Genomic DNA, 57,671 nt, shown 5'->3' with positions numbered 1-57,671 from the left:
TCATAAGTAGGGCTGCTCCAGGTAAAGTGGTGGTTATGCATATATTAGACGGTACAAAAACAGTCGAAGCATTGCCATTAATTATTGAACAACTACAAAAGCAAGGCTATAGTTTTGCAAAAATGTCGACTTGGATTGAAGAAGATTCGAATAAGAAAGTGAATTGATAATCATGAAAAAGAAAAAAGAGATTTTAACAATGCCGCGCTCTGATCGACGGATATTATCGAATATTCCTGATCCTGAAAATGTACGGAGCCTCGTTAATCGTCGAGGTGCTTCGTATCAAACGGAAGAGGATATCGATTCTACAAATGTAAATGAAATATATCGTTTACAACTATTGAGTTTGCGTTATGAATCTGATTTTGAAGTGCAAATTAAGAGAGCTAGACAAAAGATTAATCATAACAAATATTATGCTGAAGATATTTCAGTAACAGGTATACTTGTTTATTCGGATAGTGCAAACAATTTATTAAATGATGAAATTGTTACGATGCAGTTCACAATACCTGATGGAGCGATGCCAGAGGGGTACGAATCCAAAGTAAAGTTAAAAGCTAAAGTTGTTCGTCATTTCACAAATGAAGAAGATGGTAAAAAGAGATATTACTATGCATTTGAATTTTTAAAGCCTCTAAATGATTATTTGACGAAAAAACGTTGGGGACTTTCAATTTTTGTAGCGAGCTTATTTTTATTAATTGTTTCTTTTATCGTAGTATTAATGCGTGCTGAAAGTGTCATCTACTTTAAATTTAATAAATTCCTATACTTATATAGTATAATCGCTGCAACATTCCTACTAAGTAGATATTTGTTTGGCATTTTCTATAGGAATGTACCAATCAATCCTCACTTTGAACCAGGTGTTTCTATTATTATTCCTGTATTTAATGAAGAACAGTGGATTCATAGAACAATCTTAAGCTGTATTAATCAATATTACCCTGTCGATAAATTAGAGGTGATTGTAGTAGATGATTACTCTACAGATAGAACAGAGGAAGCAGCAAACGATATGATTCAGCTTATTCATAGTGAAGGGGGCCGTTTCAAAACAGATGGGCGCCTTAAATTCCACAAGCTACCCCAAAATGGTGGTAAGCGTGAAGCTTTAGTGGCAGGTGTACATTTGGCTAAACATGATTTAGTTGTTTTCGTCGACTCAGATAGCTTTTTAGAGCCTCATGCAATTCGAAATTTAGTACAACCCTTCCAAGATCCTAAAATGGGTGGTGTAGCTGGTAGGACAGATGTAGAAAATAAATTTACCAATGCACTAACGAAACTACAAACTGTTCGGTATTATATTGCCTTTCGCATAATGAAAGCTGCAGAGTCGTGGTTTGATACAGTAACTTGTTTATCGGGTCCGCTAGCGTGCTATCGAAAAGAGTTAATATTAAAAAATGAAACAGCGTGGTTAAACCAAAAATTTCTAGGACAGCCGGCAACATTTGGTGATGACCGTAGTATGACAAACTATATTTTAAAAACGCACCGCACAGGATATCAAGACAATGCAGTCTGTTCAACGATTGTACCTTCAGATACAAAAGTCTTTTTGTCTCAACAAATGCGTTGGAAACGCTCATGGTTACGAGAGTCGTTACGTGCATTTTTATTTATGTGGAAAAAAGAACCGTTTATGTTTCTGTTCTTTATCATTGGCTTAATTGTACCCATCGCTGCACCAATTGTCGTAGTTTACAATTTAATCTACGTACCTATTATGCATGGGATATTTCCGACTACATTTTTAATGGGCTTACTGTTGATGGCAATGCTTATGAGCCTAGCTCATCTCTTCTTTAGACGAAGTAAATTGTGGACATTTGGCTTTATATTCGTCCTGTTCTACGAATTTATTTTACTATGGCAAATGCCTGTTGCATGGGTTACATTTTGGAAATCAACTTGGGGTACAAGAGAAACACCTCAGGATATTATGGCAAGGGAAAAGAAGTTGGAAAAACAAAAGATACGGAAATCCCGATTTTCAATATTGAAAATAAGAAAAATGGGTGAGAAGGAATGAGTGAAAAAAATGTTGTATTAAATCCAGCTGAAAAAAATCGTAGAAAAGTAATTCGTTCTATTGCTCAATTCATTATCGTTGGATTTTTAGCGTTTATTTTAATACGTGTCGTGTTCTTAACAGAAAAGAAGGAAGAGGAAACAGTACCTTTAATCAATAAAGACGGTTTCATCGCCTTGTCATACTTTGGTGTAAGCAGAAATGACTCTCCTAAATATGTTTCAAAACAGAATTTAGAAAAACAGCTAGAGCTACTTGAAGGACAAGGATATAAAACGATTACACAACAAGATATTTTAGATTTTTACCAGAACAACAAGCCCCTCCCAGAAAAAGCGTTATTTTTATCATTTGAAGATGGTCGCACAGATTCAAGTATATTCGCTCAAAACATTATGGAAGAGTTAAATTATAAAGCAACGATGTTTACGTATGCCAATAAGATGGATACGCGAGACAATAAATTCTTAAAACCTAAGGATCTGCTACTTATGAAAAAAAGTGGATTTTGGGAATTGGGTTCCAATGGATACCGTCTGACGTATATTAATATTTATAATGATAAAGGACAGTCACTCGGAGTTATCAATGAAAATGATGTGCCAAATAAAACGACAATTGAATATTATAATCACTTTTTAATGGATTTCATTCGCAATCAGTATATGATTCCGAGTGAAACGCGACAAGAAATGGAAATGCGAATTCAAAATGATTACAAATTAATGAATGATATTTATGAGGAAAAACTTGGGGAAGTGCCGATGACCTATGCGATTATGCATGCAAATTCACTTTACAACAATATGGATCCTTTGGTAGAGAGTGTAAACGATAAGGAAATTAAAAATACATTTCGTATGCATTTTAATTTAGAGCTAGGTGCATATAATGACAACGATGCAGATCTCTATAACTTAAGTCGTTTACAAGTATCCCCATATTGGGCAACAAACCATGTGATGATGAAAATCCGTCAAGCAAGTAAACAAAATATAGAATTTGAAGTAGGGGATCCTCAATTAGCAAAAAAATGGTCAGTCATTAATGGTGCAGCAGAATTTGAAAATAATGAAATGATTATTACTTCTGCTCCATCTAGTGAAGGACGAGTAATTTTAAAGGAGGCCCTTCCAGATCGATATAATGTGAATTTTACTTTTAAAGGAAATGTGGTGGGGCAACAATCTATTTATATAAACTATGATGAAAAAGATAATAGCTATATTCGTATAGCGTTAATAGACAATGAGATTGTTGTTTCAGAAAAATTACCAGGAGCGAGTGTTGTAGAAAAGGAACGTTTTCAGTTGAATGAAATTAAGTGGAATGAAGAGGAATACGCATTTAATAAAGCAGCTGTGTACAGTTATCAGGATACACAAAAGGGTTCTCGAATTGATGACGCTGAGTACCCAAAAAATTTAACCCAAAAAAGAGTATTTAATATTGCTGTGAATAAGGATAAAATAGAATTAAATGTGGATGACATTTTATCGGAGACTATACAGAGAAACCCAGTTATGCAAGGGGATCAATTGGCAATGGGTGCGATGTTTAGTAAAAAAGATACAACACATGAGCAGTATGCAGATGATATTTATGATACAGTGATTGAAGATATAGTAATCACCGATGAAAATAATACAACACTTTTTACAAATCAATATACGAATTTTAATAAAGTTAAGTATGAAACAACGTCATGGTTTAATAACGTTGTAGACTTCTTTATTGAAACCTTCTAAATCGAGGGGAAGTTAGATTCAAGTGAAAAACTTTTTTTTGTTTATCTGTATGGCACTACTAATTATCACAGCATGTAGTAATAGCAAAGACGGTCCTGTTGAAGCAAGGGAAGAATTAAAGAATAAAAATAAGCTTCAATTATCTATTTGGTTACCCGAATGGCAAAAAAAGTCTGCTTTAGAAGATGTCCAAAATTCACAGCAAGGTCTACAGGATATACGAGTATTCGGAGCTTATTTCAATAGTAAAGATCAATTATTATTAACAGATAATGCGATAGAGATGTTACAACATACACAGCAACAATTTAATGCAACGCATTCTGTGATACTTACTTTAATTAATGATTATGTTACAGATAACGCCCCATCTGTTCAGAAGGATAGTACGTTATTACATCGCTTGTTACAAGATGCTTCATCAAGACAAAAGCATATCAATAATATTTTGCAAATTGTTGATCAATATCAACTCAAGGGTATTGAAATTGATTATGAAAAGGTAACAAAAGATGATCTTCCAAAGTATTTGCTTTTCTTAGAAGAGCTCTATCAACAATTATCGGATAATAACGTCACGTTAAATGTTGTTTTAGAGCCACGCTTTCCATTTGATGTGACATTGCCAGGTGGCCCAAAGTATACTGTGATGGCGTACAATGTTCATGGTTATCATAGTGGACCTGGCGCAAAAGCCACTTTCTCATTTTTAGATGAACTATTAAAAAAAATTCAAACGTCAAATCAAGACTTAGCCATTGCCTTTGCAACGGGCGGATTTAAATGGGCAGCGCAAGGGAAGACCGTTGCCTTAACGGAGATGGAGGCAGAGGCATTACTCGCTAAAATGAAAGTAGCTAAACAGCGCGATCAAGCGAGCGGGGCAGCCTATTTCACCTATTCCGATGAAAATAATGTAAGTCATGAAGTTTGGTACGCTGATCAAGAAACACTAGAAAAATGGATTACCTATGTGCAAAGGAAGAACTATAATGAGGTCGTTTTATGGCGTGCTGGAGGGTTAAGTTCCGAGACATTAATGTGGATTGACGAACAATCAATTGAAAGAGACTCCATCCATTGAAACGAATTGAATTTACTTATACGGTCATTTTATAGCAATGTTTTTATCAACTGAAAATTGTTGGACAAAAGAGAAAAAGTGTTAGATTGCTTGCAGTCAATCTAACACTTTTTTGCTATGCCGATGAGGTCCGCTACGGCGGGCGTTTTCCGCTCAGCACAGTAAGCCGCAACCCTCGCTAACGCGCGGAATGCCCTCGTCTTACGCTGCGTGCTTCCTGCAGGAGTCACCCGCATTGGGTACCATCAACTAGTGCTCTCTTCTAAATTTTATCCATTTGAAAAGAAAGATTATCTAGGTTCTTCTTCATTATAAATAGCAAAAATTTTAGAACACCTTTGCCAGGTTCTTTTTATATTGATGTAATGTTATTGAAACTGAGAAAGTCGGGAAAAGAAATTAGTTACGAAGTCTAAAAATATTTTTTCAGATGGTGCGATTTCTCGATTTACAGGTGAAATAATACCAACTGTTCTTGGTATTGTGGGCGATTCAATTGGCACTTTGATAGTGAAACGGGCTGCTGAATCGTATAGTGAACTCTCAGGTAGTAAGCTGACACCAATTCCAGCGGCCACTAAACCTTTTAATGCATCTAAGTCTTCACCTTCAGATATTACATTTGGTAAAAAGCCGGCAGCACGGCAAGCATCCATCGCAACTTTATGTAATATATAGCCATCTGGAAAAAGAACAAAAAGATCATTACGTAAATCTGCTAGCTGAATACTTTCCCGTTTCGCTAAAGGATGGTTTGCTGGCAATAGGGCTGCAATATTTTCGGTGAATAAGATGTTTGATTGAATTGCTTCGTCCTTTGGTGGTAGCGGTCCTAAAAATGCTAAATTAAGGTCACGATTTTTAACGGCATCAATTAAAAAGCGAAACGAGCCTTGGCGCAATTGGAATTGCAAATCTGGGTATTCACGCTTAAAAGCTGAAATAACGGTTGGCATTACATAACTTGCTAAGCTCGTAGGAAAACCGATTTTAATGGTTCCTTTTGCGGGATCTAAATATTCCTCCACCTGCTTGGCTGCAAAATCTATTGCTTTTAAAGCAGTGATTGTATGTTCAAGAAAAGTTCTTCCTATCGGTGTTAATTTTACATTTCTGCCGACTCGTTCAAAAAGTGGTGTACCTAATTCGTCTTCTAAATTAGCAATTTGACGGCTTATTGCTGATTGGGCAACATGAAGGTATTCAGCAGCTTCAGAAATATGCTCACGCTCTGCAACCTCCACAAAATAACGTAATTGACGTAACTCCACTGGATATTCACCTCTATCTAATCTAAAAATCCGATTAATTATATTTTAATTATATAATATTTAAGATATAAAAAGACTGAAAAATGAGTATAGTGCCAAATAAAAGTAAGAAAGATCATAAACAAGACATTAAGCCATTTAAATTAGAAAAATAAAATGTTGATTAATGTATAAAAGGTGGATTTCTACTGGTTTTGTTAGTAATTTGAGAGTAGAGTCTTGTAAAATGATTTTGAGGTGGAGATTTATGATAAAGAAGGGAATCAGCTGGATGCTAATTATTCTGGCGATTACAATGTTAGCTGGTTTAACATTTAACGATCAGGACGCGAATAATACAAAATTACAGGCCAAAGATGGAATATTAGATCTTTCGGGGATTTCTAAAAATGAAAAAATAGTTGCTCTCTCAGGGGAATGGAAGTTTATAGGGAATGAATATGTAGATTCAACTAATTTCCCAAAGAATGCAACATTGGAAATGGTACCTGGTTCTTGGGGCGAAGATGTCCAGTATGGAACGTATCAGCTTAAAGTTGAATTACCTGCACATTTTGAAAAAATAGGAATCCGTGTTAGAAATATTTGGTCTGCGCATCGCCTTTTAATTAATGGTAAAGAATTTGCTTCTTATGGCACTCTCGGAACAGAAAAGGAGGGAGCTATAGCTAGTAATCCAGTGTATGAATTATATTTTACACCGACGACAAAATCACTAACGATTACATTGCAAGTAGCAGATTTTTTTAATGCACGGCATGGCATTATTTTCCCTATTGATATTGGTGTTGCAGAGACGATGGCCAACGATGTTGTGAAGGATGTAAATCTAGAAAAAACAACAATCATTATTTTATTTATTTTTTCAATCTTTCACTTTAGCTTGTATTTATTAAGAACGAAAGATAGAGCTTTTTTTTATAGTGCCCTGTATTTCTTCACACTTGCATTGCTAGTATCTACGCGTGGTGAAAGGATGCTTTTTCGAGAGTTTCCAAATATATCATTCGAATTGTACTTTCGATTGCAAGATTTTATAACATATATAAATGCTGTTACGTTATTCTTTTTCTTTGTCTATACTGTTGAAACGATGGTGAAGCGTCGAACAGCCATCATATTGACGTTGCCTCTGAATTTATATGGGCTAGGGACACTACTATGTCCCGCGCGATCATTATCATCTTTACAAAATATCTTTTTTGGATACATAAATGGATTGGCTCTGGTGATTATTGGTAGATTAATATATTTATTTTTCACTAAAAATACGAAAATTCCTAGCAATGAATTAATAATTTTAAGTGCATCGGTATTTTCACTCTTTATATTTTCGTTAAGTGGCGCATTTGATCAGCTTTTCTTCCCAGGAAAAAATGTTTTCAATCGTGCGGGCTTATTATTTTTTATTTTAGGAATGAATGTCTTTCTTGCAATGCGACTTATTAATAGGACAACGGAAGCGGAAATTTTTAGTGAACGATTGGAAAAGGCTACTATCGGTAAAGATTCCTTTTTAGAAGTTACAACAAAGGAACTTGAACAGCCTCTCTATCATGCACTTAATGTCACGAAATCATTATCAGTACATCGGAAATTAATTGAGCATCAATTGCTGGAACATCAACTTGAACGTTTATTATATTTAGTAAATGATTTAAAGGATTTTACAAGAATTCGGTTTCAAGATTTCCATATTGACGTCCATCCTGTAAATGTGCAAATGATTATTCAACATGTCGTAACGATGCATGAACGACCGATGGAAAAAGCAAATATTCGATTTTATATGCATGCAGATGATCAATTACTTATACAGGCAGATGAACAAAGGGTTAGTCAAATTGTTTATCGTGTTGTTGAAACGGCAATGGCCCATGCAGTTAATGGAGAAGTTGTTTTGACAATTATGCACCTTGATATGGATGTAAGAATAGCAGTTGAAGGAACAGGGCCTGACATCATCGAGCAAATCGCAGCAGATGAGACTGGCCAATCAATTGGAAAGGCGATTATTGAACAAATGGGTGGCACTTATTCCGTAGATATTTTACATAATGGCATAAGGTTTTTATTAACATTACCCTTTGGTGGCTTTGAAAAGAAGGAACAAACTAAAACGAATAATTTACAGCCATTACCACTACCTACCATGAATCAGAATTTACCAACCTTATTGATTGTGGAGGATGATGTTATACATGCTGAAGTATTACAAAGTCTTCTTCAGCGACATTACTCCATTTCGTTAGCGCATAGTGCTGAAGAGGCGCTTAATAAGATACAGCATAAAAAGCCTGATTTTCTACTTATTGATGAAGTAATGCCAGGAATGGATGGTATAGTTTTAACACAAAAAATAAGGAATCAATTTAGCTATATTGATTTGCCGATTATTATGCTGGTAGCTAATGAATACCCTACGAATATTTCGCTCGTACTGGAATCTGGAGCAAACGACTATATCCGAAAGCCAGCATTAAAGGAATCGTTATTAGCACGTCTATCTGCCATTGCATTAACGAAAGAAGTGATGACGAATGCAATAGAGCATGAGATGGCTTTTCTACAAGCACAGATTAAACCGCACTTTTTATATAATGCTCTCAGCAGTATTATATCTTTCTGCTATACAGATGGAGAACGTGCAGGGCATTTATTAACAATGTTGTCAACTTATTTACGTTATATTTTTGATGCAGGTAATGAAGGTTATCTTGCAACGCTTGAAAAAGAGCTAGAAATTATTCAATCTTATGTAGAAATCGAACAAGCACGATTTGGTAGTAGACTAAGCGTAGTTTTTGAAATTGATGAATCTATTAATACAGCAAAAGTTGAGGTACCAAGCCTTCTTATTCAACCACTTGTCGAAAATGCTATTCGTCATGGGATTTTTGAAAAAGAAGGAAATGGCTGTGTTATTGTACAAATTGCTAAAGAAGAAAATTTCCTGCGAATACAAATTGACGATGATGGTGTTGGTATGACTGCTGAGCAAGTAGCTAATTTAACACTGGGTAGAAACATAAGCTCAAATGGAATTGGCTTTACGAATGTTTTGCGTCGTGTTAAAGAAATACCACATGCTTCGCTTACGATCCAATCTAAACTTAATGAAGGAACAACAATGTTATTAAAGCAACCTTTAAAGGAGTATGCCAATGTGGAAAATTATTATGGTAGAAGATGAAGAACCTATTCTGAATTTGCATAAGCGGTTACTGGAGAAGAACGGTCTCTTTAACGTTATTGCAACCTTTACATCGCCGATAGAAGCAGCCAAAGAACTGTCAAACCTTCATGCGGATGCTATTTTATTAGATATTGAAATGCCTAAAATAACTGGCTTAGAACTGGCGTTAAAACTAGTAGAGGAAGGCATCGATGTTCCAATCATTTTTTCAACTGCTTATACGAAATATGCCGTTGATGCTTTTCGTGTTCAGGCGCTTGATTATGTTTTAAAACCAATGACGCCAAATACTGTGCTACAGCTAGATGAGCGACTTGCAAAATATTATGGTCGTCAAAAACAATATAATGGTGCGAATCTTGAAGTCCGTCTTAGAGGTGAGGCAGGAACACGGTCGAACGGTCGAGCTATTAAATGGCGCACTAAAGTATCAGAGGAACTTTTTTATTATTTGTTACTTAACGAAGGAATAGTAGTTTCAAAATATCGGATTTTGGATGATATTTGGCCAAATCTTGATGAGAAGAAGGCACTAGCGAATTTATATAATACTATTTATCGACTGCGCCAACTGTTTACTGAGCTTAATGTTCCAATTCAAATCGAACGGGTAAATAACGGCTATGAATTGAAAACAAATAATGCGGTTGTGCTACAAATGCAAGACGATACAGATTCGTTTGTTCTTGAATCAAAGGGATATTTATGGGCTTATAAAATTACTTAATTACTTTTAGCAAAAAGTGAAAGAGGCTGGGACATACTTCAAAAAGATTAGCGGGCGAAGTGTTTTGGAAATTTTTGCTATTTATTAGGAAGTTGAACGTGGCTATTTTTCTTTGGTTTAGCAGATGGCGGTGCCAGGTACTATAAATATACAAGTTGATGGTAGGGAAGGCAGAAACTCCCGCGGAAAGGAACCGCCTCCGCTACCATTAACTCGTGCTAGCTACTGAATTTTATCTATAGCAAAAAATAGTTAGCCTTTATACATATTTAATGAAAAAGTGTTAGATTGACTGCAATCAATCTAACACTTTTTCGATTTTGCCCCAGCCTCTTTTAATTGGACATGTAAAATTGTGCGATGACTTCTGCTGAAAGCAAAATGAATTTTTAACATACAGTAAAAAGTGTATGAATGTTTGGAGGGATTATAAGATAGTTTTTAAAACAATAGTAATTAATAGCACTAGTACTCTATATTTTATTTTCTTATAGTGATTCCATTCTAATGAAATAGGATATAGTATAGATATGGTTGTTTGTGCATTTTTGTCACAAAACCGCTACAATTAACGCTTTATGCGAGGTTTCCACTATGTAGCTAGATGAAATCCATTCTCAATTAGGCGTATTTCATTGAAAATAGACTTTGTCTATTCTCAATAGCAGTTTCGATTCTGAAAAATCTGAAAATGCTTAAAAAGTCTTTATAATTCAAGATTTCATCATTGAAAAGTGAAAGTGGTCAAAATGGTTTGCATAGAGAACGATTTTCAGTTAAGATTAGAATGATGATAATTAAGGAATGGTTGCCCATTCACAGAACACACTATGGAGGTATTTTCATGTCAACTTTAGTAATTAAAGATCTTCACGTTGAAATCGACGGGAAAGAGATTTTAAAAGGCGTAAACCTTACAATTAATACAAATGAAATCCATGCAATTATGGGACCAAACGGAACTGGTAAATCAACACTAGCTTCTGCGATTATGGGACACCCAAAATACGAAGTTACTTCTGGTACAGTTGAACTTGATGGTGAAAACGTACTTGAAATGGAAGTTGATGAGCGTGCACAAGCTGGCTTGTTCCTAGCTATGCAATACCCATCAGAAATCGCTGGTGTAACAAACGCTGATTTCTTACGTTCAGCTATTAATGCACGCCGTGAAGAGGGCGACGAAATTTCATTAATGAAATTCATTCGTGAATTAGATAAAAATATGGAATTCCTTGAAATGAACGAAGACATGGCACAACGTTATTTAAACGAAGGTTTCTCTGGCGGTGAGAAAAAACGTAACGAAATTCTTCAATTAATGATGATTAAGCCAGCTTTCGCTATTTTAGATGAAATTGACTCTGGTCTTGATATTGACGCACTTAAAGTTGTTTCTAAAGGTATTAATGCAATGCGTGGCGAAGGCTTCGGATGCTTAATGATCACGCACTACCAACGTCTACTTAACTACATCACACCAGACCATGTTCACGTAATGATGCAAGGTCGCGTTGTAAAATCAGGTGGCGAAGAATTAGCGCACCGTTTAGAAGCAGAAGGTTATGACTGGATTAAAAAAGAACTAGGTATCGAAGAAGAAACAGAAGAACAAGAAGCATAAGAAGGAGGACGAATTAGCATGACAGTGGAACTTAACTTGCCTGTAACATTACAGGACGTGCGCTCGTTCTCAGAGGCTAATGGTGAACCAACTTGGTTTGCAGAGCTTCGTACGGCAGCACTAGACAAAGCAGCTGGTTTAGATATGCCAAAACCAGATAGAACAAATATTTCAAAATGGGACTTCATGAACTTCCCAGCTCATACAGTTGTCAGTGAAGAATTTGCTTCACTTGATGCACTTCCAGAAGAGGCACGTGGCTTAATTGACCTTGAGGCACAAGAAAACTTATATATTCAACGAAACAACACACCAGCGTTTATTAAAACATCACAGGAGCTTGCTGACAAAGGCGTTATTTTTACAGATATGTTAACAGCTATACGTGATCACGGTGAGCTTGTTCAAAAGTACTTTATGACTGAAGCGGTAAAAGTTGATGAACATAAATTAACAGCACTTCACGCAGCACTTGTGAATGGTGGCGTATTTGTTTACGTACCGAAAAATGTCATTATTGAGCAACCGTTACAAGTTGTATTCTTAAATGATAATGCAGAAGCTTCACTTTATAACCACGTATTAGTAGTAGCTGAAGCAAATGCAGCTGTCACATATGTGGAAACATATATTTCTACAGTTGAAGAAGCAAAAGCTCAAGCTAACATTATTTCTGAAGTAATTGTACAAGATAATGCACAAGTAATTTACGGTGCGGTTGATGTACTTGCTAAAGGTTATACTACTTATGTAAATCGTCGTGCTCGCTTAGCACGTGATGGAAAAGTTGACTGGGCTCTTGGTTTAATGAACGATTCAGATACAATTTCTGAAAACATTACACACCTTGTCGGTGACGGTTCACATGCTGATACAAAAACAGTTGTAGTTGGTCGCGGAGAGCAAAAACTAAACTTCACAACAGAAGTTCGTCACTGGGGTAAAAACTCAAATGGTCACATTTTAAAACACGGTGTGATGAAAGATGCAGCACAGTCAATTTTCAATGGTATTGGCTATATTGAACACGGTGCTACAAAAGCAGATGCACAACAAGAATCACGTGTGTTAATGCTTTCTGAAAAAGCTCGTGGCGATGCTAACCCAATTCTTTTAATTGACGAAGATGATGTAACAGCAGGACACGCAGCATCTGTAGGACGAGTAGATCCACTACAACTTTATTACTTAATGAGTCGTGGTATCTCGAAAGCAGAAGCAGAGCGCCTTGTTATCCATGGATTCCTTGCGCCAGTTGTTAAGCAATTACCTATAGAAGGCGTTCAAAAGCAACTGACGGAGGTTATTGAAAGGAAAGTTCGCTAATGATCAATAAAGACATTAAAAGCTATTTCCCAATATTAAATCAACAAGTAAATGGTCATCCACTTGTTTACCTTGATAGCGCAGCAACATCTCAAAAGCCTACTCAAGTAATTGAAGCAATTAAGCATTATTATGAATTTGATAACTCGAATGTTCACCGAGGTGTGCATACATTGGGAAATCGTGCGACTGACAAATACGAGGGTGCTCGTGAAAAGGTGCGCAATTTTATTAATGCGAAATCAACAGAAGAAATTATTTTTACTCGTGGTACAACGACTGCGTTAAATACAGTAGCTTCTAGTTATGGTCGTGCAAATGTTGAGCAAGGTGATGAAATTGTCATCACACATATGGAGCATCACTCCAACATTATTCCTTGGCAACAGCTTGCAAAAGAAAAAAATGCAACATTAAAGTACATTGACCTTGAGGCAGATGGCACAATTGATCTTGAAAAGGTTCGAGCAACGATAACACCGAAAACGAAAATCGTGTCAGTATCAATGGCATCGAATGTTCTCGGTACAATTAATCCGATTAAAGAAATTGCAAAAATTGCACATGCTAATGGTGCCGTAATGGTAGCAGATGGTGCGCAAGCTGCACCGCATATGAAAATTGATGTGCAAGATTTAGATGTAGATTTCTTAGGGTTTTCAGGTCATAAAATGTGCGGTCCGACTGGAATAGGTGTACTATATGGTAAAAAAGAGCACCTTGAAAAGATGGAGCCAATTGAATTTGGTGGTGAAATGATCGATTTTGTTGGACTACATGATTCAACGTGGAAGGAATTACCGTGGAAATTTGAAGGTGGTACGCCTATCATTGCAGGTGCAATCGGTTTAGGTGCTGCTATTGATTTCTTAACTGAAGTAGGGTTAGACAATATTGCACAGCATGAGCATAAGCTTGTTGGCTATGCAATGGATCAACTTGAAACAATTGAGGGACTTAAAATTTTTGGTCCGCGCGATCCAATGAAACGTTGTGGTCTTGTTACGTTTAACTTAGATGATGTCCATCCACATGATGTGGCAACAGTTCTTGACATGAATGGTATCGCTGTTCGTGCAGGACATCATTGCGCTCAGCCACTAATGAAATGTCTCCAACAAGTAGCAACAGCGCGCGCAAGCTTTTATCTGTATAACACGGAGGAAGATATTGACCGCTTAGTTGCAGGGTTGCGTTCTGCGAAGGAGTATTTTGGCGATGTCTTTTAATAATTTAGATCAACTATACCGTTCAGTTATCATGGATCATTATAAAAATCCTCGAAATAAAGGATCTTTAGATACAGATGCTGTAACAATTGATATGAACAATCCGACTTGTGGCGACCGCATTCACTTAACGCTTAAAGTGAATGATGGTATTGTAGAAGATGCGAAATTTGATGGTGAAGGCTGTTCTATTTCGATGTCTTCCGCTTCAATGATGACGCAAATTGTCAAAGGTAAAAAAGTAGAAGAAGCATTAGAGCTTGCTGATATTTTTTCAAAAATGATGATGGGTGAAGAATATAGCGATAAATACGACCTTGAGGATGTTGAGGCACTGCAAGGTGTTTCTCAATTCCCTGCACGAATTAAATGTGCGACATTGGCTTGGAAAGCGATGGAAAAAGGCGTAAAAGAATAATAATTCGTGAACGGAGGAGAAATAATGGCTAAAAAAATGCCGGATATTGGCGATTACAAATACGGATTCCATGACAAGGACGTATCAATTTTCCGTTCAAAACGTGGTTTAACTGAAGAAATCGTCCGTGAAATTTCTAATATGAAGCAAGAGCCTAAGTGGATGCTTGAATACCGCTTAAAAGCGCTTGAAACTTTCTATACAAAACCAATGCCACAATGGGGTGGCGACCTTGGAGATTTAAATTTTGATGAAATTACGTACTACGTAAAACCATCTGAAGCTACGCAAAAATCTTGGGATGAAGTACCTGAAGAAATTAAAGCAACATTTGATAAATTAGGTATTCCTGAGGCAGAGCAAAAGTATCTTGCAGGTGTATCAGCTCAGTACGAATCTGAGGTAGTATACCACAATATGAAACAAGAGCTTGAAGATCTTGGTATTGTGTTTAAAGATACTGATTCAGCTTTACGTGAAAATGAAGATCTTTTCAAAAAATATTGGGGTAAAGTAATCCCTTACACTGACAACAAATTTGCTGCACTAAATTCAGCAGTTTGGTCAGGTGGTTCATTTATTTATGTGCCACCAGGTGTTAAAGTTGAAACACCTTTACAAGCTTACTTCCGTATTAACTCTGAAAATATGGGTCAATTCGAACGTACGCTAATTATCGTTGATGAAGGCGCACATGTACACTATGTTGAAGGATGTACAGCTCCTGTTTATACAACAAACTCTTTACACTCAGCAGTTGTAGAGATTATCGTTGAAAAAAATGCTTATTGCCGTTATACAACGATTCAAAACTGGGCGAACAACGTTTACAATTTAGTAACAAAGCGTACAGTTGTTGAAGCAAACGGTACGATGGAATGGATCGATGGTAATATCGGTTCTAAATTAACGATGAAATACCCAGCTTGTATCCTAAAAGGTGAAGGCGCTCGTGGTATGACATTATCAATTGCATTAGCTGGTAAAGGGCAACACCAACATGCTGGAGCAAAAATGATTCATATGGCACCTAATACATCTTCTACAATCGTTTCTAAATCGATTGCTAAACAAGGTGGTAAAGTAACATATATGGGTCAAGTACGTTTCGGTCCTAAAGCAAGTGGTGCACGTGCCAACATTGAATGTGATACGTTAATCATGGATAACCAATCTACTTCGGATACAATTCCATACAACGAAATTTTAAATGATAATGTTTCTTTAGAGCATGAAGCGAAAGTTTCTAAAGTATCAGAAGAGCAGTTATTCTACTTAATGTCTCGTGGTATTTCTGAAGAAGAGGCAACGGAAATGATCGTAATGGGCTTTATCGAACCATTTACGAAAGAATTACCAATGGAATACGCAGTAGAAATGAACCGTCTCATTAAATTTGAGATGGAAGGTTCTATCGGCTGATTTTTTGTTGATGTACATGCGACTAGAGCTACTTTAGCTTTAGTCGCTTTTTATTTTTGTAAGTATTTGCACTTAGAAAGTGTGTGCTATCATTATGTACATAAGGAGGGAGTCACTTGATTCGAGTTGGGTTAACAGGTTGGGGCGATCATCCTTCGTTATATAGTGGAGTGACTGCCTCAAAGGACAAATTATTCGATTACGCAGGTCATTTTTTAACGGTAGAATTAGATACATCTTTTTATGCCATTCCGTCAGTGGATAATGTTCGAAAATGGTGTGAGCTAACACCAGATACATTTCGTTTTGTTATAAAGGCTTACCAAGGAATGACCGGACATTTGCGAGGGGAAATTCCCTATGAATCCAAAAACGATATGTTCAATGCTTTTATCGAATGTGCTAATGAATTTAAACGTCACGGGAAGTTAGCAATAATATTGGCACAATTTCCACCATGGTTTGATTGTCAGTCCAAAAATGTACAATACTTATTGTATATTAGGCAACAATTAAAAGAATTCGATGTGGCGATCGAGTTTCGGAATCAGACGTGGTATGCAGAGAAGGTTGTTAAGCAAACAATGGATTTTTTAAAGGAACATCAATTTATTCATACAATTTGTGATGAACCACAAGCAGGTATTGGTTCTGTCCCTTTTTATCCTGAAATAACGGCAAATAAAGCGCTCGTCCGTATTCATGGACGCAATATTTATGGTTGGCGTAATACGGGCAATTCAGAAAACTGGCGCAAAGTTCGTTTTTTATATGATTACAATAAAGAAGAACTACAACAACTTGGACAGCATCTTCAAAGCATAGAGCCTAATGTGCAAGAGTTATTTGTTTTATTTAATAATAACTCTGGTCAACATGCTGCAAAAAATGCGAAGGAGCTTCAAGAGATGTTAGCTATTCGAGATGTTGGTCTAGCACCAAAACAATTAAATATGTTTGAAGGAGAAGTATAATGGAGTTTATTGTTTTAGTAGTGATTGCACTAGCCTCGGGGCTTATTGGTTCGCTTGTAGGGCTCGGTGGAGGGATTATTTTAGTACCTGCAACTTTATTTATAGGATTAAACCTCGGGATGCTTCCTGATATTACACCGCAAAAAGTGGTAGGGCTATCGGTTGTAATGATGATCTTCACTGGGCTAGCGTCCACGTTAAGCTATATGAAATCCAAAACAGTGGATTATAAAAGTGGGTTTATATTCTTTTTAGGTAGTATTCCAGGGACGATATTAGGTGCATGGGTAAATAAAGGTTTGGATTTACCCTCATTTAACTTATATTTTGGGATATTATTAATTGTTATATCAATAATTTTACTTGTACGTGATAAATTGAAACCTGTACAATGGTTTGTGAAAAATGGTACACAACATCAGTTTATCGATGAAGCAGGAAAAACGTATGTCTATGGATATCCAATTTGGTTTGCGTTATTATTCTGCTTTGCAGTTGGCTTTGCCTCAGGATTATTTGGAATCGGTGGAGGCTCCATGATCGTGCCTGCAATGATTATTTTGTTTTTATTTCCGCCACATGTTGCAGTGGCAACTTCGATGTTTATGGTATTCCTAACTTCGATTGTGAACTCCGCGAGTCATATTTATTTAGGACATGTACCGTGGCTTTATACGATTCCTGTTATTCCTGGAGCTTATATCGGGGCTAAATTAGGGGCAGCGCTTAATAAAAAAATTAAATCCGATACACTTGTCCTAGCACTACGAATTATTTTATTATTATTAGGAATTCGTTCCATTATAGAGGGCTTATTGTAAAGAAGAGGTGGCTTGAATGCTGGAAAAAATTCATATTTTTCACACAAATGATTTGCATAGTCATTTTAAGTATTGGCCACGAATGCAAAACTATGTAACTACGCAACGTGCTCAGTATGAGGCTTTAGGTGAAACGAGCTTTTTAGTTGATGTTGGGGATCATTTAGATAGGTCAAATATTTATACAGATGCCACAATTGGCAAGGGCAATGTCCAATTATTAAACAACGCCGGTTATGATGTTGTAACAATAGGCAATAATGAAGGCATTACATTGTCGCATGAAGAGCTCTTTCATTTATACGATGACGCGCTATTTGAAGTCGTAGTGGGGAATGTTAATGCATTTAATGGGGTAAATCCAACGTGGTTGAAGCCTTACGTTATATTAACAACGAAATACGATACAAAAATTGCAGTTATTGCTGCGACAGCAATGTTCGAAATCTATTATAAGGAATTGAACTGGCAAATAGACGATGCTCGAAGCTCACTTATTCGTTTAACTCACCAACTTCGGAAAGATGTTGATATTGTTGTTTGTCTGTCACATTTAGGAATTACTGAAGATGAGCTATTAGCGGAGGAATGTCCAGGAATCGATATCATTTTTGGTTCACACACCCATCATACGTTGCCAAATGGTAAGTTTATTAACGGTGTCTTGCTCACAGGTGGAGGGAAATTTGGTCAATATACGGGGCACCTCGTACTAGAATACGATAAAAAAACGAGGGAAATTGTTGAAAAAAAGGATACTTTAATTCATAATAAGGACTTGCCAATTGTTGAAAATGAAAAAGAGTTTCTGCTATCTTTAGAAGAAGAAGGTAAAAGCTTATTAGACAAGCCTGTATTTTCAACGAAAAAGACGTACAATAAAGAATGGTTCCACTACTCACAATTATCACATCTATTTGCGCAAGCAATATTAGAAAAAAGTGGTGCAGACTGTGCGTTATTTAATGCAGGGATTTTTTTAGACGGCCTTCCAAAAGGAACGGTAACAGCACTTGATTTGCATAAAATTTTTCCACATCCTATTAATTTATGTACAATTGAATTGTCAGTTTCGGAAATGAAAGAAATTTATCAGCAATCGAAAAATGAAGAATGGCCCAATATGGAACTAAAAGGGTTAGGTTTTAGGGGCGTTATTTTTGGTAAGATGCTGACATATGGCTTTGCTATGAATGAGGATCGTCAATTGCTCATAAATGGTAATATTGCAGATAATGATCGTACTTATAAATTAGTGACACTTGATTTGTTTACGTTCGGTTATTTTTATCCAAGCTTTAAATATGCAAAGAAAAAATATATTTTACCTGATTTTTTACGAAACATTATGTTAGATTATGGGCAAAGTTTCTTTAAGCGATAGATAAACAAAGCTTTAAGAATGGATTGGGGAAGAAGTCATGCGATTAATTTCAATCGATGTATTAAAAGAAGGTATGGTATTAGGAAGAACCATTTGGAATGAGGCAGGTCATCCACTTTTAAAGAAAGACGTTGTCATTAATGAACGTATTATTGAAAGACTTCAACAGTTGAATACTCATTATTTATATATAGACGACAAACTTTCTGAAGGCATTGAAGTGAAGGAGACGGTTCCTACTGATGTCCGAAACAAAACCATTTCGACCATAAAAGATTCTTTTCAATCAATGAATGGTTTAAGTACGGTTAATGCCTCTTATATACTTGATCAGCAATCGAAAGCGATTGTTACGATTGTCGATGAACTACTTTCAGCTGTTACAGGTAATAATGAAATTTTAACGGTTTTAACAGATGCTTATTTATTCGATGAATACTTATATCAGCATTCCTTTCATGTTACCTTATATTCGATTGCGATTGCAAAAGAATTGGGACATTCAGCCGAAGATCTTCGTTTAATTGGTATTGGTGCCTTATTGCATGATGTTGGAAAGCTTATGGTGCCGAAAGAGATACTCAAAAAACCAGGTCGCTTAACGCATGAGGAATTTGAAATGATGAAAATGCACACGCGTTTTGGATTTGATTTATTACGTAATTTACATTCCATTTCCTTACTGGTTGCACATTGTGCTTTTCAACATCATGAACGCATTGATGGAAGTGGCTATCCACGTGGTTTAGTTGATTTTGAAATCCATCCATTTGCTAAAATTATTGGTGTAGCTGATGTATTCGATGCGGTGACTACAAATCGTGTATATCGTGAAAAGATGCTTCCTTCACAAGGGCTAGCCATTGTTGAAGCTGGCTCAGGTACACTTTATGATGCGCGCATTGTCAATGCATTGAAAAAATCAGTTGTACATTATCCGAATGGACTGATTTTAAAATTATCAGACGGTCGTCGAGGAATTGTTTCCAAACAAAATAATTTGGATTCTTCCTTGCCGTGGATTCGAATTTTTGAAGAACAAAATGAATTACTCACAGCGACATACGAAATTAATTTAGTGGACTATCCAACTGTAACAATTGATAGTATTGAAACCGATTATGTAGTACCATCGAGAGTCGTATAATTTGCTCCTCCTGTTCATAAGTTGTAGAACAGGAGGAGATTTTTTTGTTTTTCCCTCGAAAAAGGATGAAATTGCGAACGAATCATAAAAGAGGAATACAGCTCAATCGTTTAACCTTATTAATTGTTGCGAGTATCATTTGTATAGTATTTTTTCTGTATTTTTTAAATGAACGTCTTAAACCCACATATTTGGAATATGCCGAAGTTCAGACGAATAAAATAGCGTCGTATGTTGTCAGTAAAGCCATTAACTCACGTACTTCTAACGTATTAGACGTTAATGATATAATCGAAGATGTACCATCTGGCACCTCTGTAACGACAAAATTCAATACAGAAATTATTAATAGAGTACGTGCAGAAACACTCGAACTTGTAAAAATGTATTTAGAGCAAGCTGAGCATGGAGAATTAGCCCATTTACCTGATTTAGATAATGTCGAATATGATATGAACAAAATTCAAGAAGGCGATGGCATTGTCTTTTTCGTCCCACTTGCGCAGGCGGCTGATCTTCCTTTACTCGGTAATTTAGGGCCGAAAATACCAATTCGTTTTCATGTAATAGGTAATGTGCATAGTAATGTTACATCAGATATAAGGGAATTTGGCATTAATAGTGCTTATGTAGAAGTAGGTATTCATATAGAAGTTAATGTCCAAATTATAGTTCCATTTGCTAGTAAATCAACGACGGTATCTCAGGACATTCCGGTAGCGATGGGGTTAACGAGAGGACCAGTACCAAACATTTATACAAATGGTGGAGATGCAGTACAACCATCCATAGAAGTACCAGTTCCGTACCAATAGAAAAGTTTAAATTGAGAGTAAATGTTAGTTGTTGCCGTTCGTGTAATATGATACATTGACAACAGTGATGGTAGATAATATTCAACAAAAGATAACTTTGATAGGGGCGAATTTGTATGACATCCTGTAAACCTACTAGCCATGAAAAAGAAGAACATGTAAGAAAACCCGATTGGCTTAAAATTAAACTAAACACGAACGATGAATATAAAGGTCTTAAAAAGCTTATGCGTGAAAAAAATCTTCATACAGTTTGTGAAGAAGCTCGCTGTCCAAATATTCATGAATGCTGGGGTGAGCGTCGTACTGCAACAATGATGATTTTAGGATCGGTTTGTACACGTGCTTGTCGTTTCTGCGCAGTAAAAACCGGTTTACCAAATGAGTTAGATCTTGCAGAACCAGAACGTGTTGCAGATTCAGTAGCCATTATGAATTTAAAGCACGTTGTTATAACGATGGTAGCACGTGATGATTTAAAGGATGGCGGTGCAGAAGTTTTAGCTGAAACAGTGCGCGCTATTCGCCGTAAAAGTCCTTTTACGTCTGTAGAAGTATTACCTTCTGATCTTAGTGGTTTGAAGGAAAATCTTCAACTTTTAATGGACTCTAAACCAGATATTTTAAATCATAATATTGAAACAGTACGCCGTTTGACACCAAGAGTACGTGCACGTGCAAAATATGAACGTTCATTAGATTTTCTTCGTTTGGCAAAAGAGATGCAGCCAGACATTCCAACAAAGTCATCATTAATGATTGGCTTAGGAGAAACACATGAAGAAATTTTAGAAGTAATGGACGATTTACGTGCAAATAACGTGGATATTATGACAATTGGTCAATATCTGCAACCAACAAAAAAACATTTACCTGTAAAAAAATATTATTCACCTATTGAATTTGGCAAACTTCGCAAAATTGCAATGGAAAAAGGCTTCAAGCATTGTGAAGCAGGACCACTCGTACGCAGTAGTTATCATGCCGATGAGCAAGTGAATGCTGCAACGAAGGAGCGACAACTACAAGCTGAAGTATAATGTGAAAAGATTGACGAGAAAGGTGGTGTCACTTTGATAATTATAGAAGGATATGAATATGAAATTGTTGAAGATTACCGTGAAGCTTTTCAGGAAGAAGCATTAAAGGAGCGGTACTCAGATATTTTAGTCAAATATGATTATATTGTAGGCGACTGGGGCTATAATCAGCTACGTCTTAAAGGTTTTTTTGATGATAAAAATCAAAAATCAACCTTTGATACGAAAATTAGTACGCTTCAAGATTACTTATATGAGTATTGTAATTTTGGCTGTGCTTATTTTGTTTTACGTAAAGGCGGTAAAGTTATTTTACAGCCCGACGTTGTAGTAAATGAAGCAACCGAAGTGACAAAACCAAATGACAATGAGCAAATAGCAGAATAGCTATAATGACCTGATGCAAAAATTTGCATCGGGTTTTTTTATTTCACTACGGTTGATTTCCGTTGCGGGCGGACGCTTTCCGCGGGCACGCCGTAAGCCGCAACCCTCGCTGTCGCGCGGATTGTTGCGTCTTACGTGCTGTGCGTTCCCGCAGGAGTCGCCGCCCTCCACTACAATCAACAAATGTCGCATTTTCTTTTTGAGAAAAAAGATTAAATTTAAGTACAATCATCGCTCTTATGAATATTATGATAGTTGTCTTTTTCAACCATTAATTAAATAAAGGATTACTGTCGTTGATTTCCGCTATGGGCAGACGCTTTCCCCGGCACAACGTTGGTGCCAGTAGCGCGAATAACATTCAAGTTTAGTGTGAGTATTTTGAATATAATATTCCAATAGATTTTTCATTTTATACAAAAAACTTAATACATTTAGCATATGTAAAATGAATGACATCTTCAGTCGAAGTTTAGCGTTCATAGGTTTAATAACAATGGGATACAATATAATTTAACTTGCTTCAGAAGAAGTCCAGATGGATTTTAAAAGGAGCTTTTCGAGTAAGCTCTAAAAATGTCGTTAATCAATTACGCCCAGGCGTAATTGATTATTATTAAAGGTGTGATTTATATAAAAAGAGCAGTATTTTTAGACAGGGATGGCGTTATTAACGAAGTGTTGACCAAAAGGGTTAAATTTGTAAATAAACCTCAGCAACTGTTTTTCTTACCCGGCGTACCGGAAGCGATAAAAAAATTGAACGGCTTTTTTGATTTTGTCTTTGTTGTAACGAATCAAGGGGGTGTGGGATTAGGTTTTATGAAGGAAAGTCAACTTAAAAAAATACACGTTCATATGGCGAGTGAATTAAAGAAACAAGGCGCAATTATTCATGAAGTAGTGTATTGTCCCCATAAACCAAAAGCTGGTTGTGACTGTCGTAAGCCAAATAGCAAGTTAATTGTTGATCTTGCTAAAACATACGATGTTGATTTATCCAAATCCTATATGGTAGGGGATACAGATACAGACATAATAGCAGGGAAACGAGCCGGCACAAAGGGCGTTTATTTAGGTAAACATGATCCACTTGCAGATGCAATATTCCCTGATTTAATAAGTGCAGTAGAGTGGATAATAGAAGATGCACAATGTTAGCTCTTAATGTATGAAGTATAAATCACACAAAAAAGGATAATTTATAAATTGGAGGTGAAAATTTTGGCGAACGATAAACAAAAGAAAAAACAATTAGACCGTGAAGAATACGGATACGGATTTGATATTAGTGTTGATGATTTAGCTGTTATTGGACAAAATAAACAAGCGAAAAAACAAAATGATAACGAAAATAAAAACAAACCACATAATAAAGACAACCCATCAACTTTAAATAAATAATGTTGTATGGATTGTCCCAGATTGTAATTCAATTAGCAAAATCCGTTAGTCGATGAGATTTTGACAAAAAAAATTTCGCTCTATTCCAGCGGGGCTGTTAATGTCAGATTGTACAACTTACGGAATGCCCCGAAGAAATAGATTAGCGGAATTTTTTTGTATTTAAATCTTTAAACGGGTGTCAATTAAGTAATTCACGTAAGTATTCACGCAATTCCACAGTGTCCTCTTCAGAACGGTTGTACACATGCTCAAGGTAGCCAGGTTCTTCTACATCGTCTGGTCCTATAATGGCGAAACGGCCAAATTGTATATCCATTACAAGCACCTTTCCAAAGAAGCGTCCAGATTGTAAAATGGCTAAATCGTAACGAAGTTTTTGCCCTGCGAAACTTACAAAGCGTGTTTTTGTATCTTCTACATCATCATATAAGAAAAAACGTTCCATCTTTTAATCTCCTTCCAGTCCTATAGATATGGTACTATAGAAGAGAAAAGAGTATCAACTTTAAATGATTTGAATGGGGGCTTTCCTTGTGTATTTTGTAGATCGAAATAAAATCACAACAAACTTACAGTACTTAGATAAACTATTAGCTATTTTTGAGGCAGAGGATAATTGGCTTCAAAGTGATATTACGAAATTAGCAATCGAGCGTATCGGTCATAACGTGATGGAATCAATGATGGATGTAGGTAACTTGATGATTGACGGCTTTATTATGCGTGATCCAGGTAGCTATGAGGATATAATTGATATTTTAATCGATGAAAAAGTTGTATCAACTGACATCGAAGCATCGTTAAAGGCTGTTGTAGGCTTACGTAAAATGCTTGTTCGTGAATTTACATCTGTAGATATTACTGAAGTTGTGAATGTTTTAACGGCAAGCTTACCTGCTTTAAAGCAGTTTGCACCAGCTGTGAATAGCTACTTAACAAATGAGTTAGGTCCCGTATCAGCATTTTTACCTGAGGATCATCAATGAAAACTTATAAGGCTTATTGCTTTGATTTAGATGGCACTGTCTACCGCGGTAAGGAAGGTATCCCTTCTGCGGTTGCTTTTATACAGAGATTACAGCAACAGGGGGTTGAACCCTTTTACGTGACAAATAACTCTTCTAAAACGCGAGAGCAATTACAAGAATCGTTAAGAGCTATTGGAGTAGAAGCGCCACTTCATCATATTTATTCAAGTGCTTTAGTTACGGCAAAGTATGTAGCTGTGAATTATTCAGGCAAGAAAGTAGCGATGATGGGCTCGGATGGTATTAGATTGGCGTTAAAAAATGAAGGAATCGAACCTGTAGACAACGAGCCAGATGTATTTGTTATGGGAATAGATCGAACTTTGGATTATATGGCATTAGCAAAGGCAACGATTGCAGTGCAAAATGGTGCGATATTTATCGCAACAAATCAAGATATTAAGTTTCCAACAGAATATGGATTTTTACCTGGGAATGGTTCATTTGCGCGCTTAGTAGGGGATGTTGCAGGCGTCGAGCCGATATACATCGGTAAGCCATCGCCCGCAATGCTCGACATCATCGCAAAAGAGCATCGTTTTACAAAAGATGAGATGGTGATGATTGGTGATAACTACGATACAGACATTATGTGTGGTATTCGTTTCGGCTGTGATACAATTCACGTCAACACAGGCGTAACACCAACAAGTGTCGTGCTTGAAAAAGAACTGCAACCTACTTATTTAGTAAAAACGCTCGTTTAAAAAGACTAGCTGTGATGGACTTTATGAAAAAACAAAGGATGTTATACCGATTAATGGTATAACATCCTTTTCATATGTGTAACTTAATTTTATAGGACTCAACATGTATGTTATATAAACAATTATATTACCATAATGGATTTTCTTCGATAAATTGATATATAGCTTTTGTGAGCTCATCAGGAGAAGCAGCTTCAACTAAATCACCATTTACAATCGCATAAAAGGATTCAGAACACTTCGTACAGTAGCTGAGGCAGCCATATTCCAAAACGTCGATATTTGGATCGCGTTCGAGTATTTCATAAGTTTTCTGTGAGCCATTTGCTAAATTACTTATACAAAATTCAACCATTGGATTCATACGTTCACCTCACCATTGTTATGCTACTAGCTTTTGAAACGTTCGTCAATGTTTTAACTTAATTCAACAAAAGCCAACACTTTTTCAAGTGGGGAAAAATGCATAAACTATGCACTTGATTACGTAGGCGTCATTATGGGAATGTATCGTGTTAAGAGTTACGGAGAATGTCACAAATTTAAGGCGATACTTTTCGAGCATGTTACCCAAAAAACTAGATACAATAAGCTCGAGCTGTAATCGTTCTTGTATGAATTGTTGTTAAAAAAAGCAAAGAAGGTATCGATATTGTGAAATCTTTCACAAAAAATGTATTATGATATTGTGAAACTTCTCACAATCGGTTATACTCATTTGTGGATACTTTGTGAACAATTATTATTAGATACATTAAAGGAGACTATTATGGGGAAATTAGTACTTTTAGGTGGCGGCTACGGCAATATGCGTGTCATGCTTCGACTTTTACCAAACAACTTACCGTTAGACACGGAAATCGTTTTAGTAGATAGAGCGCCTTACCATAGTTTAAAAACAGAATTTTATGCATTAGCAGCAGGGACATCGACAGATAAAGAAATTCGTGTAAGCTTCCCAGAGCATGAACGTTTAACGGCTGTATATGGTGAGGCCGTTGACATTAATCGTGCAGAAAAAGTAGTCATTCTAGAAGATGGTCAACGTATTGAATATGATGATTTAGTAATTGGTCTAGGCTGTGAAGATAAATATCATGGTGTACCAGGCGCAGAAGAGCACACATACAGCATTCAGACGATGGCAAAATCACGTGCAACATTCCAAGCGTTATGTGGTTTACCAGCAGGCTCTACTGTCGGCATTGTGGGTGCTGGTTTAAGTGGTATTGAGTTAGCGAGTGAACTGCGTGAAAGCCGTGCTGATTTAAATGTGAAATTATTTGATCGAGGTTCACGTATTTTGAAAGACTTCCCTGAGAAGCTTAGTAAATATGTAAAAGCTTGGTTTACTAAAAATAATGTAGATGTTATAGCAAACTCTAATATTACTAAAGTAGAACCTGGTAAAATATTTAATCATGAAGAAGAAATTCCGTTGGATGCAATAGTTTGGACTGCAGGGGTACAACCTGTTAAAATCGTCCGTGATATGGATGTTGAAAAGGATCGCCAAGGTCGTCCAATTGTTACACAATACTTTAATGTTTTAGATGATGAGCATGTATATGTTGTAGGTGATTGTGCTTCTTCAGACTTTTCTCCAAGTGCACAATTAGCGGAAGAACAGGCAGAGCATATCGTCAAAGTATTGCGCATGCGTTGGAAAGGTGAGCATTTACCAGAAAAAATGCCAGATATTAAATTAAAAGGTTTCATGGGTTCATTAGGCAAAAAACAAGGCTTCGCATACCTAGCTGATACAACTGTTACAGGTCGTATTGCCCGTTTAATGAAATCTGGATTACTGTGGATGTATAAATATCAAAACGATTAATAAGTTGCTCATTTGTCATTGAGCATTAATATATAATCAAAAAGGGATTGCTCTAAGAACTTTTGAGCAATCCCTTTTCTATTTTCTTTAAACGGTTTCGTCTGGTGTAAAGCCAAGGTTTTCAAGTGCAGTGAAGACAGGTTTTAATTGAACATAGCCTTCTCCTACTACTCCATCATTGATTAGGACAAGTGGATAGAAAAATTCATCTTCTTGAATACGTGTAGCATAATCCTGGTCACGATCATTCTCAATTGGACCTTCAATATCGACATAGCGAATATCATAGGCTTGGTTTGGATATTTTCGATCAATGGCAGCTTGTAGCCATTCATATGTATCTTTTGAAGAAGGTGCATTGACACAGCTAGCACAAATTACAGCTGTTCCGTAAATTTCAATAATTGGTTTTGATTGACCCATAGTATTTATTCTCCCCCGTGATTCTATATTGGATTTTTTCTGTTGCTAACATTATAATCATTATAAGGAAAGGAGTCGAGACAAATGGCAGAAGCAACGATTAACGACCAAGTTCAAGAAGTATTAGATAAATTACGCCCATTCTTACTACGTGACGGTGGAGACTGTGAATTAGTAGACGTAGAAGATGGTGTTGTAAAATTACGTTTATTAGGTGCATGCGGTAGTTGCCCTAGTTCTACGATTACACTAAAAGCAGGTATCGAACGAGCTTTATTAGAAGAAGTACCAGGTATCATTGAAGTAGAGCAAGTTTTCTAATCATTTTGTATAAAAAGTTCTAGCTGAATAATTCAGGCTAGAACTTTTTTATTTACATATGTCGAGCTTTTTCTTTTTCTTCGCGAATAAGAGTCCATTGCTCCTTCGCCATATCGATAATTTTTGCTTCGCCACCATGGCTTTGTTTCTCAATAACTTTGGAGAAGAAGCGCGTCGCATTTTCAACATCACCAATACGACGAGATAATTCGGCAATCATATACATAATGCGAACATCTGACATTTGAGTTGAGCTGTAATCCTCATTTGAATAAGATTCCATATAAAGATCACGTGACATTTTCATAAATCGTTGCTCTTGCCCTTCATTTTTTAGTGCACGATACAGCCATGCAAGACGTAAAGTAAGACCAGCTGTAGCAACGAATTTTTCCTTTTTAATAGAACCGCATAAAAACGCTAATTTATAAGCTTGAATCGCTTGGAATATAGTACGTTCGCCTTTGAAATCATGATGTACCCATTTTTCTGTAATTTGCGTCTGAATAACATCCTGTACGCCAGGCCCAAAATATTTTGAAAAGTCTTCAGTAAAGGAGAAGCCACAATGCTCGCAAACGAATACGTTGTAGTAAAGAGCATTGACATCGTCCGCATAAATCGGATGAAAATCAGTTTCGGTATGATCTACTTTTATGAATTTAGAGCGTACTTTTAATGTAGGAAATTCTTTTTTACAATTAAGACATTGTACTTTCTTTTCGTAATATGGTGAAATCTCCATAATTGATACCTCTTTCATAGATGTAATTAAAACTATTATACCAATTCATATGTTTTGTACATGAATAAAAAATACTAATTAAGTGAAAAAATCGGGAATTTTTGCTAATAATCTACTTGAAGCTGAATGTTTGTCATACAATAGTCAAAATTGATATGATAAGTAAGAAGGAAGGTGATTGGGATGACAAGTTTAAAACAAGTAATAGAAGTGACTGAGGCAGCAGTTTTTCATATTAATGAAATGATGGAGCATAATGAGGAGCAAGGTGCTTTTTTACGCGTAGCTGTTAATGGTGGCGGATGTAGTGGTCTATCGTATGGAATGCATTTTGATAAAGAGAAAAAAGAAGACGATTTTGAAGATGTACAACATGGTTTAACGATTCTTGTTTCCCGCGAAGATGCGCCTATTTTAATGGGAACAAAAATTGACTATAAACAATCGCTTATGGGCGGTGGCTTCACCATCGATAACCCAAATGCAATCGCATCGTGCGGCTGTGGCACAAGCTTTAAAGCGGCAAAACGTGAAGGTACGCCTGAGGTTTGTGATTAATTAATAGTTGTCAATTGTTGAAGTAGGATTGCGAAAAAGTAGAAATTGATGTATTAAGGAATGTAGATACGAAGCCTTTTTAATTTGTATGTTGCAACAACATCACAAATTGGGGAGGCTTTTTTGTATGGATTTTGAAAAGAAAGCAACGCACTATTGGTATAAGGACAAGATGGAAAGAGCAGTAATCTTGTAGTGTATTTTCCAAGGATGTCTCGGAAAGGTAAGAAGCGTTTTTTGAAAAGTACGAAGAAATCCGAACACATTAATTATATGCGCAAAAGCGAAGCGTCAGTGGCTATTATTCCGGGTCATATTATACCATTTTATGTTTTATTAATCTTTATACATTTATAATTCAGCAGTAACGATTATTATGAAAATATATACAGTATGTAGGAAAAATGATACAATAGTGGAAATGTGAAAGGGGGTAATTTGATTGAATATAATTAAGCAATGGTTAGTTGCAGTTTTTGTACTCCTGATTCTATTTAACTTTCAGCATCAAGTAGTAGAAGCAGCTGACTATCGAACAGTGAAAATTGTAAGTGGCTCCAGTTTGATTGTGAGAGAGTCACCGAGTGATACAGCCGATTCTATTGGCAATATAGAAAAGGATCAATTTGTAATAGAGTTTTCTTCTTCAAATGGTTGGTCACACATTCAAGTAGGAGATGTGAAGGGATATGTTAATTCCTCTTTTTTAAGTGTTCCACCTTCAACGATAAAAATCGCAAATTCTAAAAGTGGCCTCGTTGTAAAATCTATGCCATCTCTATCAGCATCAACTTTAGCGACATTGAAGTATAACATGGTCGTTGAGAATTATGGTTCAGTAGGAAATGGATGGTCATTTGTGCAATATGGCAATGTAGTAGGCTATGTTAAATCCGATTTTATGGGACAAACTAAAACAACGACAAAGTACGTTAATACAGGTAGTGGAGTTGTTGTTCGTAATATTGCTAGTCAATCTGGCGCTTCGGTAGGTTCATTAAGTAATGGTACACAAGTAACTGTACATGCTACATTAGTAGGTTGGTCTTATGTGACTGCTGGTAATATCAAAGGGTACGTAGTAGATTCATTTTTATCAACAAAGAAACCCGTTGTACCTTTTAATAATATTAACTTTAACTTGACTATTAAAGATGTAGAGAGAAATGAAAAATCAACGTTTATACAAAAACTTCAAAGCGATCGAGAGACTTTTTTAATTTATGAAACGAAAAAATATGGCTATTACACAGAGTTAACATACATTTTTATAGGTGGACAATTAAAGTATATTACGTATGATTTCCTTCCTGAACATATTAGTTATCACACATGGGATCAAATGTCTTCTTTACATGACATACTGCATAGACAAGGAATAGCGGAATTTGGTAATGATTATCAATTTACTTATGATAAATATAGTAGCTTATTTACAAGTTGGGAAAAAGGTGATTATTCAATTTTAATTACAGTGAATGATGACAATCTTTATACAACAGCAAAATTAATATATTATCGTAAGTAAAATTCTGCTTTTGGGTTGTTTTCTACAACGATAAATGGCTCTCTTTTATTTATGTATTTTAGTAAATAGAAGGGGGTTTTTGATGATTTCAAATGAAAGCAAATCATTTTGAGTATCGGTTAACCACTAGCGAATTATGTAAATATAGTATCTATATATTGCTCAATAAAACCTCTATAAATTTGTGTTAAGTCTTTAGGTAAATTAGAATAAGCAAAAAATTGAAGACTTTCTGATTCGTTGTAGTCGATTTGTATTTGACCACTAAATTCCTTTGTATAAAATACAGCAGTTACAGCATACAATTCATCACCATTGGATACTTTCAAATAGTATTCGGAACCTGAAAAGACATTCAGTAATTTTAAGTTGTGGACGAATAACCCTGTTTCTTCTAAAACTTCTCTCTTGGCTACTTCTTCAAAACTCTCTCCTAAATCCATTAAGCCACCTGGTAATCCCCAAGTACCATCATTTCTTTTTTGGAGTAACAACTCATTTTTATCGTTTAAAATGATTACAACCGAACCTGGCAAAATAATTGGTTGATGGCCAACATATTGTCTTAGGTATTTGAAATACTCCATTTAATCATCTCTTTTCTCCATTAGAAGTGTTTGATTTGGCTGAGCGTTACAGGAAAGTCTAGAATGGACTCTGATTATAATAATAGGGACATATAATATTCATCTACATATTGATCATCAATACATAAAGAGTGTCTTTTAATGCCTTCAATTTCAAAGCCCATTTTTTTATATAAATGAACGGCTACTTCATTTGATGCAATAACCGTTAAATCTAGTCGGTGCAATCCTACTTGTTGTGCCCATGCCATTACATGCGTAAAAAGGGCATTACCGACGCCTTGACCACGACTTTTACTGTGTACGCCAATTACTATATTTGCTCGATGTGCTATACGTTGCGGCTTTTCATTTTGAACAATTAAATAACCGACAATTGTTTCATCTACACATGCAACAAAAATCCCTGATTTCTCATTACTGTGAGTTGCATCAATAAATTTAGCAAACTTTTCAGCATTCACTTCTCTTTCTTGTGGGGAAAATAACATAAAACCAGATGCTTCTGCATTTGTCATTACACTTACCACTTTCTCAGCTTCACTGAATAAGGCTTTTCTTATTTCAACCATGAATTATCCCCGCCTTTTTCCTAATTTTAATAGGATAAATTTTCTTTCTACAAATAATTGTAGCACTTTAAATGATAATTCAGTATATATATGGAAAATTGTTAGGAAGAATTATTGCTATATTCATATTAGGCAACAAAAGTTGAGGTGAGCCTAGGGTTTTTGAATAATAAAAGGTTTGTTAGAGTAGTTTAATTGAGGTAAAAAGGTAGGCACAATTAGTACGAAAAAAAAAGAAGCCTCGATTATCTTCTTAATTGTGGGCTTCTTTATGTACCTTTAAGAAATGTTTAGCTTAGTTTAGCTAATACATCTTCATAAATTTCTTCTGAAGGTTTATCGAGTGCAATGGAGAATTCGGAAAATATAATTTCTTGTAAAGAGTGCAATAATTTTTCTTCTTGATTTGGGAATTTTTTTTCGTTTGCTTCATATTCAAACTTTTTGCGTAGCAATGTATTTAAAAGGTTCGCCTGTTTTTGTCGATCGCCTGTTTTAATAATTTCTACGTGAAATCTCATCCGATGTGTGTTTTGTTCAATCCATTCAATACCGGGAGACGTAAAAGAACTTAAAATTCTAATGGCATCATCTTTTTTAATAATATCTCTAAGCTGTTTTTTAGCATTATCGATAGGAGTACGAATTGTTAATTTTGAATCGTTTAGTGGTTGTAAAACGTAGTAAGTTTTAGTAATGTCGCTAAAGGTTTGTTCACAAATATCTTCAACTGAACAAAGTCCATGTGATGAATAAATGACTACATCGCCAACATTGTACATGTATAATCCCTCCATCAAACATTATTGTCAACTTGGTTGACTAAATTAATTGTAAACAATAAAAGAACTTTTGTCAACTTAGTTGACGACTGGGTCGTTTTTTTGTATAGTAATTACGAAATTATGGAATGAAGGTGAAAGAGTTGAAGGACGAATTGCAAAATCGAGATGTCATTGATTTGTTGAGCGAACGTCATGAAATACTTCGACGACTTGCTGAAGAGAAATGGAATAAATATAATACAATCCATATATCTAACTCAGAATGGCATATTTTAAGTAAAATATATAAAAATCAACCTACTATTTCAGAGGTAACGAAAGTTGTCGATTTTTCCCGTCAGGCTACTCACAAATTTATAAAAAGTTTAGAAGCAAAAGGCTTGGTAGAGGTGAGCAATGCTGAGCATAGTAAGAAACACAAAGTGATTCGCATGACGAATTTCGGTGAAGTTTGCTATGAACAAAACGAACGTAACAAAGCGGAAATTGAACAGCAATTGGTTCGCACAATTGGAGAAGAATCAGTAACGAACTTAAAAAATATATTACAACTTAATTGGAGTATTGAGCAGTTAGAGGCGTAAAAGCGGGTAGTTTTAAACAATGTCTACCTACTATTTCTTAATTCTTCAAATTGTCGATAAAAGGAATCAAGAAGCTTATTCTTGATTCCTTTTATTTTTTTTATTACCTAACCAGTTGATTGGAGCGGAGGGAGGCGACTCCTGCGGGAACAGCGCAAAACGTAAGACGCAACAAACCGCGCGTTAGCGAGGGTTGCGGCTTACGATGTGCCCGCGGAAAGCGCCCGCCTGTAGCGGAAATCAACACCAAAAGTAGTTATTGAGAGAAGCTATTATCATTACCTAACCAGTTGATTGGAGCGGAGGGAGGCGACTCCTGCGGGAACAGCACAAAACGTAAGACGCAACAAACCGCGCGTTAGCGAGGGGTGTGGCTTACGATGTGCCCGCGGAAAGCGCCCGCCTGTAGCGGAAATCAACGCTATAGTAATGGTACACAGGATTTTATCTTTTTCAATCCATGCAGCTATATTTTTGCCATTTATTTGTCTGCTTTTTTTAAAATTATTGCTTCTAAGAATAGAAATGAAAAAGCTATAATATGGACATAGAGGTGAATGGATATGAAAAAAGATCGTGGCAAAGTTTGGTTAGGCGTTGCGGGTTGCACTGTCAATGAGATTGGGCAATGGCTCGTTGTAAAAAAGGCCTATAGTGGTTTAAAAGGACGATGGTCATTACCAGCCGGTTTTGTTAATGCCGGAGAAACAGTGGATGAGGCAGTTGTTCGAGAATTGAAAGAAGAAACTGGCATCGATTGTTATGTTTCGGGCTTAATCGGCTTTCGTACAGGTGTAATTCGTGGTGAAATTAGTGATAACATGGCTATTTTTTATTGCAAGATGAAGGATGAACAACAACAGCTCTTTATTCAAGAAAATGAAATATTAGAGGCCAAATGGCTGTATCCTAGTGAGCTGGCACATGATGAAATGACATCCGTTATGTTAAAGGAAATGGTGTCTAATCAATTTGAACAACATCAATTAGATGTAATTGATGGCATCAATCCAGGCGACGTGTTCGGTTACTCCTCCTATCGATTATTTTTTAAAAAATAATATGATGATAATAGCAGGCTGCTTTTACTAGAAGTTGGTTTTTTACTAAAATATGACGAACATGCGAAATGAAGGATATGTTCATTGAAAGCACTCTCATAATCATGTAAACTAATGAGAGGAAAACGGAGGTTATACATACATGGGTGGTTCAGTTTCAATCGTGCAGTTAATCATTTCAATTGTGTTATTTTTCGTCATGTTTTTTGGTATCGGATTTCTATTGAATATGTTACTGCGGATGACTTGGTTAATGGCAGTTGTCTATCCAATTGTAGTTGTCTTTATTGTTGATGATGTAAGCTTTTTAGATTATATTTTTAAACCTGGTTCAGCCTTCCCAGCGCTGTTAGATAAATTGCAAGCGTTACAAGTAGTAGATATTTCTATTTTATCCGGTGGCTTTGCAGGGGCTATTGTAGCAGGAATTGTTATGATTTATTTAAGAAAAAGTGGATATCGGATGTTTTAACGTAAAAAAGACAAAATGGATATATAAAAGGAGCTGGTTCGTGGATGTGAACCAACTCTTTTTTTATTGAATGAATTGATAGGTTATGATAGCGATAAAGATGCCTGTTAATGCTCCGAAAAACACCTCACTACGCTTATGACCAAGCAAAGTTTTCAACTCTTCCATTTTTTCCTGCCCATCCATCTGTGGCCAATCTTTAATATCTCGTAGCAACGTTTGAAAATCTTTGCGAAGTTGATTTAATACAACTGCGTGTTGCCCTGCTTGGAAACGAACACCACTTGCATCATACATAACAATGAACGAAAACATTGCGGCTATAGCAAAAACAGGTGAATCCAAACCTGTTTCATACGCTATTGATGTTGTTAACCCCGTAACAGAAGCAGAGTGAGAGCTAGGCATTCCTCCAGTGGAAGTAAATAGGCCCCATTTTATTTGTCTTGTCATTAAAAAATGTATAGGAATTTTTACAAACTGTGCAAAGACAACAGAAAAGAGGGCGACGAGTAGAGGGGTATTTTGAAGTATCGCCAAATTCATCACAACCTTCACTTATAATTGCTTTTATTATAACATTCATTATTTTCTAAAAGAAGAAATAGCTAAATATTACGCGCTTTTTTGAAAGTTAGGTATAATAGAAATATTGAATGGAGGAATAATTATGCATATTGTTAAAGAAGCAAAAACATTTGAATCGATTTCTACAGAAGTATTAGTTGTAGGGGTTACAAAACATCGTGAACAAATGCAAGATTGGGCAAGTTTTTCGGCATTTTATGGTGAATCACTAAATGTCTGGCTTAGTGCAGGGGATGTTTCGACTGAATTAAAATCCATTACTAAATTGCCATTTGTGAAGGAACATGACAATTTAAAACGTATTTTATTTGTAGGCTTAGATGAGCGTAAAAACTTAACAGAAGGTGACTTACGTGCTGCCTTTGGATTAGTCGGAAAAGAGCTTAAAGCTTTAAAAGTAAAAGACTATTCAATCTGGCTTGAATCATTTACAACAGAAGCAATAACTATAGATGATGTTGCGTTTTTAGCGGGTGAAGGAACAACGCTAGGATATTATTCTATTCCACATTATAAAACAACTTCAAATGAAGTAGATAATCGTATTGAAGCAGTAAATTTAGTGACTACCGCTGAGGATTTAGATGAAGTTGTGGCTAGCTTTGAAGTCGGCATCATTTATGCAGATGCAGTTAACGAAGCGCGTAGCTTAATTAATCTACCACCAAATCTATTAACTGCAACAGACTTAGCAAATTATGCACAGTCTCTTGCAATCGACTATGATTTTGAAGTGGAAATTTTAGATAAAGCACAACTAGAGGAACTTGGTATGGGCGGTATTTTAAGTGTCAATCAAGGCTCATATGAGGAACCTCGTTTAATCACGTTAAAATATAAAACAACAGAAGATTTCGCTGATCCAATTGGTCTTGTTGGTAAAGGCGTTACGTATGATACAGGTGGTTATTCATTAAAACCTAAAGATTCTATGGTTGGTATGAAGGGCGATATGGGCGGTGCAGCAGCAGTGCTTGGTGCTATGAAAATTATCGGTGAATTACGTCCTAATAAAAACGTAGTTGCAGTTATTGGTTCTACTGATAATATGGTTTCTGATACAGCCTTTAAACCTGATGATGTAATTACAATGTATAGTGGTAAAACTGTTGAGATTTTAAATACTGACGCTGAAGGACGTTTAGTTTTGGCAGATGCTACTACATATGCTAAACAACAAGGAGCAACAGCACTTATTGACGTTGCTACTTTAACAGGCGGTGTTATTACAGCACTTGGCCTAGATAAAACGGGTGCACTTTCTAATGATGATGAATTCTATGCTAGTTTCATGGAAGCAGCACAAGAGACAGAAGAGTTTGTATGGCGTATGCCATTAACAGAAAGTGATAAAAAACGAATTCGTAAATCGGATGTTGCAGATTTGAACAACTCTCCTGGTCGCGATGGTCATATGATTTTCGGTGGTGGCTTCGTAGGCGAATTTGTTGGTGATTTACCTTGGATTCATTTAGATATTGCAGGTACATCGGATGCAGTAGCCGCACATGATTTAGGACCAAAAGGTGGTACGGGTGTCATGGTGCGTACATTAGCAAACTTTGTGCAACGTTTAGGTGAAGAAAAATAGAGTAGGCAAAGGACTCGCGGGGTATGTATCTCCCTTCATACGATAGAGAAGAAGGGAGGAAGCCTATGCGAAATTTCGGAGGTTATCCTGGAGGCTTTGGTGGTGGCTTTTGGCCAGTTGGCGGGCCATTTTTTGGAGGTTTTTTAGGAAGTTTACTTGGATCACAATTCAACCAATATCCCTACTACCAGAACTATCCGTACTATCGTCCATATCCACCAGGTCCATATTTCGGTCCACGTAGACCATATCCACGGTATAGACCATACTAATTTGATTTCTATAAACGAACAAAAGTTCAGCTTGTGGCTTGACCCAAAAATAAAAAATATGCTAGGAGTACATGCTCCTTGCATATTTTTTTTTGCATTGTTAACGTTCAGTGCTCATTTTTAACGTCTAGCATTTATAAACGGAATAAAACAACTGTTGACAGAATATACTAAATTGTTTATTATCCTTATTATATTACTAAGAATTGAAAATGGAAGCTGACTAGCAAACTAGAGGCTCTTATTATTCACAGGTATTGCTTTGCCTATGGATAGTATGAGTCTCTTTTTTTATCGATAGAAAGGAGTGACATGACATGGGGAAAGTTTACATTGTAGGAGCCGGTCCGGGCGATATTGATTTGATTACAGTGCGTGGATTACGCTGCATTGAACAGGCTGATGTCATCTTATACGACAGACTGATTAATAAGGACTTATTAAAGTATGCGAAAAAAAGTGCCAAGTTGATATTTTGTGGAAAGTTACCAAATCGACATGCCATGATTCAGGATCATATTAATCATTCCCTCGTAAGCTATGCACAGCAAGGCTTTATTGTCACAAGGTTAAAGGGGGGTGACCCATTCGTTTTCGGCAGAGGTGCTGAGGAAGCAGAAGTGCTGGCACAACATCATATACCATTTGAAATCGTACCTGGGATCACCTCTGGAATAGCCGCGCCAGCTTATGCGGGTATTCCTGTTACACATCGGGATTTAAGTTCAAGCTTCGCTATGGTCACGGGACATATGCGAGAGGGAAAAGATGATGCTATTCAATGGGAAAGTCTCGCCAAAGGCATAGATACGCTTGCGATTTATATGGGGGTTGGAAATTTACCTTATATCCAACAGCAATTAATGAAATATGGACGTGATGAGCAAACGCCTGTCGCACTTATTCATTGGGGAACATGTCAGCAACAAAAAACTGTCATTGGAACATTAGCGAATATTGTGGAAGTGGCACAGCAAGAGAATATTCAAAATCCAAGCATGATTGTAATTGGTGAAGTGGTGACATTACGGGAAAAAATCCAATGGTTTGAGGAAACTTGTCATGAAATGCCTTTAAAAGAAATTTCAGTATAGGGAAGTGTTTTGATGCAGGCTATTTTATATGTGGCACATGGTAGTCGTGTAAAGGCTGGTGTGGAGCAAGCAGTTGCATTTTTAGAACGTGTGCAACAGGACATAGATTTACCGATTCAGGAAATTTGTTTTTTAGAGCTAGCCCAGCCGACGATTGCACAAGGTATAGAAAATTGCATAAGCCAAGGGGCTACAGCCATTGCAATTATGCCAATTCTTTTGTTAGCTGCCCAGCATGCGAAGCACGATATCCCTCAGGAAATTGAAAAGGCAAAAAAGCGATACCCAACAGTACGCCTTACATACGGAGAGCCACTCGGAGTACATGAGCTATTAATTGACACACTACAAACGCGAATTTTAGAAACAGAGCTTTATGCTGACAATGCAAGCGTATTACTCATTGGCCGTGGCAGTAGTGATCCATCAGTTAGCGAGGATTTAGCTAAAATTGCGTTAAGATTACGTGAAAAATATGGTTATGTAGCAGTCGATACATGCTTTTTATACGGAGCGGCTCCTAGTTTGGAAGGTTGGATAAAGCAAAGGAAACAATTTAATCATCGTGTATTTATCGTGCCGTATTTATTGTTTACTGGCATTTTACGTCAAAGTATTGCCAAGCAATTGCAAGGGTATGAGGAAAACAACATGATTTTATGTAATAGCTTGGGCTATGACGATAATGTAAGGAAAGTATTAGTGGAACGTGTTGTTCAATTAGTACAACTAAATTATTTGGAGGAAGGGTGTTTTTCGTAATGGTAGATAAGAGAGAAGAAAATGTCAATCTAGCATTAGATAATGTCCGACAAATTTTAAATACAGTTAACCATGGTTCGATTACATTAATTGTACAAAATTTTTACGTTGTACAAATTGAAAAGAAAGAAAAAATACGACTTAGATAATTTTAAATTATACGTGAGGTGGCATAGTTTGAAACTGCAAGTAATTAACAGTCCTTTTAATGAGGAGCAGGTGAAACTTTTAAATGAGCTTTTACCTAATTTAACAGGAGAACAAAAAATTTGGTTGAATGGTTACTTAAGTGCGCCAGTAGCAACCATTGATACAAACGTAGTAGAAGAAGCAAAATTGTCAGTTGTCCCAACAACGAAATCAGCAACACTGTTATATGGATCACAAACAGGAAATAGCCAAAGCTTAGCTGAAAAATATGCAGCTGCATTAAAAGACAATGATGTTGAGGTGACAGTCACATCTTTAGCGAAATTTAAGCCGAATAATCTAAAGAAAATAACGAATCTATTGCTCGTAGTAAGTACGCATGGTGAAGGGGAACCACCCGATCAAGCAATTCAATTTTATGAATTTTTACACAGTAAACGTGCACCAAAACTAGAGCATCTGCACTTTTCCGTATTGGCATTAGGAGATAGCTCATATGAATTTTTCTGTAAAACAGGTCAGGATTTTGACGCGCAATTTGAAAAGTTAGGCGCAACACGTATCGTTCCACGAACTGACTGTGATGTTGATTATGATGAACCTGCTGCCAAATGGTTTACGGATGTTCAACAGGCATTATTACAGCATACAGATACAACGGTTAAAACGGAGCAAACGCAAATAATAGAAGGAGATGCTACATATTCCAGGAAAAATCCGTATTATGCTGAAGTATTGGAAAACATCAATTTAAATGGTCGTGGCTCTAAAAAAGAAACGCGTCATATCGAGTTATCAATTGAAGGAGCGAATTTTCATTTTCAGCCTGGAGATAGCATTGGTATCCTTCCAGAAAATGATGAAACATTAGTGCATGCATTAATAACAGCATTACAGTTTAATCCACAGGCACAAGTAACTGTATCTGGTGAGGTAATGCAATTAAAAGATGCGCTCCAGAAAAAGTTTGAAATTACGGTTTTATCAAAGCCTCTTTTACAAAAAATTAGCGCATTTACGGTGCATAAGGAATTTGCGAAGCTATGTGAAAGTTCAACAGCTTGGAAGGACTATGCAAGAGGAAGAGATTTAGTAGATATCGCAGAAGATTTTGCTCCATTTACTTGGGATGCTCAACAGTTTGTTGACCTTCTTCGAAAAATACCAGCTAGACTTTATTCCATCGCGAGTAGCCAATTAGCAAATAGTGATGAGGTTCATTTAACAATTGGAAAAGTAAGCTATGAAACGAATGGCCGAGTGCGGTTTGGGGTGTGTTCCGGTAGTGTTGCAGGGCGCGTCCATATTGGTGATACATTACCGATTTATGTTCATAAAAATCCAAACTTTAGATTGCCAGAACAAGCAGACATACCAATTATTATGATTGGCGCTGGTACAGGAGTTGCGCCATATCGTGCATTTTTAGAGGAGCGAGAGGAAATAGGTATAGAGGGCAAATCTTGGTTAATTTTTGGCGATCAGCATTTTGTGACTGATTTCCTTTATCAAACAGATTGGCAGCGTTGGCTTGCTTCAGGAACATTAGCTCAAATGGATATAGCCTTTTCTCGTGATACAGATAAAAAAATATATGTCCAACATAAAATCGAGGAAAAGGCACAAGCATTTTATGAATGGCTTGAGCAAGGGGCTGTTATTTACGTTTGTGGCGATAAAAAATCGATGGCAGCTGATGTTGATCAAACAATCCTTCACATTATTGAGCAGCAAGGGAACAAAACACCTGAGGAAGCGAAAGCTTATATTAATGATTTAAAACAGCAAAAACGCTACCAACGTGACGTTTATTAGTAAAGGAGCGAAAAAGATGACTGGAAAAATTATTTTACCTCCACAATCTGGGACACCTAGTGATGTAGAGCGTATTAAAAGCGACAGTAATTACTTACGTGGGACACTTGAACGGACTATGAGTGATCCATTAAGCTCAGGAATTCCTGAGGATGACAATAGATTAATGAAATTCCACGGAAGTTACTTACAGGATGACAGAGATTTGCGAAATGAACGGCAGCGTCAAAAGCTAGAACCAGCGTATCAGTTTATGGTGCGAGTAAGAACACCTGGTGGGGCTGCAACACCTGCACAGTGGCTTGTGATGGATGAGATGGCAAGAAAATATGGCAATGGCTCGTTAAAATTAACGACACGTCAGGCATTCCAAGTTCATGGCATTTTGAAATGGAATGTCAAAAAATATATGCAAGAAATTAATGACGTACTGTTAGATTCACTCGCTGCATGTGGGGATGTGAATCGAAATGTGATGTGTAATGTCAATCCGAACCAATCCGCATTACATGAGGAAATTTACAATTGGTCAGCGAAGTTAAGTGAGCATTTATTGCCAAGAACTCGTGCCTATCACGAGCTATGGCTTGATGGTGAAAAAGTAGTAGATAGCCAAGAAGAAGAAATTGAGCCTATTTACGGTGCACAATATTTACCGCGTAAATTTAAAATCGGTATGGCAATTCCACCAAGCAATGATGTCGATGTTTATTCCCAAGATATCGGTTTTATTGCAATCATTGAAGAAGACCAGTTAGTGGGCTTTAACGTAGCTGTTGGAGGAGGAATGGGGATGTCACATGGTGACCATGAAACATATCCACAGCTTGCTCGTAATATTGGCTTTATTACACCTGACAAATTGCTTGAAACGTCGGAGAAAATTATTACGATTCAGCGTGACTATGGTAATCGTTCAGTTCGTAAAAATGCACGGTTTAAATATACTATTGATGCGCGAGGACTCGACTGGTTTAAAGCAGAATTACATCGCCGTTTAGGATGGGAACTACAAGAGGAACGTCCATTTACATTTGAACGTACTGGTGATGAATTTGGATGGATCAAAGGCGCTGATGGCAAATGGCATTACACTTTATTTATTCAAAATGGACGTATTAAAGATTTTGAGGATTACGAGCTGCTAACGGGTTTACGAGAAATTGCCAAAGTGCATAGCGGAGATTTTCGTTTAACACCAAATCAAAACTTAATGATTAGCAATGTATCGCAACAGAAGAAGAAACAAATAGCTACGCTTATTGAACAGTATAAGCTAACAGATGGTGCACATTACTCAGCACTGCGCCGCAATTCAATTGCTTGTGTATCGTTACCTACTTGTGGTTTAGCAATGGCAGAGGCAGAACGTTATTTACCTTCACTCATTACGAAAATTGATACGATTATTGATGAAGCTGGTTTACATGAAACAGAAATTGTTATTCGTATGTCCGGTTGTCCAAATGGCTGCTCACGTGCAGCAATGGGCGAAATAGGCTTTATCGGTAAAGGTCCAGGAAAGTACAATATGTATCTTGGCGCTAGCTTTACAGGTAATCGGTTGAATAAAATTTTTCGTGAAAATATAGGGGAAGAAGAAATTTTAGCGGAGCTACGTCCAATTCTTTTCCATTTTGCAAAGGACCGTATAGAGGGTGAGCATTTCGGAGACTTTGTTATTCGTGCGGGCTATGTAACAGCAGTCTTTGATGGACGAAAATTTCATAACTAAAATATAGAAAAAGTGTTAGATTGACTGCCATCAATCTAACACTTTTTATGCTATACCGTTGTTGTCCGCTACGGCGGTTGCTTTCCGCGGGCACACACGTAAGCCGCAACCCTCGCGAACGCGCGGTTTGTTGCGTCTTACGTTGCGTGCGTTCCCGCAGGAGTCACCGCCTTCGCTACCAACAACTAGTACACGCTGCTAATTTATTATTCTTGCAAAAGAAAGAATTGCTTATTCCAGACAATCTAACACTTTTTATGCTATGCCGTTGTTGTCCGCTACGGCGGTGCTTTCCGTGGGCACACACGTAAGCCGCAACCCTCGCGAACGCGCGGTTTGTTGCGTCTTACGTTGTGTGCTGTTCCCGCAGGAGTCACCGCCTACGCTACCAACAACTAGTACACGCTGCTAATTTATTATTCTTGCAAAAGTTAAATAGAAAAATCTTCTGGAATAAATACTTTTAATTGCTTTGGTCGTACAAATACATTGTCGCCTACTTTTAGTTGAAGATTTGTAAACTGATCTTTTGTTAGCTCTGCCTCTAAAAATTCATCAATATCAAGACGGCGCAATTCAATTTGTACAATTGGTCCTAGCAAATGTATATGGCTTATTTGAGCATGAACAGTGCCTGACACCGCTGTTTTTTCAATTTGTATATCGTGTGGGCGAACGTAGCCTACAGCATCGTCCTGTGTATGAGCATGCGTGTCTGGCACATCAATGGCAAATTCTCCATGTGTCAGCTTTCCGTTATGTAAACGCCCTTTGAAGAGGTTGACATTACCTAAGAAATCATAGACAAATGGACTTTTAGGGTGGGTGTAAACTTCATCTGGACTGCCGATTTGCTCAATTTTACCGTTGTTCATCACGACAATTCGATCAGCCACATCAAGTGCTTCCTCTTGGTCATGCGTAACAAAAATACTCGTTATTTGAAAATCATCATGTAGCTTTCGCAACCAACGCCGTAATTCCTTACGCACTTTAGCATCAAGTGCACCGAATGGTTCATCTAATAAAAGTACTTTAGGTTCGACAGCGAGTGCGCGAGCGAGTGCGACACGTTGCCGTTGCCCACCAGATAGCTGAGTTGGATAACGATCCGAGAAATTTTCTAGTTTAACAAGTCGCAGTAATGTCATTACTTTATCAGTTATTTCTGCTTTGGTTGGTCTTGTTTTACGTGGTCGTACTTTCAGCCCATAAGCAACATTATCAAAAACAGTCATATGGCGAAAAAGCGCATAATGTTGGAAAACAAAGCCTACGTTGCGTTCCTTTGGATGACGATTAGTAATCGTTTGGCCGTCAAATAAAATTTCGCCAACATCAGAGGCTTCAAGTCCTGCAATCACACGAAGTAAAGACGTTTTACCAGAGCCAGATGGACCGAGAAGTGCTACCAATTCACCAGATTGGATATCGATGGATACATCTTGCAGTGCTTGAAAGGAACCGAATTTCTTTGATACATTTTGTATTTGTATACTCAAGCAAGTATACCCCCTTTAAACTGATTTTGATTTCCAAGCAACAATATCTTTTATAATAAGCGTAATAATGGCTAACACACTCATCAATGACGCAACAGCAAAGGCTGCTGAAAATTGATACTCATTGTATAAAATTTCGATATGAAGCGGCATTGTATTCGTCATGCCCCGAATATGACCCGATACAACAGAAACAGCTCCGAATTCGCCAATTGCACGAGCATTACATAATATCAAACCATAAAATAACCCCCATTTAATATTGGGTAATGTGACATACCAAAAGGTTTTAAAGCCATTAGCCCCGAGAGAAATAGAGGCCTCTTCTTCCGATGTCCCTTGTGCCTGCATTAATGGCACGAGCTCTCTTGCTACAAAGGGCAATGTCACAAAAATGGTAGCAAGTACAATGCCCGGCAAAGCAAAAACAATTTTAATATCATTGGCAAATAGCCAGTTCCCAAACAGACCTTGTGCACCGAATAGCAATATAAACACTAAACCTGCGATAACTGGTGACACAGCAAAAGGTAGATCAATCACTGTAAGTAATAAATTTTTCCCCTTATAGTTAAATTTCGTTAGTGTCCAAGCTGCCATAATGCCGAAGATTGCATTTAAAGGAACTGCGATTGCCACTACTGTTAAGGTTAATTTTATAGCAGCTAATGCATCCGGATGGGTAATTGCGTCAAAATAAACGTCTGCTCCTTTTTGAAAGGCTGTTATAAAAATGGATACGAGAGGAAGAACGATAAAACATGCTAAAAAAGCAAGCGCAATAAATGTTAATACATAACGAACAATGCGAGGCTCCTGTAGGGCAGCGGGCTTTGCCGTTGCAATGTGTGATTCAGGAGCAATAGGTTCGATTACCGTAGACTGATCCATAAATACCTCCTAATGTACAAAGCGACGATTTGCCAGCCACTGTATTAAATTAATGGTGAACAATAAGACAAATGATGTAATAAGCATGACGGCAGCAATAGACGTAGCGCCAGCATAGTCATATTGTTCAAGCTTTGTCATAATGATTAACGGTGTAATTTCCGTCTTCATCGGCATATTCCCAGCAATAAAGACAACTGATCCATATTCCCCTAGGGCACGTGCAAAGGCTAAAGAAAAGCCTGTTAAAATGGCAGGTGCTAGTTCGGGGAAAATAATTTTTATGACTGTTTGGAGCCTTGTTGCTCCAAGACTTGCTGAGGCCTCTTCGACTTCAGTACTAATATTTTGTAAAACAGGTTGCACGGTGCGCACTACAAATGGAAGTCCAATAAAGGTTAGTGCAATGATGATACCAAGTGGTGTAAAGGCGATTTTAAAATCGAAAAATTGACCGATCCAACCATTCGGGGCATAAAGGGATGTTAAAGCAATTCCTGCTACTGCTGTAGGTAAAGCAAATGGTAAATCTACAAGACCGTCAATGATGCGTTTAAACGGAAAATGGTAACGCACGAGTACCCAAGCGATAATGGTGCCAAAGACAACATTAAGTAAACCAGCGGCTAGTGCTGTGCCGAAACTGAGCTTATAGGAGGCAACTGCACGTGGATCGGTTATAATTGTCACGAATTCAGCCCAACTCAAGGACATCGTCTGAATAAAAATCATTGCTAAAGGCAAGAGCACAAGCAAGCTAACGTATAGCATTGTATAACCGAGAGAAAGATGAAAGCCGGGAATAACACGTGCCGGCTTCTTTTTTACTGTTAGGCTAGTCATCATATGCCTCCTTATTGTGGAACGTAAATTTCATCGAACGTGCCACCGTCTTTAAAATGCTTTGACTGTGCTTCTGCCCAACCGCCAAAGTCTTCAATTGAAATGAGCTCAAGCTTTGGAAATTGATCTTGGTATTTTGCTAATATTTCTTCATTGCGTGGACGATAGTAGTTTTTTGCAGCAATTTCTTGCCCAATATCGCTATATAAATGTTGTAAGTATGCTTCTGCTACTTCGCGCGTCCCTTTTTTATCTACAATTTTGTCAACAATTGCAACAGGAGGCTCTGCTAAAATACTCAATGAAGGTGTAACGATTTCAAATTCATCTTCCCCTAATTCATTAAGTGATAAATAAGCTTCATTTTCCCAAGCAATTAACACATCACCTATTTTCCGTTCAACAAACGTCGTCGTTGCGCCGCGAGCCCCAGAATCAAGTACCTCTACATTGCTGTACAATGCCTTCATGAAATCCTTTATTTGCTTCTCGTCATTGTTATACAACTTTGCAGCAAATCCCCATGCAGCTAAGTAATTCCAACGTGCACCGCCTGAAGTTTTTGGGTTTGGTGTGATGACTGATACATCGTCTTTTGTTAAATCACTCCAGTCATGTATAGCTTTTGGATTGCCTTTTCGTACTAAAAAAACAATTGTAGAAGTGTAGGGTGTAGAATTATTTTCAAATTCTGTTTGCCAGTCTTTGTTTAGCAAATCGCGAGCTTGGGCGATTTCATCAATATCGTAGGCTAGTGCTAGTGTCACAACATCGGCTTCTTGACCATCAATGACCGCTCGCCCTTGTTTACCCGAGCCACCATGTGATTGATGAATCTTCACATCTTGACCTGTTTCGTTTTTCCACTTTGCGATAAAGTCTTTATTAAATTCATCATAAAGCTCACGCGTTGGATCATAAGAAACATTTAGTAGCTCAACTGACTTTTTTGTGTCTTCCGTACTTGTATCGTTGTCTGTGGATGTGCTATTACATCCTGTTAACATTAAAGTTAAGCCAGATAAGAGTACAAATGATTGAAAAATATGCTTTCTTTTTTTCATCAAAAATCTCCCCTTTTTCTCAAAAGAACACAAAAGACCATCTCTCAAAAACGTGTACAAACACATTTTGAGTAGATGGCCTTCAGATCCTCTGATCAGCATTTTTTTGTTTTTTATTAGCTTAGTACCACATTAAACATATATTTCCTATTAGTCAACAAGGAATTATGAAAAATTTCTGTTTTTTTTTCAGACAATTAACTGATGTGCAGACGATGAGTAGCAAAAGACCAATTATTTGAATAAAATTATTTGTAAATGATGAGCGTGACATTCAAATGGGGTATAAAATGATACTGCTGAAATAAGTTTAGATTTTTAATAAAACCTAGTTGACTACTAGGTGTAATTTAGTATATATTTGGTAATAAGAAGTATGATTGCTGAATGAGGTACAAGATTACTAGTTTACAATCATCCATAAAAGCTGGCTAGTCAAACTAGAGGCGTTTTAACGAAGGCACAATGCAATTGTTGTGTCTGTTGTTAAAACGCCTTTTGCTATATCCGAAAATGTTTCGAGGGGGATTACATGTTAACGTATGCAACTTGGCAGGAGCCAACGATTAATTTTGGAGTGGATGAATCCTTTAAAGGTGCACTAGAGGTTTTACAATGGAGCTATGCACAATATGACGATGATATCGTTTATGCCTGTAGCTTTGGTATAGAGGGAATTGTATTAATCGATCTCATCTCAAAGGTTAAGCCAAACGCTACTATCGTTTTTTTAGACACAGATGTCCATTTTAAAGAAACATATGAAACGATTGAACGTGTAAAGCACAAATATCCACAGCTCAATATAATTTTGCAGAAACCTAAGCTTACACTTGATGAACAAAAGGCTCAATATGGAGATGAATTATGGAAGTCCAACCCTAATAAGTGCTGCGATATTCGAAAAATTAAGCCATTACATGAGGCATTATCAGGAGCTACAGCTTGGATTTCAGGTTTGCGCAGGGAACAATCCCCGACACGACAGCAGACGAATTTTATCAATCGTGATGATAAATTTAAGTCGATTAAAATTTGTCCGCTCATTCATTGGTCGTGGAAAGATGTATGGCGTTATGTTTCAAAGCATGATTTAACTTACAATCCGTTACACGATCAAGGCTATCCGAGCATTGGCTGTGAACACTGTACACAACCAGCCTTTACAATGGATGACCTACGCGCAGGCAGATGGCAAGGATCTGCTAAAACTGAATGTGGGCTACATGAATAGGGGCGTTTTGAAGAGGAACGCTTAATTTAGAATGCAGGTGAAGGCATTTAATTATAAAACATACTTTTCAAATTAAATTAGGGGGAATAAAAATGACGCTACAACCACATGGCGGTGCTTTAGTGCAAGCCTATAATCCACAAAAATCGGTAGTACATATTAAAAAGGAGATTGAATTGGATGCAATTTCGTTAAGTGATTTAGAGTTAATTGCAATTGGAGGATATAGCCCAATCGATGGTTTTTTAACTAAAAGTGATTATGAATCTGTCGTTGAACATACAAGGTTAGCCTCTGGCATTGTGTGGAGTATTCCTATTACACTTCCTGTTAACAACGAAGTCGCAGCAACATTACAGCCAGGGGATGAAGCGAAATTAGTATATGGCAACGAAATTTATGGTGTCATTGATATCACTGATATATATGAGCCAGATAAACAAAAAGAGGCACTACTCGTTTACGGTACACAGGATTTAGCGCATCCTGGTGTGAAAAAGCTCCATGAGCGGCAGGCAATATATGTTGGAGGTAAAATTACATTAATACAGCGTCTTGAGCAAAAATTCCCTCCTTATTCATTTGATCCAAAGGAGACACGTCAGCTGTTTAAGGAAAAGGGATGGCAAACAATTGTTGGCTTCCAAACACGTAATCCTGTTCATCGTGCACATGAATATATTCAAAAGGCGGCATTAGAAACAATCGATGGCTTATTTTTAAATCCGTTAGTAGGTGAAACGAAGTCGGATGATGTATCGGCAGCTATACGTATGGAGAGCTATGAGGTTCTTTTAGAAAATTACTATCCTCAAAATCGTGTGCAATTAGGCGTCTTTCCAGCAGCAATGCGTTATGCAGGGCCAAAAGAAGCCATTTTCCATGCACTTGTGCGAAAAAATTACGGCTGCACCCATTTTATTGTAGGACGTGATCACGCAGGGGTAGGTGATTATTATGGAACATACGATGCTCAAAAAATCTTTGAACAATTTACAGAAGATGAGCTTGGTATTGTGCCGTTAAAGTTTGAGCATAGTTTCTATTGCACTACATGTGAAGGGATGGCTACAACAAAAACATGCCCGCATGATAGTGCATCCCATGTTATTTTATCTGGTACGAAGGTGCGCGAAATGCTTCGAAACGGGGAAGTTCCTCCAAGTACATTTAGTCGTAAAGAGGTTGTCGATGTACTTATTAAAGGAATGCGTGAGGAGGTGTTAAAATGAGTTCCAATATCGTTTGGCATGAGTCATCCATTACAAAAGAAGAACGTCACACTCAAAACAAACATCAAAGCTTTATTTTATGGTTTACAGGGCTATCAGCTTCAGGGAAATCATCCGTAGCAAATGCCCTTGCCCGTGCCCTATTTGAACGAGGGAACCAGGTATTCGTACTGGACGGCGATAATGTACGACATGGGTTAAATAATGATTTAGGTTTTGACGAAGTAAGCCGTAAGGAAAATATAAGGCGTATCGGGGAAGTTTCCAAGCTTTTTGTGGAAGGCGGTCAAATTGTGCTCACTGCATTTATTTCACCTTATAGAGAAGATCGCAAAGTTGTTCGTAAGCTAGTGGAAGAGGGAGAATTTTTAGAAGTGTATGTAAGATGCTCCGTAGAAACATGTGAACAGCGTGATCCAAAAGGTCTTTATAAAAAAGCGCGCAATGCGGAAATTGCTAATTTTACAGGTATTAGTGCGCCATACGAAGAACCTGAACATCCAGAATTTATTTTGGATACTGAGCGCTACTCTATTGAGAAATGTGTCGAGCAGTTAACGACGTTTTTAACAGAAAAAGGCTATATTTAAAACAAGAGAAATCGCCGAAAAAGTCCCTTGAATCGCCGATAAAACAGCGGGAATCGCCGATAAGGGCCCCTGAATCGCCAGTAAAACCAGAGAAATCGCCGGTAAACCTGCGGGAAGCAACAGCTATAGCGAACATAAACGGCGTAACAAAAAGTGTTAGATTGATTGCAGTCAATCTAACACTTTCTTATTTTTGTCTCAGCTTCTTATTTGATACCTTGTTCTTTTTTCATTTTATCAATTTCAGGACCTAGCTCGTCACGTACTGTTCCCTTCCAAGGTTTAACACCTGCTATATAGGATGAACGGGTCATGATATGTCCACCGACAGGGCCTGTAATAAAGAGAAACAATATACCGAGTAATATACGAGGGTTAAAATGATCCTCGATAAGCCAAAAGTGAAAGAATACGCCAATCAATACACACATAACACCGAGTGTTGCACTTTTAGAAGCGGCATGTGCACGTGTATACAAATCAGGTAATCGAATTAGCCCAATAGCTGTTACGACGATAAATAGTACCCCGATAGAAATGAACAGAATAACTATAGTATTAGCGAGAATTGTCACGTTTAATGATATCTCCTTTCTCTATGAATTTAGAGAAAGCAACTGTACCGATGAACGATAAAATCGCTAACAATAATACAATTTCTAAAAAGAAGCTCGTCTCCACTAAAATTGAAAATAAAGCGATTAATGAAATGAGTGACACTCCTAAGGAATCTAGTGCTACGACGCGATCGGACGCGGATGGCCCTTTCACCATACGGAAAATCACGGCAATCATTGATAAGCAAATCACTACGATCGCTGCAATAATAAACGTCATCATGATCTACTCACCTCCAAAATGGCTTTTTCAAAAGAATCACGAATGGATGCAATGGCATCGTCTACATCACTAATATCAATAGCATGGACAAACAATGTTTTTGCATCGTCCGATACATGAACGACAACGGTTCCTGGTGTTAGAGTAATGAGACTTGATAATAATGTAATTTCCCAATCTTCTTTCAGGACAGTAGGGTAAGCAAAAAAGGCAGGTTGCATATCTAGCTTAGGCTTTAACACAACTTTCAGTACTTGAATATTTGCTAATATTAACTCCTTAAAGAAGAGCGCAGTAAGTTTAATGATTGCCCATATACGGAAAACATAGAGACGTTTAAAAAAGAATCTTCTCATAATCACGAGCAATATAATACCGAGAATGAAGCCTACTATAAAGCCTGTTGCTGTATAGTTAGATGAAAGAAACATCCAAACGAAGGCAAGAGCAAAGTTTAAAATAATTTGAAATGCCATAGCTCTAATCCTCCTTCATTACAGCATCTATATAAATAGATGGGTCATTTAATAGTTTCGCAGCATCATCCATGAATGGTGTAATCCACTCTGAACCAACACCGTATGCTACTGTAATAAGGACTAATACGACAGTTGGTACAAAAAGGGTAGTATATACTTTTTTATCAACAGTACCCGTTGTCGCTTTTTCCTCTCCCCAGAAGGCATAAAGGAAAATACGAATAACAGAAAGTAGCACAAGTAAAGATGAGGCTAAAATAAAGATACTACTCCACATGCTACCAGCCTCAAAGCCGCCTTGAACGATTAACAGCTTTCCAACAAAACCACTAAGTGGGGGAATCCCTGCTAAACCGAAGGCAGCTATTAAATAAAACCAGCCTAGCACAGGGTACTTTTTCATAAGACCGCCCATTTTCCGTAAATCTGATGTGCCTGTAATGTAGATTACAATACCAATCAACATAAAGAGGGCTGCCTTTATAAGCATGTCATGGATTAAGTAGAACATCGCACCCTTTAACGCCACTTCATTCATTTGAGATACACCAAATAAAATGACACCTACCGCAATAACAATGTTATAGATAATAATGAGTTTGACATCGTAATAGGCAAGTGCCCCAATACAGCCTGCAATAATCGTTCCAATTGCTAGTATCATCAGTAAATGATGTGTATACGATAAATCATGTACGAAAAATAGTGTGTATGTGCGAGTAATCGCGTAAACGCCAACTTTTGTTAGAAGTGCACCAAATAGTGTTAACACAGGAATCGGTGCAGCTGCATAAGAAGTTGGAAGCCAGAAGTAAAGCGGGAATATCGCCGCTTTTAAACCAAATACCATTAAAAACAGCACAGCAATAACGGTTATGATACCTGGCTGATTAATCTCGCTAATTTTCACCGCAATGTCTGCCATATTCAGTGTGCCTACAACTGAGTAAAGGAAAGCTACTGTAATCACAAATAATGCCGAAGATATGACATTAATTAAAATATATTTAATGGAGCCTTTAAGTTGTCCTTTTTCTCCACCTAGTACAATTAGTAAATATGACGCCATTAATAATACTTCAAAGAATACGAATAAGTTAAAAATATCCCCTGTCGTAAATGCGCCATTCACACCTGTTAAAATAAACATAATACCAGGATAATAGAAAAAGCGTTCACGCTCATTTGTAATAGAACCAAAGCCGTACCATACAACGAAGAATGCAATGAGTAAGGTTGTAGTTACTAACAGTGCAGACATCATATCAGAAACCATTGTTATACCATAGGGTACAGGCCAATCTCCGAATGTAACTTTCTGCAGACCATCATTTTTTACTTTCCATAAAAGTGAAACGGCTGATATGAAAGCAAGTAGAATGCCTAGTAAAGCAAACGTGCGCTGATATTTTAAATTTTTCTGCCCAAACATTAATATCATGCCGAAGAAGAACGGAATGATGATTGGTAGTAAAAGGAAGTTATTCATCCTCATCACTTCCTCTCATTAAGCTAATATCATCTGTTTCTAGCTCCTGATATGAGCGATATGCAAGTACTAGGAAGAAAGCCGTTACCCCAAAGCTAATAACAATAGCTGTTAAAATTAAAGCTTGTGGTAAAGGGTCAGCAAACGTTTTGGCACCTTCTTTTAAAACAGGAGGAGCCTCCCCTGTAAGTCCACCCATTGTTAAAATGAGTAAATGTGCACCGTGGCTTAGAAGCCCAGTACCGATAATAATGCGTAATAAGCTTTTCGATAATATTAAATAAACCGCTGCCATAAACAAAAAGCCAATGACAAACGCCATAATTATTTCCATTATTCATCCTCTCCAATCGTTTGAATAATGGTCATCGTAACGCCAACAACAACCAAGTAAACACCGCTGTCAAAAAGCATGGCAGTGTGTAAGGATTGCTTACCCAGAAGCGGTAGTTCGAAATAATCAAAGAAATGTGTGAAAAATGGTTTTCCCAAAAACATAGGGAATGCCGCTGTTGCAAGTGCCAATAATAAGCCCGTTGCAGTTAAATACGTATAGTTGATCGGTAAAACTTTACGTACAGTGTTTAAATCAAAGGCAAGTACTAAGAGCACGATGGCACTGGATGTTAAAAGTCCTCCAACAAAGCCTCCACCTGGTGTATAATGACCAGCTAAAAAAATATGAATGGAGAAGAAGAAAATAATGAAGAATACAATTTTAGCTGTAAATTGTATTATCACATCATTTGTTTTCATGCGATTTCTCCTTTCTATTCATACGCAGCTTGATCATTGCTAAAATTGCCATTCCAGCAATACCTAACACTGTAATTTCAAATAATGTATCAAAGCCACGATAGTCTACTAAAATAACATTTACAATGTTCCCGCCACCTGCTAATGAATAGACGGTTTCTTCGTAATATTTTGAGATAGTCGGGACAAACTTTTGAGAATGTGCCGATAAGGCTATAAGCGTCACCATCACACCAACTGCGATGGAAATAACCGCACGATTCAACTGAAAGCGCATGCGTTCTTCACGTTTTCCGAGCTTCGGAAGATGATAAAACGCCAATAAAAATAATGCGACAGAAATAGTTTCAATAACTAGCTGTGTTAAAGCTAAATCAGGTGCATTAAAAATTACGAAAAATAATGCAACAGTGTATCCGACAGAGCCAAGTCCAATGATTGCTGTAAGACGTGACTTCGCAAAAATCGTAATCGCTGTGCCAATAATTAATACAACAATTAAAATTAATTGGTAAGATCGAATTGGCGCCGCACCCTCAAATGATAATGAAAAAGCATCCTTGGCAAATAATGTCCCAATGGAAATAACGGCAATAGCACTAAACATATACAATAAGTAGTGGCGCATTGAACCAGTCATATAAAGACGTGATATACGATTTAATCCGACATCTAAACCAAGCATTGTTTTGTCATATGCATTATTGAGCGTAAGAGCACGTGGGAATAGGTTATAGATGCCCTGCCATTTAGGTAAGGCAACAAATAATAAGACGCCTATAATGACAATGCCGATAGTCATGATTAACTCCGGTGTTAGCCCCCCATGCCAGGCAGCCACGTGAATATTGATATCTTCAGGAACATCATATAAAAACGGCTGAATAGCTTGTACCGCAGGCTTAACAAACGTATCCCCAATGATATTAGGGATGAAGAAAATAATGACTACTAATGATGCTAAAATCATCGGTGATATAAGCATACCAATTGGAGCCTCATGTGGTTTATGAGCGTAAAGCTCGGGTTTATATTTTCCTGTAAATGTTCTAAATACAAAGTAGAAACTATAAATAAACGTAAAAATACTCGCTATCCATGCAACGATAGGGAAAAGAACGCCCCATGTATCAAAACCAAAAAATTCAAAATTTTGAAGTGCTAACATAGCAGTTAAAAACATTTCCTTACTTAGGAAACCATTAAATGGAGGTAATCCAGCCATCGAGAAGCTACCAATTGCCGCCACTGTAAAGCTAAGAGGCATAATGCTCATTAATCCCCCAAGTTTACGGATATCACGAGTACCTGTTTCATGATCGATAATTCCTGCAATCATAAATAAGCTACCTTTAAATGTCGCGTGGTTAATAAGGTGGAAAATGGCTGCAAATGCCGCATATTTAAACACTGAATCAGCTGCACCGTTTACATGAAATGCAACTGCCCCAGCGCCTAGTAGGGACATAATTAATCCAAGCTGACTGACAGTAGAAAACGCTAGAATTCCTTTTAAATCGGTTTGTTTGACTGCAAAGAACGAACCCCAGAATAGCGTTAACAGACCTACTCCTGTAACAAGCCATACCCATAGCTCAGAAGCTGCGAAGATTGGTGTAAAGCGAGCCACTAAGTAAATCCCTGCTTTTACCATTGTTGCAGAGTGTAAATATGCGCTGACTGGTGTCGGTGCTTCCATTGCATCGGGTAACCAAATGTAGAATGGGAATTGTGCAGATTTTGTAAATGCGCCTAGAAGTAATAAAACGAGTGCCCATGTGAACAATGGATGTTGCACTAAGTTTGGTGCCATTGCAATAAGTTCACGAATTGAATATGTTCCACCCATTAAATAAAGAAGGATAAATCCTCCTAACATCATTAAGCCGCCGAAAACTGTAATCATCATGGATTTTAGTGCACCGAAGCGAGAAGCATCACGTGTGTACCAATAACCAATTAGTAGGAATGATGAAATCGACGTTAACTCCCAGAAGAAGTACAAAGTAATTAAATGATCAGATTGTACAACACCGAGCATTGCGGTCATAAACAATAATAAGTAAACATAAAAATTATGTAGTTTTTCTTTATGTTTATCTAAGTAAAAAATGGAGTAAAGCACAACGAGTGAGCCAATTCCTGTAATGAGTAACGAAAACAGTAAGCTAAGTCCATCTATATATGATACGACAGAAATATCGAGCGATGGAATCCAAGGTATTCCATCATAAAACACTTCTCCTTGGGCAACTCTCGCTATATAAGTAGCATAAATAACGGCGAGTGTTGCAGGTACTGCCAGAACAAACCAGCCTGTGTGAATATTTTTAACGCTTTTATATATAAAAGGCACAAATATTGCAGCAAGCATCGGGATGAAAATATAGAGTACTTGTAACAAAAAAATCCTCCTTTATGCAGGTAAGTGTAATAATTATAACGTACTTTCGTAGGGAATGCATTTGGACTAACAGGATTTAGCTTGGATAGCAGGAGAATTTTAGCTATATTATAAATAGGAAGTTATCAAAAAAAACAGAGGAAAAAAATTTTTATGAGGAACCCTTACATATATGGTTATTTACCATTAATTACAATTTTATTGTTTAGTTTAACGTTCGGCATGTATGCAGTAGGCGAAGCATTACAATTATTTCAAGCAATCGGTGTTTATTCAGGAATGCGTGAATTTTTATCGGATATTGAATTACGTGTATTATTGCTTGTTGTATTTGCAGTTATTTTTTTTATGGCAATTTCAGCGCTTAAATTAGTTGGTGAAACAATTCATGAGCTAGGAATGTTATTTTTTTCAAAAGATAATGAAGGGGCAGCAGTAAGCCAAGCACGTGGAGGCTATGTCATTTTATTTATTGGCGCTATGTGTTCTGTTTTTGCTATTCAATCCATTTATGCATTAGCAGGTATATTCATATTAACGATTTTTGTCTATTTCATTTATCTTATCTATAAAATGAGCCTTTTTATGTCCATGGGTGGCACGATTGGATTACTAATATTTGAACTTTTCATGTGGACAATATTATTTTCATTATTAGTTTATGTCATTTTAAAATTGTATAACGGTGTACTGGCAAGCCTTCCTTTTGCAAAATAAGAGTGACAAATAAGAGTGACAGGCACCGAAACAATTCTAAATTTTGCCAGTAGGGAATACCAAGTAAAAACCCACGTAGAGTCCTGCGGGAACGCACGCAAAGTAAGACGCAACAGACGACGCGACAGCGACGGTTGCGGCTTACGACGTGCCCGCGGAAAGCGAAGTGGGTTTTTACGCATAAGAAATCATTTTTTATAAGGAGATATTAAGTGTCAGTGACAAGTGTCAGTGACAGGCACCGAAACAATTCTGAATTTTGCCAGTAGGGAATACCAAGTAAAAACCCACGTAGAGTCCTGCGGGAACGCACGCAAAGTAAGACGCAACAGACGACGCGACAGCGACGGT

General features: G+C 37.1%; 60 protein-coding genes (1 of these 60 running past the window's edge). 40 read left to right on the top strand and 20 right to left on the bottom strand.

Annotation, left to right across the window (positions count from 1 at the left end; translation table 11 throughout):
* The 4 genes in view from ACQKNX_RS22115 to ACQKNX_RS22100 are tightly spaced (at most 22 nt apart) and all read left to right on the top strand, a layout consistent with a single transcriptional unit that may run on beyond the window.
* Positions 1 to 167: the end of a polysaccharide deacetylase family protein gene (locus tag ACQKNX_RS22115; protein ID WP_427430700.1), read on the top strand. It extends 1,264 nt beyond the left edge of the window; 167 of the gene's 1,431 nt are visible here — the last part of the coding sequence; its start codon lies off the left edge, out of view; the stop codon is at positions 165 to 167.
* A gap of 5 nt (positions 168 to 172) precedes the next feature.
* Positions 173 to 2,044 carry a glycosyltransferase gene (locus ACQKNX_RS22110; protein WP_427430699.1) on the top strand — a complete coding sequence of 624 codons (1,872 nt, stop codon included), beginning with the start codon at positions 173 to 175 and terminating at the stop codon, positions 2,042 to 2,044.
* Positions 2,041 to 3,792 (top strand): polysaccharide deacetylase family protein, encoded by a 1,752-nt coding sequence (locus tag ACQKNX_RS22105; RefSeq protein ID WP_427430698.1) that lies wholly within the window; start codon positions 2,041 to 2,043, stop codon positions 3,790 to 3,792. The genes ACQKNX_RS22110 and ACQKNX_RS22105 overlap by 4 nt, the downstream gene beginning before the upstream one ends.
* A gap of 22 nt (positions 3,793 to 3,814) precedes the next feature.
* Complete coding sequence (locus ACQKNX_RS22100) at positions 3,815 to 4,876, top strand: glycosyl hydrolase family 18 protein (protein ID WP_427430697.1); 1,062 nt, start codon at positions 3,815 to 3,817, stop codon at positions 4,874 to 4,876.
* Between the two features lie 368 nt (positions 4,877 to 5,244).
* On the opposite strand, the gene ACQKNX_RS22095 is transcribed toward ACQKNX_RS22100, so the two are convergent.
* Positions 5,245 to 6,147, bottom strand: a complete 903-nt coding sequence (locus ACQKNX_RS22095; RefSeq protein WP_427430696.1) for a LysR family transcriptional regulator — start codon at positions 6,145 to 6,147, stop codon at positions 5,245 to 5,247.
* A gap of 247 nt (positions 6,148 to 6,394) precedes the next feature.
* On the opposite strand from ACQKNX_RS22095, the gene ACQKNX_RS22090 reads away from it, so the two are divergent.
* The 16 genes from ACQKNX_RS22090 (at position 6,395) to ACQKNX_RS22015 (ending at position 24,061) form a co-directional block, all read left to right on the top strand.
* Positions 6,395 to 9,340, top strand: a complete 2,946-nt coding sequence (locus tag ACQKNX_RS22090) for a histidine kinase (RefSeq protein ID WP_427430694.1) — start codon at positions 6,395 to 6,397, stop codon at positions 9,338 to 9,340.
* A complete protein-coding gene (locus tag ACQKNX_RS22085; RefSeq protein WP_427430693.1) occupies positions 9,312 to 10,070 on the top strand; it encodes a response regulator in 759 nt (252 codons plus the stop codon). The genes ACQKNX_RS22090 and ACQKNX_RS22085 overlap by 29 nt, the downstream gene beginning before the upstream one ends.
* An 844-nt stretch (positions 10,071 to 10,914) precedes the next feature.
* Positions 10,915 to 11,694 carry a Fe-S cluster assembly ATPase SufC gene (gene sufC / locus ACQKNX_RS22080; protein WP_427430692.1) on the top strand — a complete coding sequence of 260 codons (780 nt, stop codon included), beginning with the start codon at positions 10,915 to 10,917 and terminating at the stop codon, positions 11,692 to 11,694.
* 18 nt (positions 11,695 to 11,712) lie between these two features.
* A complete protein-coding gene (gene sufD, locus ACQKNX_RS22075) occupies positions 11,713 to 13,020 on the top strand; it encodes a Fe-S cluster assembly protein SufD (RefSeq protein WP_427430691.1) in 1,308 nt (435 codons plus the stop codon).
* Positions 13,020 to 14,249: a cysteine desulfurase gene (locus ACQKNX_RS22070; RefSeq protein ID WP_173479792.1), complete on the top strand. Its 1,230-nt coding sequence runs from the start codon at positions 13,020 to 13,022 to the stop codon at positions 14,247 to 14,249. Before sufD ends, ACQKNX_RS22070 begins: the two co-directional genes overlap by 1 nt.
* Complete coding sequence (gene sufU, locus ACQKNX_RS22065; RefSeq protein ID WP_427430690.1) at positions 14,239 to 14,667, top strand: Fe-S cluster assembly sulfur transfer protein SufU; 429 nt, start codon at positions 14,239 to 14,241, stop codon at positions 14,665 to 14,667. Before ACQKNX_RS22070 ends, sufU begins: the two co-directional genes overlap by 11 nt.
* 24 nt (positions 14,668 to 14,691) lie before the next feature.
* Complete coding sequence (gene sufB / locus ACQKNX_RS22060) at positions 14,692 to 16,089, top strand: Fe-S cluster assembly protein SufB (protein ID WP_427430689.1); 1,398 nt, start codon at positions 14,692 to 14,694, stop codon at positions 16,087 to 16,089.
* A gap of 116 nt (positions 16,090 to 16,205) precedes the next feature.
* The gene (locus ACQKNX_RS22055; RefSeq protein WP_427430688.1) at positions 16,206 to 17,063 is read left to right on the top strand and encodes a DUF72 domain-containing protein; all 858 of its coding nucleotides are present in this window, start codon (positions 16,206 to 16,208) and stop codon (positions 17,061 to 17,063) included.
* Entirely contained in the window at positions 17,063 to 17,884 is an 822-nt protein-coding gene (locus ACQKNX_RS22050) for a sulfite exporter TauE/SafE family protein (RefSeq protein ID WP_427430687.1), read from the top strand. Before ACQKNX_RS22055 ends, ACQKNX_RS22050 begins: the two co-directional genes overlap by 1 nt.
* 16 nt (positions 17,885 to 17,900) lie before the next feature.
* Complete coding sequence (locus ACQKNX_RS22045; protein WP_427430686.1) at positions 17,901 to 19,268, top strand: bifunctional metallophosphatase/5'-nucleotidase; 1,368 nt, start codon at positions 17,901 to 17,903, stop codon at positions 19,266 to 19,268.
* Positions 19,269 to 19,305: 37 nt separating this feature from the next.
* The gene (locus tag ACQKNX_RS22040) at positions 19,306 to 20,415 is read left to right on the top strand and encodes an HD domain-containing phosphohydrolase (protein ID WP_427430685.1); all 1,110 of its coding nucleotides are present in this window, start codon (positions 19,306 to 19,308) and stop codon (positions 20,413 to 20,415) included.
* 44 nt (positions 20,416 to 20,459) lie between these two features.
* On the top strand, positions 20,460 to 21,230 hold the full coding sequence (gene yunB / locus ACQKNX_RS22035; RefSeq protein WP_401012678.1) for a sporulation protein YunB: 771 nt from the start codon (positions 20,460 to 20,462) through the stop codon (positions 21,228 to 21,230).
* 116 nt (positions 21,231 to 21,346) lie between these two features.
* Positions 21,347 to 22,270: a lipoyl synthase gene (gene lipA / locus ACQKNX_RS22030; protein WP_427430684.1), complete on the top strand. Its 924-nt coding sequence runs from the start codon at positions 21,347 to 21,349 to the stop codon at positions 22,268 to 22,270.
* A gap of 33 nt (positions 22,271 to 22,303) precedes the next feature.
* Positions 22,304 to 22,657 carry a YutD family protein gene (locus tag ACQKNX_RS22025; RefSeq protein ID WP_427430683.1) on the top strand — a complete coding sequence of 118 codons (354 nt, stop codon included), beginning with the start codon at positions 22,304 to 22,306 and terminating at the stop codon, positions 22,655 to 22,657.
* Between the two features lie 633 nt (positions 22,658 to 23,290).
* Positions 23,291 to 23,818, top strand: coding sequence for a D-glycero-alpha-D-manno-heptose-1,7-bisphosphate 7-phosphatase (locus ACQKNX_RS22020; RefSeq protein ID WP_427430754.1), 528 nt, complete (start codon positions 23,291 to 23,293; stop codon positions 23,816 to 23,818).
* A 48-nt stretch (positions 23,819 to 23,866) separates the two neighbouring features.
* On the top strand, positions 23,867 to 24,061 hold the full coding sequence (locus tag ACQKNX_RS22015; RefSeq protein ID WP_427430682.1) for a hypothetical protein: 195 nt from the start codon (positions 23,867 to 23,869) through the stop codon (positions 24,059 to 24,061).
* Between the two features lie 181 nt (positions 24,062 to 24,242).
* Here the strand turns inward: ACQKNX_RS22015 and ACQKNX_RS22010 are convergent, their stop codons facing one another.
* Positions 24,243 to 24,509: a DUF3055 domain-containing protein gene (locus ACQKNX_RS22010; RefSeq protein WP_401012666.1), complete on the bottom strand. Its 267-nt coding sequence runs from the start codon at positions 24,507 to 24,509 to the stop codon at positions 24,243 to 24,245.
* Between the two features lie 88 nt (positions 24,510 to 24,597).
* Between ACQKNX_RS22010 and ACQKNX_RS22005 the strand changes: the two genes are divergently transcribed.
* On the top strand, positions 24,598 to 25,050 hold the full coding sequence (locus ACQKNX_RS22005) for a DUF86 domain-containing protein (RefSeq protein ID WP_340822813.1): 453 nt from the start codon (positions 24,598 to 24,600) through the stop codon (positions 25,048 to 25,050).
* Complete coding sequence (locus tag ACQKNX_RS22000) at positions 25,047 to 25,799, top strand: TIGR01457 family HAD-type hydrolase (protein WP_427430681.1); 753 nt, start codon at positions 25,047 to 25,049, stop codon at positions 25,797 to 25,799. The genes ACQKNX_RS22005 and ACQKNX_RS22000 overlap by 4 nt, the downstream gene beginning before the upstream one ends.
* A 127-nt stretch (positions 25,800 to 25,926) precedes the next feature.
* On the opposite strand, the gene ACQKNX_RS21995 is transcribed toward ACQKNX_RS22000, so the two are convergent.
* Complete coding sequence (locus ACQKNX_RS21995) at positions 25,927 to 26,163, bottom strand: YuzB family protein (protein WP_139859844.1); 237 nt, start codon at positions 26,161 to 26,163, stop codon at positions 25,927 to 25,929.
* A gap of 405 nt (positions 26,164 to 26,568) precedes the next feature.
* On the opposite strand from ACQKNX_RS21995, the gene ACQKNX_RS21990 reads away from it, so the two are divergent.
* The gene (locus ACQKNX_RS21990; RefSeq protein WP_427430680.1) at positions 26,569 to 27,636 is read left to right on the top strand and encodes an NAD(P)/FAD-dependent oxidoreductase; all 1,068 of its coding nucleotides are present in this window, start codon (positions 26,569 to 26,571) and stop codon (positions 27,634 to 27,636) included.
* Positions 27,637 to 27,723: 87 nt separating this feature from the next.
* Here the strand turns inward: ACQKNX_RS21990 and ACQKNX_RS21985 are convergent, their stop codons facing one another.
* Positions 27,724 to 28,059 carry a YuzD family protein gene (locus tag ACQKNX_RS21985; protein ID WP_427430679.1) on the bottom strand — a complete coding sequence of 112 codons (336 nt, stop codon included), beginning with the start codon at positions 28,057 to 28,059 and terminating at the stop codon, positions 27,724 to 27,726.
* An 84-nt stretch (positions 28,060 to 28,143) separates the two neighbouring features.
* On the opposite strand from ACQKNX_RS21985, the gene ACQKNX_RS21980 reads away from it, so the two are divergent.
* Positions 28,144 to 28,380, top strand: coding sequence for a NifU family protein (locus tag ACQKNX_RS21980; RefSeq protein WP_024364841.1), 237 nt, complete (start codon positions 28,144 to 28,146; stop codon positions 28,378 to 28,380).
* Between the two features lie 52 nt (positions 28,381 to 28,432).
* Here ACQKNX_RS21980 and ACQKNX_RS21975 read toward each other — a convergent pair whose 3' ends face one another.
* Positions 28,433 to 29,125: a DUF2225 domain-containing protein gene (locus tag ACQKNX_RS21975; protein ID WP_427430678.1), complete on the bottom strand. Its 693-nt coding sequence runs from the start codon at positions 29,123 to 29,125 to the stop codon at positions 28,433 to 28,435.
* Between the two features lie 183 nt (positions 29,126 to 29,308).
* On the opposite strand from ACQKNX_RS21975, the gene ACQKNX_RS21970 reads away from it, so the two are divergent.
* Both ACQKNX_RS21970 and ACQKNX_RS21965 read left to right on the top strand, forming a co-directional pair.
* Positions 29,309 to 29,683, top strand: coding sequence for a HesB/IscA family protein (locus tag ACQKNX_RS21970; protein WP_340822822.1), 375 nt, complete (start codon positions 29,309 to 29,311; stop codon positions 29,681 to 29,683).
* A 442-nt stretch (positions 29,684 to 30,125) separates the two neighbouring features.
* Positions 30,126 to 31,211 carry an SH3 domain-containing protein gene (locus tag ACQKNX_RS21965; protein WP_427430677.1) on the top strand — a complete coding sequence of 362 codons (1,086 nt, stop codon included), beginning with the start codon at positions 30,126 to 30,128 and terminating at the stop codon, positions 31,209 to 31,211.
* Positions 31,212 to 31,345: 134 nt separating this feature from the next.
* Here the strand turns inward: ACQKNX_RS21965 and ACQKNX_RS21960 are convergent, their stop codons facing one another.
* The 3 genes from ACQKNX_RS21960 to ACQKNX_RS21950 all read right to left on the bottom strand — a co-directional run bounded on the left by ACQKNX_RS21960 (position 31,346) and on the right by ACQKNX_RS21950 (position 33,152).
* A complete protein-coding gene (locus ACQKNX_RS21960) occupies positions 31,346 to 31,798 on the bottom strand; it encodes an NUDIX hydrolase (RefSeq protein WP_427430676.1) in 453 nt (150 codons plus the stop codon).
* 74 nt (positions 31,799 to 31,872) lie between these two features.
* Positions 31,873 to 32,370 carry an N-acetyltransferase family protein gene (locus ACQKNX_RS21955; protein ID WP_427430675.1) on the bottom strand — a complete coding sequence of 166 codons (498 nt, stop codon included), beginning with the start codon at positions 32,368 to 32,370 and terminating at the stop codon, positions 31,873 to 31,875.
* 290 nt (positions 32,371 to 32,660) lie between these two features.
* Positions 32,661 to 33,152, bottom strand: coding sequence for a CarD family transcriptional regulator (locus ACQKNX_RS21950; protein WP_340822825.1), 492 nt, complete (start codon positions 33,150 to 33,152; stop codon positions 32,661 to 32,663).
* Between the two features lie 143 nt (positions 33,153 to 33,295).
* On the opposite strand from ACQKNX_RS21950, the gene ACQKNX_RS21945 reads away from it, so the two are divergent.
* The 3 genes from ACQKNX_RS21945 (at position 33,296) to ACQKNX_RS21935 (ending at position 35,272) form a co-directional block, all read left to right on the top strand.
* The gene (locus tag ACQKNX_RS21945; protein ID WP_427430674.1) at positions 33,296 to 33,739 is read left to right on the top strand and encodes a MarR family winged helix-turn-helix transcriptional regulator; all 444 of its coding nucleotides are present in this window, start codon (positions 33,296 to 33,298) and stop codon (positions 33,737 to 33,739) included.
* A 563-nt stretch (positions 33,740 to 34,302) separates the two neighbouring features.
* Positions 34,303 to 34,800 (top strand): NUDIX hydrolase, encoded by a 498-nt coding sequence (locus ACQKNX_RS21940; protein ID WP_427430673.1) that lies wholly within the window; start codon positions 34,303 to 34,305, stop codon positions 34,798 to 34,800.
* Positions 34,801 to 34,942: 142 nt separating this feature from the next.
* Positions 34,943 to 35,272 (top strand): YuiB family protein, encoded by a 330-nt coding sequence (locus ACQKNX_RS21935; protein ID WP_340822828.1) that lies wholly within the window; start codon positions 34,943 to 34,945, stop codon positions 35,270 to 35,272.
* 63 nt (positions 35,273 to 35,335) lie between these two features.
* On the opposite strand, the gene ACQKNX_RS21930 is transcribed toward ACQKNX_RS21935, so the two are convergent.
* Positions 35,336 to 35,818 carry a divergent PAP2 family protein gene (locus ACQKNX_RS21930; protein WP_427430672.1) on the bottom strand — a complete coding sequence of 161 codons (483 nt, stop codon included), beginning with the start codon at positions 35,816 to 35,818 and terminating at the stop codon, positions 35,336 to 35,338.
* A gap of 124 nt (positions 35,819 to 35,942) precedes the next feature.
* Between ACQKNX_RS21930 and ACQKNX_RS21925 the strand changes: the two genes are divergently transcribed.
* From ACQKNX_RS21925 to cysI, 7 genes are all read left to right on the top strand, one after another.
* Positions 35,943 to 37,451 carry a leucyl aminopeptidase gene (locus ACQKNX_RS21925; protein ID WP_427430671.1) on the top strand — a complete coding sequence of 503 codons (1,509 nt, stop codon included), beginning with the start codon at positions 35,943 to 35,945 and terminating at the stop codon, positions 37,449 to 37,451.
* A gap of 65 nt (positions 37,452 to 37,516) precedes the next feature.
* Entirely contained in the window at positions 37,517 to 37,723 is a 207-nt protein-coding gene (locus tag ACQKNX_RS21920; RefSeq protein WP_427430670.1) for a uroporphyrin-III methyltransferase, read from the top strand.
* A gap of 317 nt (positions 37,724 to 38,040) precedes the next feature.
* Positions 38,041 to 38,817, top strand: a complete 777-nt coding sequence (cobA, locus tag ACQKNX_RS21915; protein WP_427430669.1) for a uroporphyrinogen-III C-methyltransferase — start codon at positions 38,041 to 38,043, stop codon at positions 38,815 to 38,817.
* A 12-nt stretch (positions 38,818 to 38,829) separates the two neighbouring features.
* A complete protein-coding gene (locus ACQKNX_RS21910) occupies positions 38,830 to 39,579 on the top strand; it encodes a sirohydrochlorin chelatase (protein ID WP_427430668.1) in 750 nt (249 codons plus the stop codon).
* On the top strand, positions 39,579 to 39,728 hold the full coding sequence (locus tag ACQKNX_RS21905; protein WP_402764437.1) for a DUF2292 domain-containing protein: 150 nt from the start codon (positions 39,579 to 39,581) through the stop codon (positions 39,726 to 39,728). The genes ACQKNX_RS21910 and ACQKNX_RS21905 overlap by 1 nt, the downstream gene beginning before the upstream one ends.
* 28 nt (positions 39,729 to 39,756) lie before the next feature.
* Positions 39,757 to 41,544, top strand: coding sequence for an assimilatory sulfite reductase (NADPH) flavoprotein subunit (locus tag ACQKNX_RS21900; RefSeq protein WP_427430667.1), 1,788 nt, complete (start codon positions 39,757 to 39,759; stop codon positions 41,542 to 41,544).
* 16 nt (positions 41,545 to 41,560) lie between these two features.
* Positions 41,561 to 43,279 carry an assimilatory sulfite reductase (NADPH) hemoprotein subunit gene (cysI, locus tag ACQKNX_RS21895; protein ID WP_427430666.1) on the top strand — a complete coding sequence of 573 codons (1,719 nt, stop codon included), beginning with the start codon at positions 41,561 to 41,563 and terminating at the stop codon, positions 43,277 to 43,279.
* A gap of 431 nt (positions 43,280 to 43,710) precedes the next feature.
* Here cysI and ACQKNX_RS21890 read toward each other — a convergent pair whose 3' ends face one another.
* The 4 genes from ACQKNX_RS21890 to ACQKNX_RS21875 are packed head-to-tail and all read right to left on the bottom strand — an operon-like array spanning position 43,711 to position 47,579.
* Positions 43,711 to 44,781 carry a sulfate/molybdate ABC transporter ATP-binding protein gene (locus ACQKNX_RS21890; protein ID WP_427430665.1) on the bottom strand — a complete coding sequence of 357 codons (1,071 nt, stop codon included), beginning with the start codon at positions 44,779 to 44,781 and terminating at the stop codon, positions 43,711 to 43,713.
* Between the two features lie 15 nt (positions 44,782 to 44,796).
* On the bottom strand, positions 44,797 to 45,672 hold the full coding sequence (gene cysW / locus ACQKNX_RS21885; RefSeq protein WP_340822841.1) for a sulfate ABC transporter permease subunit CysW: 876 nt from the start codon (positions 45,670 to 45,672) through the stop codon (positions 44,797 to 44,799).
* 9 nt (positions 45,673 to 45,681) lie between these two features.
* Positions 45,682 to 46,515, bottom strand: coding sequence for a sulfate ABC transporter permease subunit CysT (gene cysT / locus ACQKNX_RS21880; protein WP_427430664.1), 834 nt, complete (start codon positions 46,513 to 46,515; stop codon positions 45,682 to 45,684).
* A gap of 11 nt (positions 46,516 to 46,526) precedes the next feature.
* Complete coding sequence (locus ACQKNX_RS21875) at positions 46,527 to 47,579, bottom strand: sulfate ABC transporter substrate-binding protein (protein ID WP_427430663.1); 1,053 nt, start codon at positions 47,577 to 47,579, stop codon at positions 46,527 to 46,529.
* A 532-nt stretch (positions 47,580 to 48,111) separates the two neighbouring features.
* On the opposite strand from ACQKNX_RS21875, the gene ACQKNX_RS21870 reads away from it, so the two are divergent.
* From ACQKNX_RS21870 to cysC, 3 genes are all read left to right on the top strand, one after another.
* Positions 48,112 to 48,813 carry a phosphoadenylyl-sulfate reductase gene (locus tag ACQKNX_RS21870; protein ID WP_427430662.1) on the top strand — a complete coding sequence of 234 codons (702 nt, stop codon included), beginning with the start codon at positions 48,112 to 48,114 and terminating at the stop codon, positions 48,811 to 48,813.
* A gap of 92 nt (positions 48,814 to 48,905) precedes the next feature.
* Complete coding sequence (gene sat / locus ACQKNX_RS21865; RefSeq protein WP_427430661.1) at positions 48,906 to 50,045, top strand: sulfate adenylyltransferase; 1,140 nt, start codon at positions 48,906 to 48,908, stop codon at positions 50,043 to 50,045.
* A complete protein-coding gene (cysC, locus tag ACQKNX_RS21860; protein ID WP_427430660.1) occupies positions 50,042 to 50,635 on the top strand; it encodes an adenylyl-sulfate kinase in 594 nt (197 codons plus the stop codon). The genes sat and cysC overlap by 4 nt, the downstream gene beginning before the upstream one ends.
* Positions 50,636 to 50,841: 206 nt before the next feature.
* Here the strand turns inward: cysC and mnhG are convergent, their stop codons facing one another.
* Genes mnhG through ACQKNX_RS21825 form a run of 7 tightly spaced genes read right to left on the bottom strand, consistent with a single transcriptional unit; the run spans position 50,842 to position 56,603 of the window.
* Entirely contained in the window at positions 50,842 to 51,210 is a 369-nt protein-coding gene (gene mnhG / locus ACQKNX_RS21855) for a monovalent cation/H(+) antiporter subunit G (RefSeq protein WP_340822851.1), read from the bottom strand.
* Positions 51,194 to 51,475: a Na(+)/H(+) antiporter subunit F1 gene (locus ACQKNX_RS21850; RefSeq protein WP_139860686.1), complete on the bottom strand. Its 282-nt coding sequence runs from the start codon at positions 51,473 to 51,475 to the stop codon at positions 51,194 to 51,196. Before ACQKNX_RS21850 ends, mnhG begins: the two co-directional genes overlap by 17 nt.
* Positions 51,472 to 51,951 (bottom strand): Na+/H+ antiporter subunit E, encoded by a 480-nt coding sequence (locus tag ACQKNX_RS21845; protein ID WP_427430659.1) that lies wholly within the window; start codon positions 51,949 to 51,951, stop codon positions 51,472 to 51,474. The genes ACQKNX_RS21850 and ACQKNX_RS21845 overlap by 4 nt, the downstream gene beginning before the upstream one ends.
* Positions 51,952 to 51,955: 4 nt before the next feature.
* Complete coding sequence (locus ACQKNX_RS21840) at positions 51,956 to 53,443, bottom strand: Na+/H+ antiporter subunit D (RefSeq protein ID WP_427430658.1); 1,488 nt, start codon at positions 53,441 to 53,443, stop codon at positions 51,956 to 51,958.
* Complete coding sequence (locus ACQKNX_RS21835) at positions 53,436 to 53,777, bottom strand: Na(+)/H(+) antiporter subunit C (RefSeq protein WP_024364871.1); 342 nt, start codon at positions 53,775 to 53,777, stop codon at positions 53,436 to 53,438. Before ACQKNX_RS21835 ends, ACQKNX_RS21840 begins: the two co-directional genes overlap by 8 nt.
* Positions 53,777 to 54,199 (bottom strand): Na(+)/H(+) antiporter subunit B, encoded by a 423-nt coding sequence (locus ACQKNX_RS21830; RefSeq protein ID WP_427430657.1) that lies wholly within the window; start codon positions 54,197 to 54,199, stop codon positions 53,777 to 53,779. Before ACQKNX_RS21830 ends, ACQKNX_RS21835 begins: the two co-directional genes overlap by 1 nt.
* The gene (locus ACQKNX_RS21825; RefSeq protein ID WP_427430656.1) at positions 54,186 to 56,603 is read right to left on the bottom strand and encodes a Na+/H+ antiporter subunit A; all 2,418 of its coding nucleotides are present in this window, start codon (positions 56,601 to 56,603) and stop codon (positions 54,186 to 54,188) included. Before ACQKNX_RS21825 ends, ACQKNX_RS21830 begins: the two co-directional genes overlap by 14 nt.
* A gap of 153 nt (positions 56,604 to 56,756) precedes the next feature.
* Here ACQKNX_RS21825 and ACQKNX_RS21820 point away from each other — a divergent pair, with 153 nt between their 5' ends.
* Positions 56,757 to 57,320, top strand: coding sequence for a DUF5366 family protein (locus ACQKNX_RS21820; protein ID WP_427430655.1), 564 nt, complete (start codon positions 56,757 to 56,759; stop codon positions 57,318 to 57,320).
* Positions 57,321 to 57,671: the final 351 nt, after the last annotated feature.

The organism is Lysinibacillus sp. NPDC093712, from assembly GCF_050280025.1.
GTDB lineage: Bacteria > Bacillota > Bacilli > Bacillales_A > Planococcaceae > Lysinibacillus.
Note: the sequence above shows the minus strand (reverse complement) of the source record. Positions and strands in the feature narration are given on the sequence as shown.

Excerpts from the sequence above, each read along its gene's own strand:
- ACQKNX_RS22110 (WP_427430699.1), top strand. The coding sequence starts at position 173 with ATGAAAAAGAAAAAAGAGATTTTAACAATGCCGCGCTCTGATCGACGG.
- ACQKNX_RS22105 (WP_427430698.1), top strand. The coding sequence starts at position 2,041 with ATGAGTGAAAAAAATGTTGTATTAAATCCAGCTGAAAAAAATCGTAGA.
- ACQKNX_RS22090 (WP_427430694.1), top strand. The coding sequence starts at position 6,395 with ATGATAAAGAAGGGAATCAGCTGGATGCTAATTATTCTGGCGATTACA.
- ACQKNX_RS22085 (WP_427430693.1), top strand. The coding sequence starts at position 9,312 with ATGTGGAAAATTATTATGGTAGAAGATGAAGAACCTATTCTGAATTTG.
- sufC (WP_427430692.1), top strand. The coding sequence starts at position 10,915 with ATGTCAACTTTAGTAATTAAAGATCTTCACGTTGAAATCGACGGGAAA.
- sufD (WP_427430691.1), top strand. The coding sequence starts at position 11,713 with ATGACAGTGGAACTTAACTTGCCTGTAACATTACAGGACGTGCGCTCG.
- ACQKNX_RS22070 (WP_173479792.1), top strand. The coding sequence starts at position 13,020 with ATGATCAATAAAGACATTAAAAGCTATTTCCCAATATTAAATCAACAA.
- sufU (WP_427430690.1), top strand. The coding sequence starts at position 14,239 with ATGTCTTTTAATAATTTAGATCAACTATACCGTTCAGTTATCATGGAT.
- sufB (WP_427430689.1), top strand. The coding sequence starts at position 14,692 with ATGGCTAAAAAAATGCCGGATATTGGCGATTACAAATACGGATTCCAT.
- ACQKNX_RS22050 (WP_427430687.1), top strand. The coding sequence starts at position 17,063 with ATGGAGTTTATTGTTTTAGTAGTGATTGCACTAGCCTCGGGGCTTATT.
- ACQKNX_RS22045 (WP_427430686.1), top strand. The coding sequence starts at position 17,901 with ATGCTGGAAAAAATTCATATTTTTCACACAAATGATTTGCATAGTCAT.
- ACQKNX_RS22040 (WP_427430685.1), top strand. The coding sequence starts at position 19,306 with ATGCGATTAATTTCAATCGATGTATTAAAAGAAGGTATGGTATTAGGA.
- lipA (WP_427430684.1), top strand. The coding sequence starts at position 21,347 with ATGACATCCTGTAAACCTACTAGCCATGAAAAAGAAGAACATGTAAGA.
- ACQKNX_RS22010 (WP_401012666.1), bottom strand. The coding sequence starts at position 24,509 with ATGGAACGTTTTTTCTTATATGATGATGTAGAAGATACAAAAACACGC.
- ACQKNX_RS22000 (WP_427430681.1), top strand. The coding sequence starts at position 25,047 with ATGAAAACTTATAAGGCTTATTGCTTTGATTTAGATGGCACTGTCTAC.
- ACQKNX_RS21995 (WP_139859844.1), bottom strand. The coding sequence starts at position 26,163 with ATGAATCCAATGGTTGAATTTTGTATAAGTAATTTAGCAAATGGCTCA.
- ACQKNX_RS21990 (WP_427430680.1), top strand. The coding sequence starts at position 26,569 with ATGGGGAAATTAGTACTTTTAGGTGGCGGCTACGGCAATATGCGTGTC.
- ACQKNX_RS21985 (WP_427430679.1), bottom strand. The coding sequence starts at position 28,059 with ATGGGTCAATCAAAACCAATTATTGAAATTTACGGAACAGCTGTAATT.
- ACQKNX_RS21980 (WP_024364841.1), top strand. The coding sequence starts at position 28,144 with ATGGCAGAAGCAACGATTAACGACCAAGTTCAAGAAGTATTAGATAAA.
- ACQKNX_RS21975 (WP_427430678.1), bottom strand. The coding sequence starts at position 29,125 with ATGGAGATTTCACCATATTACGAAAAGAAAGTACAATGTCTTAATTGT.
- ACQKNX_RS21970 (WP_340822822.1), top strand. The coding sequence starts at position 29,309 with ATGACAAGTTTAAAACAAGTAATAGAAGTGACTGAGGCAGCAGTTTTT.
- ACQKNX_RS21960 (WP_427430676.1), bottom strand. The coding sequence starts at position 31,798 with ATGGAGTATTTCAAATACCTAAGACAATATGTTGGCCATCAACCAATT.
- ACQKNX_RS21955 (WP_427430675.1), bottom strand. The coding sequence starts at position 32,370 with ATGGTTGAAATAAGAAAAGCCTTATTCAGTGAAGCTGAGAAAGTGGTA.
- ACQKNX_RS21950 (WP_340822825.1), bottom strand. The coding sequence starts at position 33,152 with ATGTACAATGTTGGCGATGTAGTCATTTATTCATCACATGGACTTTGT.
- ACQKNX_RS21940 (WP_427430673.1), top strand. The coding sequence starts at position 34,303 with ATGAAAAAAGATCGTGGCAAAGTTTGGTTAGGCGTTGCGGGTTGCACT.
- ACQKNX_RS21935 (WP_340822828.1), top strand. The coding sequence starts at position 34,943 with ATGGGTGGTTCAGTTTCAATCGTGCAGTTAATCATTTCAATTGTGTTA.
- ACQKNX_RS21930 (WP_427430672.1), bottom strand. The coding sequence starts at position 35,818 with ATGAATTTGGCGATACTTCAAAATACCCCTCTACTCGTCGCCCTCTTT.
- ACQKNX_RS21925 (WP_427430671.1), top strand. The coding sequence starts at position 35,943 with ATGCATATTGTTAAAGAAGCAAAAACATTTGAATCGATTTCTACAGAA.
- ACQKNX_RS21920 (WP_427430670.1), top strand. The coding sequence starts at position 37,517 with ATGCGAAATTTCGGAGGTTATCCTGGAGGCTTTGGTGGTGGCTTTTGG.
- cobA (WP_427430669.1), top strand. The coding sequence starts at position 38,041 with ATGGGGAAAGTTTACATTGTAGGAGCCGGTCCGGGCGATATTGATTTG.
- ACQKNX_RS21910 (WP_427430668.1), top strand. The coding sequence starts at position 38,830 with ATGCAGGCTATTTTATATGTGGCACATGGTAGTCGTGTAAAGGCTGGT.
- ACQKNX_RS21905 (WP_402764437.1), top strand. The coding sequence starts at position 39,579 with ATGGTAGATAAGAGAGAAGAAAATGTCAATCTAGCATTAGATAATGTC.
- cysI (WP_427430666.1), top strand. The coding sequence starts at position 41,561 with ATGACTGGAAAAATTATTTTACCTCCACAATCTGGGACACCTAGTGAT.
- cysW (WP_340822841.1), bottom strand. The coding sequence starts at position 45,672 with ATGGATCAGTCTACGGTAATCGAACCTATTGCTCCTGAATCACACATT.
- cysT (WP_427430664.1), bottom strand. The coding sequence starts at position 46,515 with ATGACTAGCCTAACAGTAAAAAAGAAGCCGGCACGTGTTATTCCCGGC.
- ACQKNX_RS21875 (WP_427430663.1), bottom strand. The coding sequence starts at position 47,579 with ATGAAAAAAAGAAAGCATATTTTTCAATCATTTGTACTCTTATCTGGC.
- ACQKNX_RS21870 (WP_427430662.1), top strand. The coding sequence starts at position 48,112 with ATGTTAACGTATGCAACTTGGCAGGAGCCAACGATTAATTTTGGAGTG.
- sat (WP_427430661.1), top strand. The coding sequence starts at position 48,906 with ATGACGCTACAACCACATGGCGGTGCTTTAGTGCAAGCCTATAATCCA.
- cysC (WP_427430660.1), top strand. The coding sequence starts at position 50,042 with ATGAGTTCCAATATCGTTTGGCATGAGTCATCCATTACAAAAGAAGAA.
- ACQKNX_RS21850 (WP_139860686.1), bottom strand. The coding sequence starts at position 51,475 with ATGATGACGTTTATTATTGCAGCGATCGTAGTGATTTGCTTATCAATG.
- ACQKNX_RS21845 (WP_427430659.1), bottom strand. The coding sequence starts at position 51,951 with ATGGCATTTCAAATTATTTTAAACTTTGCTCTTGCCTTCGTTTGGATG.
- ACQKNX_RS21840 (WP_427430658.1), bottom strand. The coding sequence starts at position 53,443 with ATGAATAACTTCCTTTTACTACCAATCATCATTCCGTTCTTCTTCGGC.
- ACQKNX_RS21835 (WP_024364871.1), bottom strand. The coding sequence starts at position 53,777 with ATGGAAATAATTATGGCGTTTGTCATTGGCTTTTTGTTTATGGCAGCG.
- ACQKNX_RS21830 (WP_427430657.1), bottom strand. The coding sequence starts at position 54,199 with ATGAAAACAAATGATGTGATAATACAATTTACAGCTAAAATTGTATTC.
- ACQKNX_RS21820 (WP_427430655.1), top strand. The coding sequence starts at position 56,757 with ATGAGGAACCCTTACATATATGGTTATTTACCATTAATTACAATTTTA.